Source organism: Pseudomonas sp. B19(2017), assembly GCF_002113165.1.
Lineage (GTDB): Bacteria > Pseudomonadota > Gammaproteobacteria > Pseudomonadales > Pseudomonadaceae > Aquipseudomonas.
Map to the genome: position 1 here is coordinate 389783 of NZ_NEJR01000002.1, position 56358 is coordinate 446140.

The following is a 56358-nucleotide window of genomic DNA, read 5'->3' on the forward strand; positions in this document are numbered from 1 at the left end:
TGCACGTGGTACAGGCCGAGCAGCCCCTGCAGATTACCGTCAGTATCGGCCTGGCCGGTTGCGCCGCCGACATGCCGGCCCCTACCCTCGACGAACTGCTGGCACGCGCTGACCAGGCCCTGTACCGGGCCAAGGCCCATGGCCGCAACCGCGTAGAGCAGGCCGAACCGCAACACCAGGTGATATGAACTAGCCGGCCAGCAAGTCCCAGGTCAACTTGGCGATCAGTACGCACAACAGTATCAGGAACAGCCCGCGCACAAAGCCCGCGCCCTTGCGCACCGCCAGCCAGGTACCGGTCAGCGCGCCGAGGATGTTGCACACCGCCATGGGCAAGGCGATGGCGTACAGCACGTTGCCCGATGGCACGAAGAACACCAGCGCCGCCAGGTTGGTGGCGATGTTCACCACCTTGGCCGACGCCGAGGCGTGCAGGAAGTCCAGGGCAAAGAAGCGAATGAACAGGAAGATCAGGAAGCTACCGGTACCCGGCCCGAACAGGCCATCGTAAAAGCCGATCGCACCACCGATCAGCACCGCCAGGCACTGCTCCTTGCGGCCGATCCTTGCGGGTTTGTGCAGCGTGCCGAAGTCCTTTTTGCAGAAAGTGTAGATCGCCATCAGCACGATCAGCACGAGCACCGCCGGGCGCATCACGCTGGGCGGCACCAGCGACACCGTGGCGGCACCGGCAAACGACATGGCAAAGGCACTGAGCGCCGCCGGCACGATCAACCCCCAGTCCAGCGTCACCCTGCGGATGAACGAACGCGCCGCGAAGGCCGTGCCGCAGACCGACGCCAGCTTGTTGCTGCCGAGCAATGCCGCCGGCTGTGCGGTGGGCAGCACGTTGAACAAGGCTGGTATCTGGATCAGCCCGCCGCCACCCACGGCGGCGTCGATCAGCCCAGCGGCGAAGGCAAACACGGAGAGCACAGCGATATCCATCATGACGCGGTTCCAGGCAGTGAAGACGCCTGCAAGGCTAATCAAAGCGCCGCGCTTGTGTTGAAATGCCATATTGCGAAAACTGCAACGAGGAGCAGGCAATGGCGTTGGACATGCTGCGAGAAATCCAGGCGTTCGTCAGCGTGGCGCACAAGCGCAGCTTCGTTGCCGCCGCCCGCGCGCTGGGGCGCTCGCCCAGCGCCGTCACCCGTGCGGTACAAACCCTGGAAGACAATGCCGGGAGCAAACTGCTCAACCGCAACGCCAACGCCGTGACCCTTACCGAAGCTGGCGAGCGCCTGCTGCCTCACGCCGAACGCTTGCTGGATGTGCAACGTGATGCCGCCGACGAACTGGCCGCGCTCAGCGGCAGTGCGCAAGGCTGGATCCGCTTCGCCGTGCCGCAGGTGCTGGGTGAACATGTACTGCCCTTGGTGCTTGCCGAGTTTTCCCGATGCCACCCCCAGGTAACCCTGGACGTGCAGTACAGCGACGGCGCCCTGGACCCGCTGCAAGGCAAATTCGATTTCGTCGTGCGCGGTGCCTTCCCGCAGTCCAGCGAGCTGATCGGCTACCCACTATGGGATTACCGGCGCCACCTGTATGCGAGCCCTGCATACCTGGCCCAGGCCGGCACGCCACAACAACCCGAAGACCTCGAAGGCCATGCACTGATCCTGCACACCGCCCCGCGCATCCTCAAGGCCTGGCATTTCTGCCGTGACGGCCAGATCACCAGCTTGCGCCCGAGGCCCAGGTTGCGCCTGGACTCAGGCGACGCGGTGTACCACAGCACCCTGGCCGGTGCCGGCATTGCCCGCCTGGCCGCCTGGGTTGGCGAAGCGCAGGTCAAGGCCGGGCGGCTGGTGCGGGTATGCCCGCAATACCGACTGACCTCCAGCAACGGCCAGGACCCGCAAATGCATGCGGTGTACCCCGCCGGCGAACTGCCGGCACGGGTGCGCGACCTGCTGGCGGCCCTGCGCCGCGCCGGCATGGCCTACTGCAACCCACCCTGAAACGGCTGTTCAAATTCTGCTCAATTTAACAGAGCCCGCCGCGGGCCTGGCTTCCAGCACTTTATCCACAGACCTACCCACGTTTTTTGTGGACAGATTTCCCAGTGCAAAGAATGACTTATCGTACAAATCGGTAGGGTGAATCGGCCAACAACGGAGAGAGTCGGGCCCGCCCGAAGGACAGGCAGGCCGCGGGGGAACAACCGTGATGAACATCAGCTTGGCGGAATGGTGCCAAGAATACCAACCAGAATGGTCAACAGCAGAAAACCACCCAGGAACAGCGCGAGCTTGCCCATCGGAACCTCTACAAGTTTGATGCGGGAATGGGCATATTGTCGGGCGTGGGCTGATACGGTTACAGATTCAGGTTTGTGGAAAAAAAGCGGATCAGATGCGAAGCGCCGATGCTTTGTGGGAGCGGGCGTGCCCGCGAACACCGGCGCAGCCGGTGCCAGGCACCGCGTTGGATTCTTCGCGGGCACGCCCGCTCCCACACGGTACACGGACCGCTTGCGCACTGAGTTCTCTGCGCCACAGCGCAACTGCCCTTTACACGAGACAGCAATTTTTGCAGTTATCCACGCTGTGCCAGGTTCGAGTGCTTGAAACCCGCCAAGGAGTGCCATCCCGCCATGACTGCTTTCGCGACCAACGCTGCCTTGTTGCTGATCGACCTTCAGGTTGGCATTCATCACCCGCGCCTGGGCCGGCGCAACAACCCTGAGGCCGAACTGCGTATAGGCGATCTGCTGGCTGCGTGGCGTCAGTCAGGACGCCCGGTTGTCCATGTGCGCCACCTGTCCCGCTCGGTGGACTCGGTGTTCTGGCCGGGCCAGTCCGGTTGCGAATTCCAGCCCGCGTTCACCCCGCTGGCCAGCGAAACCGTGTTCGACAAGCAGGTGCCCGATGCCTTCGCCAACTCCGGCCTGGAGCGCTGGCTGCATGCACGCGGCATCAACCAACTGGTGATCGCCGGGGTCATTACCAACAATTCCGTGGAATCCAGCGCACGCTCGGCGGGCAGCCTCGGTTTCGATGTGGTGGTGATCGAAGATGCCTGCTTCACCTTTGACCAGCACGACCTGCAAGGCCGGCTTTGGCCTGCGGAGGATGTACATGCGCTGTCGTTGAGCAACCTGGCCCTGGATTACGCGCGCATCCTGCGCACCGAGCAGGTACTGGCCGGCGTCGCGCTTCAGGTCAGCCGCTGAAGCTTCTGCGCAGGCGCCGAATGCTTCAGCAAGGGGCGGTAATTGCTACATAAGATTTCCAAAAGCACGACAGGCCCTGGATTGAGCCGTGTCGAAGGCGTGCATTGCCGCAAACCGCTGGTTCCCAGCTACCACGCGGTGTTTAGCCAGGTTTGAAAGACACGACTTGTAACGCAGCTTGTAGGATCTTTTACCGCGCAATGTAGGAAGAATTGATGTAACGGGCTTTGCCTGTATGAAACATCAGTTTCTCCAGCAAATTCGAGCTGCTACGGTCCAGTTTTCCTACAACGGCACGGAAGCCCACAGCATGAGAAAAGCATGGAACCGTTCAATGTCTCGGCCCTGAAGCTGCAGAAAAATTTGCTTAACCTGCGCCTTGAGCGCGATCGCCTGAGAAGGGAGGGCAAGGACAAGGAAGCCGACGAACTCGCGGCAGCGATCGAGCGGATAGAGGCGGCCATTCGGCAATTGCCGGATGACATGAAGCCAGTGACTCTGCAATAGAACCTGTGGGAGCGGGCATGCCCGCGAAGAATGCAACGCGGTCCCGCGAAGCTGCGAAAAAGCGGCGGTTTCCAACTTCCAGAAATGCAAAAGCCCCGAATAATCGGGGCTTTTGCTGAAGATATGGCGGAAGCGTAGAGATTCGAACTCTAGGATAGTTGCCCATCGACGGTTTTCAAGACCGTTGCCTTAAACCACTCGGCCACGCTTCCAGCTCGTTTTGCGGCCGCCATCATACCGTAATGAAACAAGCTGTCAAACTCTCTGTGTCGCGGGTTGTGGGAGCTCTGATAGACTCCTAGCATCTGAACGTTTCAAAACCACAGGTTTACCAAGGAGTGTCGCCATGCGCGAACAGGATTACGCCGTACACCACGGCCAGCAGGTCGAGCAGCAGGAGATCAGCAAGGTCCTGCGCAACACGTACAGCCTGCTGGCACTTACCCTTGCCTTCAGCGGTGTCATGGCCTTCGTGGCCCAGCAGATGCGCGTCGGCTACCCGAACGTGTTCGTGGTGCTGATCGGCTTCTACGGGCTGTTCTTCCTTACCAACAAACTGCGTGATTCGGCCTGGGGCCTGGTCTCCACCTTCGCCCTTACCGGCTTCATGGGCTTCATCCTCGGCCCTATCCTCAACCGTTACCTGGGCATGGCCGGTGGCGCCGAGGTGGTCAGCTCGGCGTTTGCCATGACTGCGCTGGTGTTCGGTGGTCTGTCGGCCTATGTGCTGATCACCCGCAAGGACATGAGCTTCCTCAGCGGCTTCATCACTGCAGGCTTCTTTGTCCTGCTGGGTGCTGTCGTGGCCAGCTTCTTCTTCCAGATCAGCGGCCTGCAACTGGCGATCAGCGCTGGCTTCGTGCTGTTCTCGTCGGTCTGCATCCTGTTCCAGACCAGCGCGATCATTCATGGTGGCGAGCGTAACTACATCATGGCGACCATCAGCCTGTATGTGTCGATCTACAACCTGTTTGTCAGCCTGCTGCAACTGTTTGGCATCATGGGTCGTGATGACTGATTGATTGCTGCAAGAGAAAGCCCGCTTCGGCGGGCTTTTTTGTGGGCGATCAACTCATCGATTCAGCCGGTGTCTTGTGGGAGCGGGCGAGCCCGCGAACACCGGCGGAGCCGGTGCCATGCACCGCGTAGCATTCTTCGCGGGCATGCCCGCTCCCACAGGTTCGGCTTCTGGGCAATATCACTCAGTAATTGACTATAAAGTCAGATAAACAGGCGAATGCCCTTCGATCATGTTGCCATCGTGCATTGGTCTACCCCAATCCGCCATCAGCCCGTAGAATGCGCTCCTTTTTTCTTCCGGGGCAGCTTTCAATGAGCTCACACGAACACAGCCCAGGCGCGGCGGCGCCTGCCAATGAACTGGTGCTGGGTCTGGAGGACAAGCCACGGCTGTTGATCGGCCTGCTGGCTGCCCTGCAGCACCTGCTGGCGATCATCGTGCCGATCGTCACCCCTGGCCTGCTGATTTGCCAGGCGCTGGGTGTTTCCGCACGTGATACCAACCTGATCGTTTCCATGTCGCTGGTCATCTCGGGTATCGCCACCTTCGTGCAGTGCAAACGCTTCGGGCCGTTCGGTGCCGGGCTGCTGATCGTTCAGGGCACCAGCTTCAACTTCGTCGGCCCGCTGATTGCCGGCGGGGCGCTGATGGTCAAACAGGGTACGCCGGTTGAAGGCGTGATGGCGGCCATCTTTGGTGTGGTAATCGCCGGCTCGTTCGTAGAGATGGGCGTGTCGCGCATCCTGCCCTTCGTCAAACGCCTGATTACCCCGCTGGTAACCGGCATCGTGGTGCTGATGATCGGCCTGACCCTGATCAAGGTCGGCCTGATCAGCATGGGTGGTGGCTTCGGCGCCATGGCTAATGGCACCTTCGCCAATGGCGAAAACCTGCTGCTGTCGGGCGTGGTGCTGGCGATCATCGTCATCCTCAACCGCATCCCGGTGGTGTGGATGCGCAGCTGCGCCATCGTTATCGCCCTGGCAGTCGGCTATGCGCTGGCCGGCTATCTGGGCCGCCTGGACTTCACCGGCATGCACGAAGCCGCGCTGTTCCAGGTGCCAACGCCGCTGCACTTCGGCCTGGGCTTCTCCTGGGCGCTGTTCATTCCGATGCTGGTCATCTACCTGGTGACTTCGCTGGAAGCCATCGGTGACGTTACCGCAACCAGCAAGGTGTCGCGCCAGCCGGTCGAAGGGCCGGTGTGGATGCAACGCATCAAGGGCGGTGTGCTGGTCAACGGGGCCAACTCGCTGCTGGCCGGCTTGTTCAACACCTTCCCGAGCTCGATCTTTGCGCAGAACAACGGCGTTATTCAGCTGACCGGGATCGCCAGCCGCCATATCGGCATGTGGATTGCCCTGATGCTGGTGCTGCTGGGCCTGTTCCCGAGCGTTGCCGGGGTGATCCAGGCAGTGCCGGAGCCAGTGCTGGGTGGCGCGGCCATGGTCATGTTCGGTGCGGTTGCGGCGTCGGGTATCAATATCCTGGCCAGCACACGGCTGGACCGTCGTGCACTGCTGATTATCGCGGTGTCCCTGGCCTTGGGCCTGGGTGTGGCGCAGGTGCCGGAATTCCTGGCGCACATGCCGGCGGCGATTCGCAATGTGCTGGAGTCGGGCGTGGCTACCGGAGGTATCTGTGCCCTGGTGTTGAACTGGTTCTTGCCGGAGAGCAAGGAACAGGCTTGAGCCTAGAGTCCTTCTGTCAGGGCCATGGGGCTGCTTTGCAGCCCGTCGCGACACAAGGCCGCTCCTACACGAGGCCGCGTAGACCTGAAGATTGGTGCAAGACAGAAAGCCCGCCCCGCCATGCACAAGCGGGCGCGGGCTTTTTTGCTTTATCATGGCACCATTCCTTTTGCATGAGTTACCCATGAAATTCGCTATCGCGGTGTTCTCCCCGGCCCATGCGCCCTCCTCGCGGCGCGCCTTGCGCTACGCCGAGGCGGTGCTGGCTGGCGGGCATGAGATTGCCCGGCTGTTCTTCTATCAGGACGGGGTACACAGTGCCTCGGCCAACGTGGTCGCCCCCCAGGATGAGCTGGATGTGGCCGGCCAATGGCTTACTTTTATCGAGACCAACCAGCTGGACGCAGTGGTGTGCATCGCCGCCGCCCTGCGCCGTGGCGTGCTCGACGAGGCCGAAGCCAATCGCTACCAGCGCCCGGCCGTGAACCTGCCCAAGCCCTGGGACTTGTCGGGGCTTGGCCAACTGCATGAGGCGGCGCAGGTTGCCGATCGCCTTGTCTGCTTTGGAGGCGACTGAAATGGCCAAATCCTTGTTGATCATCAGCCGCCAGGCACCCTGGAACGGCCCCTCGGCCCGCGAGGCACTGGACATCGCCCTGGCCGGCGGCGCGTTCGATTTGCCGCTGGGCATGCTGTTCCTCGATGACGGCGTGTTCCAGCTCGCTGCGGACCAGCAGCCCACCGCCGTGCAACAGAAGAACCTGGCCGCCAACCTGCAAGCGCTGCCAATGTTCGGCGTCGAGGACCTGTTCGCCTGCAGCCACAGCCTCGCACTGCGCGGCATGGCAGCCGGCACCCTGGCGCTGCCGGTGCAAGTGCTGGACGACGCGGCCCTGGCCGCACTGATCGCCCGTTTCGACCAGGTGGTAACGCTTTGATGACGACCCTGCATGTAATTGCCCACTCCCCGTTTGGCGACGAGCGCCTGGCCAGCTGCCTGCGCCTGCTCGGTACTGAGGACGCCCTGCTGCTGTGCGGCGATGCGGTGTATGCCCTGCGCAGCGGCAGCGAGCCACACCGCCAGTTGCAAGCCGCCGGCCTGGCCCAGCGCCTGTTTGCCCTGGAAGAAGACGTGCAGGCCCGCGCGGTCGGCAACGAACTGGCCAAGGCCGTGGACTATGCCGGGTTCGTCGAGCTGTCGCTGCATTACCACAAGGTCAACAGTTGGCTATGAATACGCTCAACGTTGGCGATCAGGCGATCGCCCTGGACAAGGACGGCTTCCTGGTCGACCTGCAAGACTGGTCGCATGCCGCTGCCGAGGCCTTGGCCGCACGCGAGGGTATCGCGCTGACGGCGGACCACTGGGAAATCCTCGAACTGCTGCGCCAGTTCTACCAGGAATACCAGCTGTCCCCGGCCACGCGCCCGCTGATCAAGTACACGGCCCTCAAACTGGGCCCGGACAAGGGCAACAGCCCGCACCTGAACCGCCTGTTCAACGGCACTCCCGCCAAACTGGCCGCCAAACTGGCGGGCCTGCCCAAGCCGACCAACTGCATATGACAGAACCTCGCCCGCTTACCCTGGTAACCCCCGCCGAACACCCGTTTGCCGAATTCGTGCGCATTCTTGGCAAAGGCAAGCGCGGCGCGCGCGGCCTGACCCGGGAAGAAGCCCGTGTGGCCATGACCCTGCTGCTGGAAGGCAAGGTCGAAGATGCCCAGCTCGGCGCCTTCCTGATGCTGCTGCGGCACAAGGAAGAAAGCGCCGAAGAGCTGGCCGGGTTCACCGAGGCCCTGCGCACGCATTTGCAGGCGCCGAGCATCGCCGTGGACCTGGACTGGCCCACTTACGCCGGCAAGAAGCGCCACCTGCCCTGGTACCTGCTGGCGGCCAAGTGCCTGGCCAACAATGGCGTGCGCATCCTGATGCACGGTGGCGGTGCACACACTGCCGGGCGCCTGTACACCGAGCAGCTTCTGTCCTTGCTGGAAATTCCGCTGTGCCGTGACTGGGCTGCCGTCAGCCACGGCCTGGACCAGCAGCGCCTGGCCTTCTTCCCGCTACAGGACTGGGCGCCGCAGTTGCAGCGCATGATCGACCTGCGCAACACCCTGGGCCTGCGTTCGCCCATCCATTCGCTGGCCCGGGTACTCAACCCGCTGGCTGCGCGTTGTGGCCTGCAGAGCATCTTCCACCCCGGTTACCAGGCAGTGCACCGCGAAGCCAGCCGGCTGCTGGGCGACCATGCCGTGGTGATCAAGGGCGATGGCGGCGAGATCGAGGTCAACCCCGATGTCATCAGCCACTTGTACGGCACCACTGCCGGCGAAGCCTGGGATGAGGAATGGCCAGCACTGAGCGAACGCCGCCACGTGAAGCCGCCAAGCTTGCAGCCCGAGCAATTGCTGGCGGTCTGGCGCGGCGAGGCCGAGGACAGCTACGGTGAAATGGCCGTGGTCGCGACCATGGCCTTGGCCTTGCGCGGCTTGGGCAGCGACCGTGAGCAGGCGTTCGCCACAGCGCGTGGTTACTGGAGTGCACGGAACTAATCGAATTAATAGATAATTATGGCGCGGTCTTTGCGCTATTTATTCGAACGATTTCCCCTAGACTGGGCTCCAACGACAAACAACTTTGTTCCGAGGAGCTCACCATGGGCCTTTTGATCGACGGCCGCTGGCATGACCAGTGGTATGAAAACGGCAAGGACGGCACCTTCAAGCGCGAAAATGCCCAACGCCGCAATCAGCTGCCCGCTCCCGAAGCCGGTCGTTACCACCTGTACGTCTCGCTGGCCTGCCCATGGGCACACCGCACCCTGATCTTCCGCGCGCTCAAGGGCCTGGAGCCATTGATCGACGTGTCGGTGGTCAGCTGGCTGATGCAGGACCATGGCTGGACGTTCGACCGGCAGCAAGGCTCCAGCGGCGACCACCTCGACGCACTGCAGTACCTGCACCAGCGCTACACCCAGGATGACCCGCACTACACTGGCCGCGTGACGGTACCAGTGCTGTGGGACAAAAAGGAAAAGCGCATCGTCAACAACGAGTCAGCGGAGATCATCCGCATCTTTAACAGTGCGTTCAACGAGCTGACCGGCAATACGCTGGACCTGTACCCCGAGCCGCTGCGCCCGGCCATCGAGGCACTAAACGAACGCATTTACCCAGCGGTGAATAACGGCGTGTACCGCGCGGGCTTTGCCACCACGCAGGAAGCCTACGAGGCGGCGTTTGACGATGTGTTCAACGAACTGGCTTATCTGGAAGACCTGCTCAGCCGCAACCGCTACCTGGCCGGCGAGTACCTGACCGAGGCCGATGTGCGCCTGTTCACCACCCTGGTGCGCTTCGACGCGGTATACCACGGGCACTTCAAGTGCAACCTGCGGCGCCTGAGCGATTATCACAACCTGTCGAACTGGCTGCGCGAGCTGTATCAGTGGCCGGGGGTGGCAGGCACAGTGGACATGGAGCATATCCAGAAGCACTACTACATGAGCCACAAGACCATCAACCCGAACGGGATCGTGCCCAAGGGGCCGCTGCAGGACTTCAACCTGCCGCATGATCGGGAGCGTTTGGCAGGCAAGGGGATCTGGCAGGCTTGAGATTGTCGGGGCTGCTTTGCAGCCCATCGCAGGCAAGCCAGCTCCCACAGGTATCTCCGAAGCCTTGTGCAGCACCTGTGGGAGCTGGCTTGCCTGCGATGGGCCGCAAAGCGGCCCTTTAGCGGTTTCAGCTGTTCTGCGAGCCTTCGAACCAGGCCAGCTTGTCACGCAACTGCACCACTTCCCCGACAATCACCAGGGTCGGTGCATGCACTTCATGCTGGGCCACCAGCTCCGGCAAGTCGGCCAAGGTGCCGGTGAACACCCGCTGATTACGCGTAGTCCCCTGCTGCACCAGCGCCGCCGGGGTACTGGCCGCACGGCCATGGCGAATCAGCTCGGCACAGATGGTCGGCAAACCCACCAAGCCCATGTAGAACACCAAGGTCTGCGCCGGCGCCACCAGGTCATGCCAAGGCAGGTTGCTGGTGCCGTCCTTCAAGTGCCCGGTCACGAAACGCACCGACTGGGCATGGTCGCGGTGAGTCAGCGGAATCCCGCCATAGGCGGAACACCCGCTGGCCGCGGTAATGCCCGGCACCACCTGAAACGGGATGCCCTGTTCGGCCAGCTCTTCGATCTCTTCGCCACCCCGGCCAAAGATGAATGGGTCGCCGCCTTTCAGGCGCAGTACACGCTTGCCCTGCCGGGCCAGATCGACCAGCAGGCGGTTGATCTGATCCTGAGGCACTGCATGGTCGGCACGACGCTTGCCCACGTAGATTCGCTCGGCATCGCGCCGGCACATATCGATGATCGCCGGAGCCACCAGGCGGTCGTACAGCACCACGTCGGCCTGCTGCATCAGGCGCAAGGCACGGAAGGTCAACAAGTCCGGATCGCCCGGGCCAGCACCCACCAGGTACACCTCACCGCCCTGCTGCACTGGTGCACCGTCAACCATCGCCTGCAACAGGCGCTCGGCCTCGGCGCCCTGCCCGGCCAGCTGGCGCTCGGCAATCGGCCCCTGGAACACGGTTTCCCAGAAGCCACGGCGCTGGTTGACGTCCGGGTACAAGGCCTTGACCTTTTCGCGGAAGCGCGCGGCCAGGCCGGCCAGTTCGCCGTAGGCGGACGGGATCCAGGCTTCCAGCTTGGCGCGAATCAAACGCGCCAGCACCGGGGCATCGCCGCCACTGGACACCGCCACCACCAACGGTGAACGGTCGACGATCGCCGGGAAGATCACCGTGCACAGGGCCGGCGCATCCACCACATTGACCGGCAGGCTCAGCGCCTGCGCATCCGCCGACACCTCGGCGTTGAGCCCTGGGTCGTCGGTGGCCGCGATCACCAGCCGGCAACCGACCAGGTCGGCTGCCTGATAGCCGCGCACCAGCACCTCGCCGCCACCTTCCCGGGCCAGTGCGGCCAACTGGCCGTCGACATCCGGGGCCACCACGCGCAGCGCGGCGCCGGCATCGGCCAGCAGGCGCGCCTTGCGCAAGGCGATCTCACCGCCGCCGACGACCAGCACGCGGCCGCCCTGCAGCTTGTGGAACAGCGGCAGGTAATCCATTTAGCGGATAACCTCGACGCCGCCCATGTACGGCTTCAGCACTTCCGGTACACGGATCGAACCGTCGGCCTGCTGGTAGTTTTCCAGCACGGCAACCAGGGTACGGCCTACAGCCAGGCCGGAGCCGTTAAGGGTGTGCACCAGCTCTGGCTTGCCGGTTTCCGGGTTGCGCCAGCGGGCCTGCATGCGGCGCGCCTGGAAGTCGCCGCAGTTGGAGCACGAGCTGATTTCGCGGTACTTGTCCTGGCTGGGTACCCATACTTCCAGGTCGTAGGTCTTCACCGCACCAAAGCCCATGTCGCCGGTGCACAGCGCCAGCACGCGGTACGGCAGCTCCAGCAGCTGCAGCACGCGTTCGGCGTTGGCAGTCAGGCCTTCCAGGGCTTCCATCGACTTGGACGGCTCGACCACCTGCACCATCTCGACCTTGTCGAACTGGTGCTGGCGGATCATGCCGCGGGTGTCACGGCCGGAAGCGCCGGCTTCACTGCGGAAGCACGGGGTGTGGGCAACCAGCTTCAGTGGCAGCTGTTTGGCGTCGAGGATTTCACCGGCCACCAGGTTGGTCAGCGACACTTCGGCGGTCGGAATCAGGTAGAAGTCGGCTTCGCCTTCACGGCTGATCTTGAACAGGTCTTCCTCGAACTTTGGCAGCTGGCCAGTGCCTTGCAGGGCCGGAGCCTGGACCAGGTACGGGGTGTAGTGTTCCTCGTAGCCGTGCTCGCCGGTGTGCAGGTTGATCATGAACTGCGCCAGGGCACGGTGCAGGCGGGCGATCGGGCCACGCAGCACGGCAAAGCGCGCGCCAGAAAGCTTGGCGGCGGCTTCGAAGTCCAGGCCACCGCTGACTTCGCCAAGGGCGACGTGGTCCTTGATTTCGAAGTCGAAGGCCTTCGGTGTGCCCCAACGGCGCACTTCGACGTTGTCGTCTTCGCTGGCACCGACCGGTACGCTGGCGTCCGGCAGGTTGGGAATGGTCAGCAGGATGCCGTCCAGTTCAGCCTGGATGCCGTCCAGTTCGGCCTTGCCGGCAGCCAGTTCGTTGGCCATGCGCTCGACGTCGGCCATCAGCGGCGCAATATCTTCGCCCTTGGCCTTGGCCTGGCCGATGGACTTGGAACGGGCGTTACGCTCGGCCTGCAGCTGCTCGGTGCGGGTCTGCACCGCCTTGCGGCGCTCTTCCAGTGATTCGATGCGCGCGACATCCAGGCTGAAGCCACGGGAGGCCAGGCGATCCGCCACTTCCTGAAGTTGGCCGCGTAACAGTTTGGAATCGAGCATATCGTTCTCTCGTTATGTGTAGGTGTTGGTTCAGAATCGGGTCAGGCACAGGCCGGCCCAGGTCGCGAGCAGCCCGCCCACCACGCTGATACCGGTATAGCCCAAAGCCAGAGGCACTTGCCCGCTTTCCAGCAGGCGTACGGTATCCAGCGAAAAGGAGGAAAAGGTCGTCAGGCCGCCGAGGAAGCCGACGATCAGCCCGGCACGCAGCTCGACCGGCACGACCGGCTTGTGCAGGAACAGGCCATAGAGCAGGCCGATCAGCAGGCAGCCAACCAGGTTGACCGCCAGCGTACCGAGATAGAAGTGCCGTGGCCAGTGGGCAGCCACCCAATTGGTGGTAGCAAAGCGCAACAAGGTACCGGCAATACCACCCGCGCTGACGGCGGCAATCAGTGCAATCACGGTTTTCTCCGCTGGCGGGGGCTGTTGCGGTCAAGGTCGGCCAGGTGGCGCAGCTTCTCACCAATCTTCAGCTCCAGGCCTCGCGGCACCGGCTGGTAGTACTGACGCGGCTCGAGTTCGTCGGGAAAGTAGTCTTCGCCGGCGGCATAGGCGTCTGGCTCGTCGTGGGCATAGCGGTACTCATCGCCATAGCCCAGCTGCTTCATCAGCTTGGTCGGGGCGTTGCGCAGGTGCAGCGGCACTTCCAGCGAGCCGTGCTCGGCAGCCTCGCGCAGGGCGGTCTTGAAGCCCATGTACACCGCGTTGCTCTTCGGTGCACAGGCGAGGTAGGTGATGGCCTGGGCCACCGCCAGCTCGCCCTCCGGGCTGCCAAGGCGCTCTTGCACATCCCAGGCCGCCAGGCACAAGCTGAGTGCGCGCGGGTCGGCGTTGCCGATGTCTTCGCTGGCCATGCGTACCACGCGGCGGGCGATGTACAGCGGGTCGCAGCCGCCGTCGAGCATGCGCGCGAACCAGTACAGGGCACCATCGGGGTTGGACCCGCGCACCGATTTGTGCAGCGCGGAAATCTGGTCATAGAACGCCTCGCCGCCCTTGTCGAAGCGGCGACGGCTGTCACCGAGCAGACTCTGCAGCATCTCGACGTCGATCTCGCTGCCGTCTTCGGCCAGGTCCGAGGCATTCTCGAGGAAGTTGAGCATGCGCCGGCCATCGCCATCGGCGGCGGCCATCAGCATCTTGAAAGCGTCGTCGCCAACCCGCAGGTTGCGCTTGCCCAGGCCGCGCTCTTCAGTCAGCGCGCGGTTGACCAGCTTGCGCAACGCCGCCTCGTCCAGACTCTTGAGCACATACACCCGCGCCCGCGACAGCAGTGCGTTGTTCAGCTCGAACGACGGGTTTTCGGTGGTGGCGCCAATGAACAGCAGGGTGCCGTCTTCCACATAAGGCAGGAAGGCATCCTGCTGCGACTTGTTGAAGCGATGCACTTCGTCGACGAACAGGATAGTACGGCGGCCGTACTGGCCAGCCTGCTGCTTGGCCACCTCGACCGCCTGGCGAATTTCCTTCACCCCGGCCAGCACCGCCGACACCGTTTCGAAGTGCGCGTCGCAGAACTGCGCCAGCAGCCGCGCAAGTGTGGTCTTGCCCACACCCGGCGGCCCCCAGAAGATCATCGAATGCAGCGCACCCTGCTCCAGCGCCTCGCGCAGCGGTTTGCCGCGCGCCAGCAGGTGCTCCTGGCCAACGTACTCGTCCAGGTTGGACGGACGCAGGCGAGCCGCCAGGGGCTGGGCGACGGGTTCGCTTCGAAACAGGTCCATGGCGAGCTCTGGTTACTCCTTGATGACGTCCGCGCCCTTGGGGATGTCGAACTTGAACTTGCTGTCCGGCACCGCCTGGTTGGCCTTCACGCCATTGAACAGGATGTTGGTGCGCTGGCCGACGCTGTCGATCAGCTGCATGTCATTGATCAGGCCTTTGCGGAACGACACGCGCAGCGAGTCGAACAGGGTGTCCTTGGTTTTCGGCTTGAGGGTGAAGTCCATCACTTCGCCCTGCTCCTTCGAGCTGATGTCGAAGCTCTGGCTGATCTTCGACACGTCACCGGACAGCAGCAGCGCCGGGGTCTGGTTCAGGCGCTGGTCGAGCTTCTTGATGGTCGCCTGCTCCAGGTCCGGATCCCACAGGGTGACGTTGGTGCCGTCGGATACCACTACCTGCTCCTGCGGCGCATCGGTGTGCCAGTAGAACAGGCCCGGACGCTTGACGGTCATCTTGCCGGAGGTTTCCTGCAGGCTGGTGCCGCCGGCGTCCAGGGTCAGCTGGGAGAAGTTGGCCTCGATGGTCTGCGACTTTTCCAGCAACTGGGTAAGGCGTTGTACATCTTGCTCACCGGCATAAGCCGAAACGGTGGCCGACACAGAAGCCGCGGCCAGGGCAGAAACCAACAGCATGCGAATCGCGCGCATGGGAGTCCTCATCGAGCATTGAAAAGGCCGGGCGCCACCGTTGGCGCTCGGCAGGGTGTTCATCAGTCGCGCGGGCCGCCCGGGGCAATCACTTCCCGCGAGCCGTTGCTGTTCATGGGAGTGACCACGCCGGCCATTTCCATGGCTTCGATCATGCGGGCGGCGCGGTTGTAGCCGATCTTCAGTTTGCGCTGCACGGCCGAGATGGACGCACGGCGGCTTTCCAGCACGAACTGCACGGCCTCATCATACAGGGCGTCGCTTTCCGAATCTTCGCCATCGCCACCACCACCGCCGCCTTCGAAGCCGCTGCCGGCCTCTTCGACGCCGTTGAGAATGTCGTCGTTGTAGTCCGGGGCGCCACGCAGCTTCCACGCTTCCACCACGCGGTGCACTTCGTCGTCGGAGACGAACGCGCCGTGCACGCGAATCGGCAGGCTGGTGCCCGGCGGCATGTACAGCATGTCGCCGTGGCCCAGCAGCTGTTCGGCACCACCCTGGTCGATGATGGTCCGCGAGTCGATCTTGCTCGACACCTGGAACGCCATGCGGGTCGGGATGTTGGCCTTGATCAGGCCGGTAATCACATCCACCGACGGGCGCTGGGTGGCGAGGATCAGGTGGATACCGGCCGCACGGGCCTTCTGGGCGATACGGGCGATGAGCTCTTCGACCTTCTTGCCGACGATCATCATCATGTCGGCGAATTCGTCGACCACCACAACAATGGTCGGCAGGGTTTTCAGCGCCGGCGGTTCGTCGTCCATGCTCTCGCGGCGGTACAGCGGGTCATGGATGATTTCGCCGGCTTCCTGGGCGTCCTTGATCTTGCGGTTGAAGCCGGCCAGGTTACGCACGCCCATGGCCGCCATCAGCTTGTAGCGCCGCTCCATCTCGGCCACGCTCCAGCGCAGGGCGTTGGCGGCGTCCTTCATGTCGGTGACCACCGGGCACAGCAGGTGCGGGATGCCTTCGTAGATCGACAGTTCGAGCATTTTCGGGTCGATCATGATCAAGCGCGCGTCTTCCGGGCTGGACTTGAACAGGATCGACAGGATCATCGCGTTCACGCCCACCGACTTACCGGAACCCGTGGTACCGGCCACCAGCAGGTGCGGCATCTTGGCCAGGTCGGTGATCACCGGCTTGCCGCCGATGTCGTGGCCCAGGGCCAGGGTGACCGGCGACTTCTGCTCGTCGTACTGCGGCGTGGCCAGCACTTCGGAAAAGCGCACCATCTGCCGGTTTTCGTTGGGGATCTCGATACCCACGGTGGTCTTGCCGGGGATGACCTCGACCACACGCACGCTGGTCACGGCCAGCGAACGCGCCAGGTCCTTGGCCAGGTTGGCGATACGGCTGACCTTGACACCGGCTGCCGGCTGGATTTCGTAACGGGTAATCACAGGGCCCGGGTGGATCGAGTCCACCGCCACTTCCACGCCGAACTCCTTGAGCTTGATTTCCAGCAGCTGGCCGACACCGGCCAGGGATTCGGGCGAGTACTCGATCTTCTTCTGTTCGGCCGGGTCGAGAATGGAGATCGACGGCAAGGTGCCTTCCACCGCGCTGTCGACGAACAGCGGCGCCTGCTTCTCTTTCATCACTCGCTTGCTCGGCTCCGGCGCCCTGGCAGGTGCCGGCGGCACGATCATCGGGGCCGCGGCGGGTTGTTCGCGGGAGATTACCGGCTCACGCGGGGCCAGCGACTCGCGCGGTACCACAGGCTCACGCGACAGGGTGGGCTCACGCGGCTCGACCGGCTGGGCAGGTGCTTCTTCACGCTTGAAGATACGCTCGCGCAGCGCCGGTTTGGCCGGCTCGCGCTTGTCGGCAGCCATCGGCGCAGCCTTGACCACCACCGGTTCATCCTCGCGCAGCTGCGCCTCCAGGCGTTTGCGCTCGTTGCGTGCCTCCCACCAACGGTTGGCGGCGCCCTGCACCAGTTCGAACAGGTCGAGGGTGATCTTGCCGGTCAGGTCCATAACCTTGAACCACGACAGGTCGGTGAACACGGTCAGGCCGAACAGGAACAAGGCAATGAACATCAACGTGCTGCCCTGCACATTCAGCAGGTTGCGCGCCAGGTCGCCGAGGCTCTCGCCCAGTGCACCACCGGCGGAGAACGGCATGCTCGCAGGCGGATGGAAATGGATATGCGCCAGCGCCGCACCAGACAGCACCAGGAACACCAGGCCGATCAGCCGCCAGGAGAACAGCCAGCCGCTCCAGTCCCAGGGCTGGTGGCGTTCGCGGAAAATCTGCCAGGTCTTTATCGCCAGCAGCAGCGGGAAGATGTAGGCGAAGTAACCCAGCACCATGAACAGGATGTCGGCGAAGTAAGCACCGGCACGCCCGGCGGCGTTCTGCACCTGGTCGACGTTGCTGGTGTGGCTGAAGCCCGGGTCCGACGTGTCGTAGGTAAGCAGCGCCATCCACAGGTACAGGCACAGGGCGCCGACAGCGATCAACGCACCTTCCTTGAGGCGATAATGCAGCTGCTGCCGCCACAGGGGGACGGGCAAGGGAGCTGGAGTTGCGGTGGATTTCTTCAAAACGCGTCTATTCCTGCGCGTGCTGCGCGTCCAATAGTGATCGGCCGACGGTGCGGCCAATGAACCACTACTTTTAACATTACTGCCCGCCCACTGCCATGACGGCGCGCCGTAAGGCGCTTGAGTGGGGGCGACTTTCGTATAGCTGCAATTTGAGCATGCATTGCCTTCTGTGACAAAGGCTTATGCTGTGTTTTTGCACAGGTGTGACAGCAAATGTAGCGGATGGTGCCTGCGGTTTCATGAATGTGTAGGAAATTGCCTAAATTACCGAAGCTCTTGCGCCCTGATAGGAGCAGCCTCGTGCTGGCTTTGGGGGTCAAAGAGATTGACCCTGCTTTTCGCCCGCGCCATGCTGCCCTCTCCCCTCCCCCACCGCACGATAGACCATGCTCACCTGGCTGACCCGCGACTCGCTGACCTTCCCGCCCCTGGAAAAGGCCCTGCACGACCCCAATGGCCTGCTGGCTGCCGGCGGCGACCTGAGCCCCGAGCGCCTGGTGCAGGCCTATCGCCACGGCTGCTTCCCGTGGTACCAGGACGGCCAGCCAATCCTCTGGTGGTCACCCGACCCGCGCACGGTGCTGCTCCCGGATCAGCTGCACGTGTCGCGCTCGCTGGCCAAGCTGATGCGCCAGGGGCGGTACCAGGTCAGCTTCGACACTGACTTCGCCGCCGTCATCGCCGCCTGCGCCGCGCCACGTGACTACGCCGACGGCACCTGGATCACCGACACCATGCGCGCCGCCTACTGCGAGCTGCACCAGCGCGGCATCGCCCATTCGGTGGAAGTGCGCCAGGACGGCGAGCTGGTCGGTGGCCTGTACGGCCTGGCCATGGGCCAGCTGTTCTTCGGCGAATCGATGTTCAGCCGCGCCGACAACGCTTCGAAGGTCGGCTTCGTGACCCTGGTCAACCACCTGCGCCAGGCCGGTTTCGTCCTTATAGACTGCCAGATGCCGACCAACCACCTGCATAGCCTGGGCGCCCACGCCATCAGCCGCGCCGAGTTCGCCGGCTACCTGGCACGCCACCTCGACCAGCCCAACAGCGCCACATGGGTTCCCTAGGCGAGTTCCCATAGCTGGCTTACACTTAAAACAAAGTCTCACCGAGGGGGTTGATCATGACAGAGTTGGCGCGGTTGAAGTTCTATGCCACTCAACCCCACTCCTGCAGCTACCTGCCCGACGAACAGGCAACCACGCTGTTCCTCGACCCTAGCCAGCCGATGGACGTGCATGTATACGCCGACTTGTCGGAAATGGGCTTTCGCCGCAGCGGCGACCACCTTTACCGCCCGCACTGCCAGAACTGCAATGCCTGCGTGCCGGCCCGCATCCCCGCGGCGCGCTTCATCCCCAATCGCCAGCAACGGCGCATCCTCAAGCGCAACGCCGACCTGACCGTGAGCGCAGCGCGCCCGGCATTCAAGGAAGAGTACTTCGAGCTGTACCGGCGCTATATCGAAACGCGCCATGCCGACGGTGACATGTACCCACCTAGCCGCGACCAGTTTTCTACCTTCCTGGTGCGCGACCTGCCGTTCTGCTGGTTCTACGAGTTCCGCCTGGAAGGCCGCCTGATGGCGGTAGCGGTGTGCGACCTGCTGCCCAATGGCCTTTCGGCGGTGTATACCTTCTACGAGCCGGACGAAGAACGCCGCAGCCTGGGCCGCTTCGCCATCCTCTGGCAGATCACCGAAGCCCTGCGCCAGAACCTGGAGGCGGTTTACCTGGGTTACTGGATCAAGAACTGCAAGAAAATGAACTACAAGACACAGTATCGGCCTATCGAATTGTTGATAAATCAGCGCTGGGTCACCCTCAACTGAAAGGCATTGGCTTGACACACAGTTTTCGGGCATAATCCACGCCACTTTTTTGCCCGGTGCGGTTATGCGTCGGGCCAACACTGGATCCGAGGGCTCTACTGCATGTCGAAAGAAGACAGCTTCGAAATGGAAGGTACTGTCGTCGACACCCTGCCCAACACCATGTTCCGCGTGGAGTTGGAAAACGGGCACGTCGTAACCGCGCACATCTCCGGAAAGATGCGCAAGAACTACATCCGTATTCTCACTGGCGACAAGGTCCGCGTCGAACTGACGCCTTACGACCTGAGCAAGGGCCGCATCACCTACCGTGCGCGCTAAGCTCAAGCCATGAAAAAGCCCGGCGATGTGCCGGGCTTTTTTGTGCTTTCAGGATTGTTGGGGCTGCTTTGCAGCCCTTCGCGGGCACGCCCGCTCCCACAGGTAATAGCTATCCCCCCTGTGGGAGCGGGCGTGCCCGCGAAGGGCCGCATAGCGGCCCCATCTATCACGCAACCTCAGCGGTGGTCTCGAAGTCGAACACCAGTTCGCCATCGCGCAGGTCGACGTGCACCACGCCACCATGCTCGGCCAGTTCGCCAAACAGGATCTCCTCGGCCAGCGGCCGCTTGATCTTGTCCTGGATCAGCCGCGCCATCGGCCGCGCACCCATCTGCACGTCGTAGCCCGAGGCCGCCAGCCAGCCGCGCGCATCGTCACTGACCTCCAACAGCACCCGCTTGTCTTCCAGCTGCGCCTGCAGTTCGATAAGGAACTTGTCGACGATGCTCTTGATCGTCTCGTGGCTCAGGCGGCCGAACTGGATGATGGTATCCAGGCGGTTGCGGAACTCCGGCGTGAAGCTCTTGCGGATGACTTCCATGGCATCGGACGCATGGTCCTGATGGGTGAAGCCGATCGAGGCCCGCGCGGCGGTTTCTGCGCCAGCGTTGGTGGTCATGATCAGGATCACGTTGCGGAAGTCGGCCTTGCGCCCGTTGTTGTCGGTCAGGGTACCGTGGTCCATCACCTGCAGCAGCAGGTTGAAGACTTCCGGGTGAGCCTTCTCGATTTCGTCGAGCAGCAACACGCAGTGCGGCTGCTTGGTGATCGCCTCGGTCAGCAAACCACCCTGGTCGAAGCCAACATAACCAGGAGGCGCACCGATCAGGCGCGACACGGTGTGGCGCTCCATGTATTCGGACATGTCGAAGCGCACCAGCTCCACGCCCAGCGCCTTGGCCAGTTGCCGTGCCGCTTCGGTCTTGCCGACGCCGGTGGGGCCGGCGAACAGGAACGAACCGACAGGCTTGTCTGGCGACTTGAGGCCGGCACGGGACAGCTTGATGGCGGTGGCCAGCGAATCGATCGCCTGGTCCTGACCGAATACGGTCAGTTTCAGGTCACGCTCCAGGTTGCGCAGCAGCTCCTTGTCGGAACTGGTGACGTGCTTCGGCGGAATCCGCGCGATCTTGGCGACGATGTCTTCGACCTGCGGCACGTCGATGCGCTTGACGCGGTTGGCCTCCGGCTGCAGGCGCTGGTAGGCACCGGCTTCGTCGATCACGTCGATGGCCTTGTCCGGCATGTGCCGGTCATTGATGTAGCGCGAGGCCAGCTCGGCAGCGGCGCGCAGGGCTTCGTCGCTGTACTCGATGTTGTGGTGGCTTTCGAAGCGCCCTTTCAGACCACGCAGGATACCCACGGTGTCTTCGACCGACGGCTCGCTGACATCGACCTTCTGGAAGCGCCGTGCCAGGGCACGGTCCTTCTCGAAGATGCCGCGGAACTCCTGGAAGGTGGTCGAGCCGATGCAGCGGATTTCGCCGGACGACAGCAGTGGTTTGAGCAGGTTGGAGGCATCCATCACCCCGCCCGACGCCGCACCGGCACCGATGATGGTGTGGATTTCGTCGATGAACAGGATTGCCTGCGGGCGCTTGCGCAGCTCACCGAGCAGCGCCTTGAAGCGCTTCTCGAAGTCGCCACGGTACTTGGTACCGGCCAGCAGTGCGCCGAGGTCGAGGGAATACACCACGCTCTGCGCCAGCAGGTCGGGCACCTGGCCATCGACGATGCGCTTGGCCAGGCCTTCGGCGATGGCGGTCTTGCCCACCCCGGCCTCACCCACCAGCAGCGGGTTGTTCTTGCGCCGACGGGCAAGAATTTGCGCCACGCGCTCCACTTCCTGCTCACGGCCTACCAGCGGGTCGATACGGCCAGCACGGGCCAGCTCGTTCAGGTTGCTGGCATAGGCATCCAGCGGGTTGCTCGAAGAGGCGGTATCGCCGCCCTCTTCGTCCTGCATTTCCTGGTCGCTTTCGGCATGCGAACCATGGCCCGGCACCTTGGAGATGCCATGGGCGATGTAGTTGACCACGTCGATGCGGGCCACGCTCTGCTGCTTGAGCAGGAACACGGCCTGGCTTTCCTGTTCGCTGAAGATCGCCACCAGCACGTTGGCGCCAGTGACTTCGCGCTTGCCGGAGCTTTGCACGTGGAACACGGCACGCTGCAGCACACGCTGGAAGCCCAGGGTCGGCTGGGTTTCGCGGTCTTCGTCGTTGACCGGGATCAGGGGTGTGGTGGAATCGATGAACTCTTGCAGGTCGTGCTTGAGTTTGTCGAGATTGGCGCCACAGGCGCGCAGAACGGTCGCGGCAGCCTCATTGTCAAGGAGTGCCAGCAGCAGATGTTCGACGGTCATGAACTCATGACGCTTCGAACGAGCCTCCTTGAAGGCAAGATTGAGGGTGACTTCGAGCTCGCGGTTTAACATAGCTTCACCTCATACCCAAGTGGTCGGCGATTAACCGTCCTTCTCGATTTCACAGAGTAGCGGATGCTGGCTTTCCCTGGCGTATTGGTTGACCTGCATAGCCTTTGTTTCGGCGATGTCACGGGTAAACAATCCGCACACTGCCCGCCCTTCGGTATGGACGGTCAGCATGATCTTGGTCGCCAGCTCGCGGTTCAGATTGAAGAACGTCTCGAGCACTTCGACGACGAAATCCATCGGCGTGTAGTCATCGTTGAACAAAACCACCTTGTACATCGGTGGTGCCTGCAGGATCGGCTTGGCTTCCTGAACTGCAAGACCTGAGCCGTCGTCCTCATTCGATTGCGGGCGATCCTGATTGAATGTTAGTCGAATCTCACTAGGTGCATGCATGGAAAGAATTTCATCATGAGCGACAGGTTAAGGTTGTGGGTTGACTGCGAAGGGCACGGCCAGCGCAGGCGCCGGGCGACCTTGACTATCGGCAAAACGGTGTTACAACCAATAAGAACCCACCGTGGTCGATAAAGATCCGCGCAGTCAACCAGATTTTTCGCATGGTTCGTATGCGGATGAAGTGGATGATACTCCAGTGATGGAGTCCTTTGCAGAGGGACATAAGGATGGCAAGCGGTAAAGTCAAGTGGTTCAACAATGCCAAGGGCTACGGATTCATCAATGAAGAGGGCAAGACTGACGACTTGTTCGCTCATTATTCAGCCATCCAGATGGACGGGTACAAGACGCTCAAGGCCGGCCAGGCTGTGAGTTTCGACATCGTCCAGGGGCCCAAAGGCCTGCACGCGGTGAATATCAGCAGCGCCGCTGCCGCCACTGCCGCCAGCGCACAGCAAACCGGCAGCACTGCCGACGCCTGACTTGCCGCGCCGCCTGCCGGTATACGAAAAAACCGGCCGTTTCTTTACTGGAAGCGGCCGGTTTTCCATTGCCTTACATATGCTTGATCATTTCATCGCCAAAGCCTGAACTGCTCACCAGCGTCGCACCGTCCATCAGCCGCTCGAAGTCGTAGGTCACGGTCTTGGCGGCAATCGCGCCGTTGGTGCCCTTGATGATCAGGTCGGCCGCCTCGGTCCAGCCCATGTGCCGCAGCATCATCTCTGCCGACAGGATCACCGAGCCCGGGTTGACCTTGTCCTGCCCGGCATACTTGGGCGCGGTGCCGTGGGTGGCCTCGAACATGGCCACGGTATCGGACAGGTTGGCCCCCGGCGCGATGCCGATACCACCCACCTCTGCCGCCAGGGCATCGGACAGGTAGTCACCGTTGAGGTTGAGGGTGGCGATCACGTCATACTCGGCCGGGCGCAGCAGGATCTGCTGCAACATCGCATCGGCGATGGCGTCCTTGACGATGACCTCACGGCCGCTCTTGGGGTTCTTGAACTTCATCCACGGGCCGCCATCGAGCAGCTCGGCCCCGAACTCGTCGCGGGCCACTTCATAGCCCCAGTCCTTGAAAGCGCCCTCGGTGAATTTCATGATGTTGCCCTTGTGCACCAGGGTCAGCGACTCGCGGTCGTTGTCCACCACGTACTGCAGGGCCTTGCGCACCAGGCGTTTGGTGCCCTCGCGGGACACCGGCTTGACGCCAATGCCGCAGTCCTGGTCAAAGCGGATCTTGGTAACGCCCATTTCCTCCTTGAGGAACTTGATCACCTTGTTCGCCTCGGGCGAACCGGCCTTCCACTCGATGCCGGCATAGATGTCCTCGGAGTTCTCGCGGAAGATCACCATGTCCACATCGCCAGGCTTTTTCACCGGGCTCGGTACACCCTGGAACCACAGCACCGGGCGCAGGCACACGTACAGGTCGAGCTGCTGGCGCAAGGCCACGTTGAGTGACCGGATGCCACCGCCCACCGGGGTGGTCAGCGGCCCCTTGATCGACACCACGTAATCACGCACGGCATCGAGGGTTTCCTGGGGCAGCCAGGTGTCCTGGTCGTACACCTGGGTGGCTTTTTCGCCGGCGTACACCTCCATCCATGCGATCTTGCGCTTGCCGCCGTAGGCCTTCTGCACGGCGGCGTCAACCACCTTGATCATTACCGGCGAGACATCGACGCCAATCCCGTCGCCCTCGATATAAGGAATGATCGGGTTGTCAGGCACGTTGAGCGAATGGTCGGCATTGACGGTGATCTTGGCGCCGTCGGTCGGAACCTTGATTTTCTGGTATCCCATGCTTGCACTACTCCGCGGTCGGGTGTGGTTTGGACATCAAGTGATGCAATGAGCCTAAACCACATCTGCGGACCTGCAAGGCATGCGACAACCCGCCACATTGCCGCTTAGTCTTTGGTCTTATAAATGGCCCGATATCACTTGGTCTTGCTGATTAGCCCGAATGGTTTGGTATACTGCGCCGCGACCGAAGGGTCATCGGGGCGATCCCTAGGAAAATGCGGACCGCCCTTGGCCATGAATGGACACAAAGCCTGGCCATAAAAGCCTGGGTTGTTACCGCAGCTCAGCAATTGACGCTCGACTGATGCATCCACCATCACCGCTCGCAGCCTCTCGACTTTCCGCTCATGGCGCTGCCAGGGCGATGCGCCTACCCTGCGCACCACGAGACTCGAGCACGCTCAGCACACAGAGAGTTAACCCGCATGCCCACCCGTTCCAAGATCATCTATACCTTCACCGACGAAGCCCCCGCCCTCGCCACTTACTCGCTGCTGCCGATCATCGAAGCCTTCACCGCTTCGGCTGACATCGCCGTCGAAACCCGCGACATCTCCCTGGCTGGCCGTATCCTCGCCGCTTTCCCGGAGCAACTGGGCGCAGAGAAGCAAGTAGGCGATCACCTGGCGGAACTGGGCCAGCTGGCTACCACCCCGGAAGCCAACATCATCAAGCTGCCAAACATCAGCGCCTCGGTACCGCAACTGAAAGCCGCGATCAAGGAACTGCAGGGCAAGGGCTTCAACATCCCTGACTACGCCGACGAGCCGGCCACCGAGCAAGAGAAAGAATCCCGCGCCCGCTACGACCGCATCAAGGGCTCCGCCGTGAACCCGGTACTGCGCGAAGGCAACTCCGATCGCCGCGCGCCGCTGTCGGTCAAGAACTACGCCCGCAAGCACCCGCACAAGATGGGCGCATGGGCTGCCGACTCCAAGTCGCACGTTGCCCACATGACCCAGGGCGACTTCTACGGCAGCGAGAAAGCCGCACTGATCGAAGCTGACGACAGCCTGCGCATCGAGCTGGTCGGCAAAGACGGCAGCACCACCGTGCTGAAAGAAAAGACTGCGGTAAAAGCCGCCGAAGTCATCGACTGCGCCACCATGAGCCGCAAGGCCCTGAAAGCCTTCATCGCCGAACAGATCGCCGATGCCAAGGCCTCCGGCGTGCTGCTCTCGGTACACCTGAAAGCCACCATGATGAAGGTCTCCGACCCGATCATGTTCGGTGTCATCGTCGAAGAGTTCTACAACGACGTGCTGGCCAAGCACGCCGCAGCCCTGGCTGAAGTAGGCTTCAACGCCAACAACGGCATCGGCGACCTGTACGCCCGCATCAAGGACCTGCCAGCCGAGAAGCAGGCCGAGATCGAAGCCGACATCCAGGCCCTGTACGCCCAGCGTCCGGCCCTGGCCATGGTCAACTCCGACAAAGGCATCACCAACCTGCACGTGCCGAGCGACGTAATCGTCGACGCCTCGATGCCTGCCATGATCCGTGACTCGGGCAAGATGTGGAACGCCGCCGGCGAACTGCAAGATGCCAAGGCAATTATCCCGGACCGCTGCTACGCCGGTATCTACCAGGCCACAATCGAAGACTGCAAGGCCAACGGTGCCTTCGACCCGACCACCATGGGCAGCGTGCCGAACGTCGGCCTGATGGCGCAGAAGGCCGAAGAATACGGCTCCCACGACAAGACCTTCCAGATCAAGGCCGACGGCGTCGTGCGCGTGGTCGACAGCAAAGGCAAGGTGGTTCTCGAGCAGAACGTCGAAGCCGGTGACATCTTCCGCATGTGCCAGGTCAAGGACGCGCCAATCCAGGACTGGGTCAAGCTGGCCGTCAACCGTGCCCGCCTGAGCAACACGCCGGCAGTGTTCTGGCTGGACCCGGCCCGCGCCCACGACGGCGTGATGATCGAGAAGGTGCAGAAATACCTGAAAGATCACGACACCAGTGGCCTGGACATCCGCATCCTGGCGCCGGTCGACGCTATCAAGTTCTCCCTGGCCCGCATCCGCGAAGGCAAGGACACCATCTCGGTGACCGGCAACGTGCTGCGTGACTACCTGACCGACCTGTTCCCGATCATGGAACTGGGCACCAGCGCCAAGATGCTGTCGATCGTACCGCTGATGAGCGGCGGCGGTCTGTTCGAAACCGGCGCCGGCGGTTCGGCACCGAAGCACGTGCAGCAGCTGGTGGAAGAGAACTTCCTGCGTTGGGATTCGCTGGGTGAATTCCTGGCCCTGGCCGCTTCCCTGGAGCACCTGGGCAACACCTACGACAACCCGCGCGCCAAAGTACTGGCCAACACCCTGGACCAGGCCACTGGCAAGTTCCTCGACACCAACAAGTCGCCGTCGCGCAAGGTCGGTGGTATCGACAACCGTGGCAGCCACTTCTACCTGACCCTGTACTGGGCCCAGGCCCTGGCTGCGCAGAACGACGACGCTGCCCTGCAGGCACGCTTCGCGCCACTGGCCAAGACCCTGACCGAGAACGAGGAGACCATCGTCGCCGAGCTCAACGCCGTCCAGGGCAAGCCGGCCGACATCGGTGGCTACTACGCCCCGGATGCCGAGCTGACCGCCAAGGTGATGCGCCCAAGCCAGACCCTGAACAGCGCCATTGCCGCCCTGTAAGGCTCGCTTGAAGTAACAGCACAAACCCCGGCCACGCACCGGGGTTTGTGCTTTCTGGATAAACGATTTCTGGCCGCCAGCGCGGACCCTGTGGGAGCGGGTTTACCCGCGAATGCGATGGCGAATCCACTGACGCATTCGCGGGTAAACCCGCTCCCACAAGGGCTGTGCAGGCCTCTAAGGAGCTGTTCATGACCTGGCAACCCCACATCACCGTCGCCACCATCGTCGAACACGAAGGCAAGTTCCTCTTCGTCGAAGAGTTCAAAGCCAACCAGCACGTCTTCAACCAACCCGCCGGCCACCTCGAACCCAACGAGACCCTGCCCCAGGCCGCCCTGCGCGAAACCCTCGAAGAAACCGCCTGGGAAGTCGAGCTTACCGGCGTGGTCGGCATCTACCTGTACACTGCCCCAAGCAACGGCGTGACCTATCAGCGCATCTGCTTCGCCGCCCGCCCCGTGCGCCATCACGCCGACCTGGCACTGGACCGCGACATAGTCCGCGCCGTGTGGCTGACCCGCGACGAACTGCTGGCCGACCCAGCCCGCTGGCGCAGCGAACTGGTGCCACGCTGCCTCGACGACTACCTCAGAGGCCCCTTGCACAGCCTCGACCTGCTGCGCGACTGACGCGCCGTCGCAGGTTTGATAGAATCGACGTTTTTCCCCCCTTGATACACACCGGTAACCATGACCAGCCCAGCACTCAAAGACCCCGCCAAGACCCGCGTCATCGTCGGCATGTCCGGCGGCGTGGACTCTTCCGTCTCCGCCCTTCTGCTCATGGAGCAGGGCTACCAGGTGGAAGGGCTGTTCATGAAGAACTGGGAAGAAGACGACGGCACCGAATACTGCACCGCCCGTGAAGACCTGGCCGACGCCCAGGCCGTGTGCGACCGCATCGGCATCAAGCTGCACACCGCCAACTTCGCCGCCGAATACTGGGACAACGTGTTCGAGCACTTCCTCGAGGAATACAAGGCCGGCCGCACCCCCAACCCGGACATCCTCTGCAACCGCGAAATCAAGTTCAAGGCGTTCCTCGACTACGCCCTGTCGCTGGGTGCCGACCTGATCGCCACCGGCCACTACGTGCGCCGCCGCGACATCGGCGAACTCACCGAACTGCTCAAGGGCCTGGACCCGAACAAGGACCAGAGCTACTTCCTGCATGCCGTCGGCGGCAAGGAAATCGCCCGCACCCTGTTCCCGGTCGGCGAGCTGGAAAAGCCCGAAGTACGCGCCATTGCCGAAAAGCACGGCCTGGCCACCGCCAAGAAGAAGGACTCCACCGGCATCTGCTTCATCGGCGAGCGCCGCTTCAGCGACTTCCTCAAGCAATACCTGCCGGCCCAGCCGGGCAACATCGAAACCACCGACGGTGAAGTGATCGGCCGCCACCACGGCCTGATGTACCACACCATCGGCCAGCGCCAGGGCCTGGGCATTGGCGGCCTGAAGGACGCCGGCGACGAACCGTGGTACGTGCTGCACAAGGACCTGACCCGCAATGTGCTGGTGGTCGGCCAAGGCAACGAACACCCATGGTTGTTCTCACGCGCCCTGCTGGCTTCGGAAATTTTCTGGGTCAACCCGGTCGACCTCAGCAGCCCGCGCCAGCTCACCGCCAAGGTACGCTACCGCCAGAGCGACCAGCAGTGCACCCTGGAACTGACCGAAAGCGGTTACCGTGCGGTATTCGACGAGCCTCAGCGCGCCGTTACCCCGGGCCAGTCGGTGGTGTTCTACGACGGCGAAGTATGCCTGGGCGGCGGCGTGATCGAAGCCGCCGAGCCGTGGAGCCCGCGCGCATGAGCAACCTGCAGGAGCAGCTGATTGCATTGGGTGGTGTGTTCCAGGCCGCTGTACTGGTCGACCGCATCGCCCGCACCGGCCAGGCCAGTGAGGCCAACATCGGCTGCATGCTGGGCAGCCTGCTGGTGCGTGACCCCAAGGACACCCTGGAGGTGTTCGGCGGTGACGACCTGAACCTGCGCGACGGCTACCGCGCGTTGGTCGGCGCTCTGGAGCGCGACCCCAGCAGCCTGCAGCGCGAGCCGCTGCGCTACGCCCTGTCGATGCTGGGCCTGGAGCGCCAGCTGAACAAGCGCGGCGACCTGCTCGAAACCATCGGCAACCGGTTGCCGCAAATCCAGTCCCAGGCCGAGCATTTTGGCCTGGTTCACGAAAACGTCATCGCTTCCAGTGGTGCCTTGTACCAGGACACCCTGAGCACCTTGCGCCAGCGCATCCAGGTGCATGGCGACATGCGCTTCCTGCAACAGGCCAGCAACGCCTCGAAGATCCGCGCCCTGCTGCTGGCCGGCATCCGCGCCGCACGCCTGTGGCGCCAGCTGGGCGGGCACCGCTGGCAGCTGGTGTTCAGCCGGCGCAAGTTGCTCAACGAACTGTACGACATGATGCGTAGCACTAACTGAAAGGCTGTACCAGCCTCTGTGGGAGCGGGCGCGCCCGCGAAACAGGCAACTCGGTGGATGGCACCGGCTTCGCCGGTGTTCGCGGGCACGCCCGCTCCCACGGGATCGCATCAAGCACTTTTGTACGGCCGACCTTTGGTCAGCCACCCGACTCGGGCGCATTTTTCATGTATGATATGCGCCCTTCCAAAAGCCTGACTGTCCGAGAACACCCCATGCAGCTCTCTTCGCTCACTGCGGTTTCCCCTGTAGACGGCCGTTATGCCGGCAAAACCCAGGCCTTGCGCCCCATTTTCAGCGAATTCGGCCTGATCCGTTTCCGCGCCCTGGTCGAAGTGCGCTGGCTGCAGCGCCTGGCCGCCCACCCGCAGATCGGCGAAGTGCCGGCGTTCTCCGCCGAAGCCAACGCCCTGCTGGACAGCCTGGCCACCGACTTCAAGCTCGAGCACGCCGAACGCGTCAAGGAAATCGAGCGCACCACCAACCACGACGTCAAGGCGATCGAATACCTCCTCAAGGAGCAGGCGGCCAAGCTGCCTGAGCTGGCCAAGGTCAGCGAGTTCATCCACTTCGCCTGCACCAGCGAGGACATCAACAACCTGTCCCACGCCCTGATGCTGCGCGCCGGCCGTGACGAAGTGCTGCTGCCGCTGATGCGCCAGATCGCCGATGCCATCCGCGCCCTGGCCCACGCCCACGCCGATGTACCAATGCTGTCGCGCACCCATGGCCAGCCGGCTTCGCCGACCACCCTGGGTAAAGAACTGGCCAACGTCGTGTACCGCCTGGAGCGCCAGATCGCCCAGGTGGCCGCCGTGCCGCTGCTGGGCAAGATCAACGGCGCCGTGGGCAACTACAACGCCCACCTGTCGGCCTACTCGCAGATCGACTGGGAGCAGAACGCCCGCGCCTTCATCGAAGACGAGCTCGGCCTGCAGTTCAACCCGTACACCACCCAGATCGAGCCGCACGACTACATCGCCGAGCTGTTCGACGCCATCGCCCGCTTCAACACCATCCTGATCGACTTCGACCGCGATGTGTGGGGCTACATCTCGCTGGGCTACTTCAAGCAGAAGACCGTTGCCGGCGAAATCGGCTCGTCGACCATGCCGCACAAGGTCAACCCGATCGACTTCGAAAACTCCGAAGGCAACCTGGGTATCGCCAACGCGCTGTTCCAGCACCTGGCCAGCAAGCTGCCGATCTCGCGCTGGCAGCGTGACCTGACCGACTCCACCGTGCTGCGCAACCTGGGCGTGGGCTTTGCCCACAGCGTCATCGCCTACGAAGCCAGCCTGAAAGGCATCGGCAAGCTGGAAGTCAACGAAGCCCGCATCGCCGCCGACCTGGACGCCTGCTGGGAAGTGCTGGCCGAGCCGATCCAGACCGTGATGCGCCGCTTCAACATCGAGAACCCCTACGAGAAGCTCAAAGAGCTGACCCGTGGCAAGGGCATCACCCCGGAAGCGCTGCTGACCTTCATCGACGGCCTGGACATGCCAGCCGACGCCAAGGCCGAGCTCAAGCAGCTGACCCCTGCCACCTACATCGGCAACGCGGCAGCACAGGCCAAACGCATCTAAGCTGACCGTCGCGTTCAACGCCCGGCCTGGCCGGGCGTTTTTATTCCCGGAAAGAAATTACATTTTTTCAATAGGTTGAACATGAATCCTGATACTCCACTGCAGCTGCTCGGCGGCATCTCGGCCCGCGAATTCATGCGCGACTACTGGCAGAAGAAGCCGCTGCTGGTGCGCCAGGCCTTCCCGGACTTCATCAGCCCGATCGACCCCGACGAGCTGGCCGGCCTGGCCCTGGAAGAGGAAGTAGAGTCGCGTATCGTGCTCGAGCACGGTGCGCACCCGTGGGAGCTGCGCCGCGGCCCGTTCACCGAAGACACCTTCGCCGAGCTGCCGGAAAAGGACTGGACCCTGCTGGTGCAGGCTGTCGATCAGTTCGTCCCGGAAGTAGCCGAGCTGCTGGAAAACTTCCGTTTCCTGCCCAGCTGGCGCATCGATGACGTGATGATCAGCTTTGCCGCCCCCGGTGGTAGCGTCGGCCCGCACTTCGACAACTACGACGTGTTCCTGCTGCAGGGCCACGGCCAGCGCAACTGGAAGATCGGCCAGATGTGCAGCAGCGACAGTTCGCTGCTGGAGCACGCCGACCTGCGCATCCTCGCCGACTTCGAGCAGAGCGAGGAGTGGACACTGGAGCCAGGCGACATGCTCTACCTGCCACCGCGCCTGGCCCATTACGGTGTGGCCGTGGACGACTGCCTGACCTACTCGGTCGGCTTCCGCGCACCAAGCGCCGCCGAAGTGCTGACCCACTTCACCGATTTCCTCGGCCAGTTCCTGCCCGACGAAGAACGCTACAGCGACGCCGACGCCCAGCCGGTCAGCGACCCACACCAGATCCAGCACGACGCTCTCGACCGCCTGAAGGCGCTGCTCGACAAGCACATGGGCGACAAGGACCTGCTGCTGACCTGGTTCGGCCAGTTCATGACCGAGCCGCGCTACCCCGAGCAGATCGTCGGTGAAGAGCTGTCCGAGGAAGAGCTGATCGATGCCCTGGAACAGGGCGCCATCCTGATCCGCAACCCGAGCGCGCGCCTGGCCTGGTCGGAATTCGAAGAAGACCTGCTGCTGTTCGCCAGCGGCCGCAGTTGCCCGCTGCCGGGCAAACTGCGCGAGCTGCTGAAGCTGGTTTGTGCAGCCGACGCCCTGCACATCGACAACCTGGGCGAATGGCTGCAGGATGAAGATGGCCTTATGCTGGTACAGCAGCTGGTCAAACAAGGAAGCCTGGGATTCGCCGATGAATAAGATTCGTGTGCGTCTTGCCGACTGGCACAAGGACAACGCCGACATCCGCCGCATCCGCGAAGCGGTGTTCATTGCCGAACAGCACGTGCCGCCAGAGCTGGAGTGGGACTCGGATGACCCGACCGCCGCGCACTTCCTGGCCCTGGAAGGCGACTATCCGATCGGCACCGCCCGCCTGCTGCCTGACGGCACCATTGGCCGGGTCTCGGTACTGAAGGACTGGCGCGGGCTGAAGGTGGGTGACGCGTTGATGAACGCGGTGATTGTCGAAGCCCAGAACCGCGACCTGAAGCAACAGATGCTCAGTGCCCAGGTGCATGCCACGCCGTTCTACGAGCGGTTGGGCTTTCGCGTAGTCAGCGAAGAGTTCCTCGAAGCCGGCATCCCGCACGTGGACATGGTGCGCGACTCGCGCGCCTGATACCTGTATCGGCCTCTTCGCGGGCTTGCCCGCTCCCACAAGGACCCCACAGATATTGAATACTGTGCAGTACCTGTGGGAGCGGGCAAGCCCGCGAAGAGGCAGGCACAGCAAAACACATCTGCTCTGAAAAAACCTGTACATCCATCCAGATAAAACTTGCCTCCGCGCCCTCGCTTGCGCATCCTATCGCCCATCACCCCCGATGAAGCGTCCCCGGCCATGCGCCTGTTCCTCTGCGAAAAACCCTCCCAGGCAAAAGACATCGCCAAAGTGCTCGGCGCCAACCGCAAGGGCGATGGCTGTTGGCAAGGCACTGACGTCTGCGTCACCTGGTGCATCGGCCACCTGCTGGAAACTGCTCCGCCCGACAGCTACGACGAACGCTACAAGCGCTGGAACCTGGCCGACCTGCCGATCATTCCGGACAAATGGAAGATGCTGGTCAAGCCCAAGACTGCCAGCCAGTTCAAGGCGGTCAAGCGCCTGCTCGGCGAAGCGCGCGAACTGGTGATCGCCACCGACGCCGACCGCGAGGGCGAAATGATCGCTCGCGAACTGGTCGAGCATTGCCGCTACCGCGGCCCGGTGCAGCGCCTGTGGCTGTCGGCACTGGACGACGCCTCCATTCGCAAGGCCCTGGCGCGACTGCTGCCGGGCCATGAAACCTTCAACCTGTACCACTCGGCGCTGGGCCGATCGCGCGCCGACTGGCTGATCGGCATGAACATGAGCCGGCTGTTCACCCTGCTGGGCCGCCAGTCGGGCTATCAGGGCGTGTTGCCGGTGGGCCGGGTGCAAACGCCAACCTTGCGCCTGGTGGTCGACCGCGACCGCAGCATCGCCGACTTCGTGCCGGTTCCTTTCTGGGCCATCGACGTGCAGCTGGAGCACGCAGGCCAGGGCTTCAATGCCCAGTGGCGCGCTCCCGAGGACGCCTGCGACGACCAAGGCCGCTGCCTGAATCAGCCCCTGGCGCAACAGGCCGCCAGCGACATCAACCAGGCCGGCACTGCCAGGGCCGTGAAGGTGACCACCGAGCGCGTGCGTGAAGCGGCACCCCTGCCCTTCGACCTTGGCACCCTGCAGGAGCTGTGCTCGAAAAAGTTCGGCCTCGGCGCCCAGGAAACCCTCGACATCGCCCAGGCCCTGTACGAAACCCACAAGCTGATCACCTACCCGCGCAGTGACTGTGGGTACCTGCCGCAAAGCCAGCACGGCGAGGCACCGGCCATCCTTGCTGCCCTGCAACGGGCCGATGCCAGCCTGGCGCCGCTGCAACCCTACCTGGAGCCGCAGCGCCGTTCACGGGCGTGGAACGACGCCAAGGTCAGCGCCCACCACGGCATTATCCCCACCGCTGCCGCCAGCGACCCGTCGCGCCTGCCGGCCAAGCACAAGGCGGTGTACACCCTGGTCCGCGCCCGCTACCTGGCGCAATTCCTGCCCAACCACGAGTTCGACCGCACCCAGGCCGACTTCGACTGCGCCGGGCATGCCCTGCGCGCGGTGGGCAAGCAGATCGTCGAACCGGGGTGGCGCCGTGCGCTGCCCGAAGCGCTGACCCCGGCCAGGGGCCGCGAGGCACCACCGGCTCAGGTATTGCCAGCGCTGCGCGAAGGCCAGGACTGCACAGTGCAGGGTCTGCAACTGAAGGACCTGTGGACCCAGCCGCCCAAGCCGTTTACCGAAGGCGACCTGATCAAGGCAATGAAGAACGTCGCCAAGCTGGTAGACGACCCACGGCTGAAGCAGAAGCTCAAGGAAACCACCGGTATCGGCACCGAAGCCACCCGCGCCAGCATCATCCAGGGCCTGCTTGACCGTGGTTACCTGGTGAAGAACGGCAAGGCCCTATCCGCCACCCCTGCGGCCTTCAGCCTGATCGACGCCGTGCCACGCGCCATTGCCGACCCGGGCACCACGGCAATCTGGGAGCAGGCGCTGGACATGGTGCAGAGTGGCGAGATGACGCTGGAGGAGTTCGTCGCCCGGCAGTCGGCATGGATGGGCAAACTGGTCGAACGCTGCAGCGGCATGCGCATGACCATCAGCGGGCCGGCGGCCGGGGCTGCGCCGCCGTGGAAGAAGAAGCGGCGGAGTGGCGGGAAGAGCAAGACAGCAGGAGCCAAGACTGCCAGCAAGCCGCGACAGCCCCGGAAAAAAGCGGCAACCTGAAGCTTTTGCACCGTCATTTCTGGCCCTATCGCCGGCAAGCCACAAGTCCTGCCCGATACATTGGCACCATGAAATTTAACTGCTAAGTTTTCATGAAAATAAACACAATAATTTTCATGAGACCCCTGCATGTTCAAACAATCCGCCCAGCACGTCGCCAGCTACTACGCCCAGACCTACCCCGCCAGCATTCCCCTGCACCCCACCCTGCAAGGCAGCCACGACACCGATGTACTGATCATTGGCGCCGGTTTCAGCGGCCTGCACACCGCCCTGCGCCTGACCCAGGCCGGCAAGCGTGTAACGCTGCTGGAAGCCAGCCGCGTGGCCTGGGCCGCGTCCGGCCGCAACGGTGGCCAGGCACTGCTCGGCTGGTCGTGCGACATGCCGCCGCTGGAGAAGGCCTTGGGCGTCGAACGCACTCGACGCCTGTGGGCGAGCATGTGCTGGGCCGCCGAGGAAATGCGCGAATTGCCCGGACGCCATGGCTTCGACATCGACTACCGATCGGGCAGCCTGTGGGCTGCCGTGCTGCCGCGCAGGGTTAAGCTGCTGGAGGAGGCCCTGCACGAGGCCGAACACAAATGGGGCTACGACGCCCTGCGCCTGATCGGCCGCGACGAGTTGCCGCAATGGATCGACAGCCCGCGCTACCAGGCCGCGCTATACGACGCCAAAGGCGCCCACCTCAATCCGCTCAAACTGGCCCAGGGTCTGGCCAGTACCATCGAGGCAGCTGGCGGGCGCATCTTCGAACAAAGCCAGGTGCTCGACTATCAACAGACCGGTAGCGGCTACATCGCCCGCACCGTGCGTGGCGAAGTGCGCAGCGACGTGCTGGTACTGGCCTGCAACGCCTACATCGACCGCCTCGACCGCAGCCTGTCACGCCGCCTGCTGCCCGTCGGGTCCTACCAGGTGGCCACGGCGCCACTGGACGCGGACTTCGCCCGTTCGCTGCTGCCACGCAACAGTTGCGTGATCGACAACCAGTTCGTGCCCGACTACTTCCGCCTCACCCCTGACCACCGCCTGCTGTTCGGCGGCGGCTGCACCTACCTGGGCGGTATTCCCAAGGACGTCGCCAGCGCTACCCGCCCCTACCTGGAGCGGGTGTTCCCGCAACTGGCCGGCGTAGCCATCGACTACGCCTGGGGCGGCCATATCGATTGCAGCATCCAGCGCACCCCGGATGTCGGCCGCGAGGGCCAGCGCTACTGGCTACAGGGCTTCTCCGGCCACGGTGTACTGCCGACCCTGGCGGCGGCGCGGGCGGTCAGCGATGCCATTCTTGGCGACGACGACCTGCTGGCGTTGTACCAGGGCATCGACAACGGCCGCTTCCCCGGCGGCGACCTGCTGGCAGCACCACTGGAGGCTGCGGCCAAGGCCTGGTACCGGATGCGCGACCGCATCTGATTAGTTGACACAACTCCTGTGGGAGCGGGCATACCCGCGAAACAGGCGGCGCGATGGATGGCACCGGCTTCGCCGGTGTTCGCGGGCTCGCCCGCTCCCACAGGGGACCGTGCAAATCCGCACCCCATAATCTCCAGTGCCAAGCCAAATCCCTCCTATGCTCAATAGCTCCCTTCGCTTCCTGCACACAGGAGACCGCCCATGAGCTATGTAACCACGAAGGATGGCGTACAGATCTTCTACAAGGACTGGGGCCCGCGCGACGCGCCGGTCATCCACTTCCACCACGGCTGGCCGCTCAGTGCCGACGACTGGGACGCGCAAATGCTGTTCTTCCTCGCCCACGGTTACCGCGTGGTCGCCCACGACCGCCGCGGCCATGGCCGCTCCAGCCAGGTATGGGACGGCCACGACATGGACCACTATGCCGACGACGTGGCGGCGGTTGTCGCTCACCTGGGCATCCAGGGCGCCGTGCATGTCGGCCATTCGACCGGCGGTGGCGAAGTGGTGCGCTACATGGCCCGGCACCCTGAAGACAAGGTGGCCAAGGCCGTGCTTATCGCCGCCGTACCGCCATTGATGGTGCAAACCCCCGCAAATCCCGGTGGCCTGCCCAAATCCGTTTTCGACGGTTTCCAGGCCCAAGTCGCCAGCAACCGTGCGCAGTTCTATCGCGATGTACCGGCCGGGCCGTTCTACGGCTACAACCGCCCTGGTGCAGAAGCGAGTGAGGGCATCATTGGCAACTGGTGGCGCCAGGGCATGATCGGCAGCGCCAAGGCCCATTACGATGGCATTGTGGCGTTTTCCCAGACCGACTTCTCTGAAGACCTGAAAGGCATCAAACAGCCGGTACTGGTGATGCATGGCGACGACGACCAGATCGTGCCGTATGAAAACTCCGGGGTGCTATCGGCCAAGCTACTGCCCAATGGCACGCTGAAAACCTACAAGGGCTACCCGCATGGCATGCCGACCACTCATGCCGATGTGATCAATGCGGATTTGCTGGCGTTCCTACGTAGCTGATTGGTCGCCTGCACCGGCCTCTTCGCGGGCACGCCCGCTCCCACAGGTACTGCACAGGCCTTGAGAGGTGCATAGAACCTGTGGGAGCGGGCGAGCCCGCGAAAGGGCCGGCACTGGCAACACACCTCCCCCAGGATTACCATGTCACCCTTCTAGCGCGGCCCTTTGCCGCCCCTTGCCCCCTGCCTGCCAAAACCCCATGCCCTTCGAACTCACCGTAGAACCCCTAACCCTGCTGATCCTGGCTCTGGTCGCCTTCGTCGCCGGTTTCATCGATGCCATCGCCGGCGGTGGCGGCCTGCTCACCACCCCGGCGTTGCTCACTGCCGGCATGCCACCGCACTTGGTACTGGGCACCAACAAGCTCAGTTCCACCTTCGGCTCGGCCACCGCCGGCTTTACCTACTACAGGCGCAAACTGTTCCACCCGGCACAATGGCGCCCTGCGTTGTTCGCCACCTTGACCGGGGCGTTGCTCGGCGCGGTCATCGCCCACTACATGCCGGCCGAATGGCTGAACAAGATGCTGCCGGTGATCGTTTTCGCCTGTGGCGTGTACCTGCTGTTCGGCGGCACGCCCAAGGCGCCGCTGGACGCCGATGCGCCGATCAGGAAGAAATGGCAAGTACCGCAAGGCTTCACCCTGGGCTTCTATGACGGCGTGGCCGGCCCGGGTACCGGTGCGTTCTGGACAGTCAGCACCCTGTTGCTGTACCCCATCGACCTGGTCCGTGCCAGCGGCGTGGCGCGCAGCATGAACTTCGTCAGCAACATCGCAGCGCTGACGGTGTTCATCATTTCCGGGCAGGTGGACTACATCGTCGGCCTGTGCATGGGCCTGTCGGTGATGGTCGGCGCCTTCTTCGGCGCACGCACGGCGATCAGTGGCGGCAGCAAGTTCATCCGCCCGGTGTTCATCACCGTGGTGCTGGCATTGACCGTGCGCCTAGCGTGGCAGCACTGGTTCGGGCAGGCCTGAGCGCCTGGCTACATAAAGGTCGATCAGATACCGGGCAATCGACCGCCCGGCCGGCAGCGGCGGCAGGTCGTGGACGCTGAACCACTTGGCGTCCTCGATCTCGTCCGGTTGCATGACGATCTCGCCACCAGCATATTCGGCGTGAAAGCCCAGCATCATCGAATGCGGGAACGGCCAGCACTGGCTGCCGATGTACTGGATGTTCTGCACCTCCACCGCCACCTCTTCACGCACTTCGCGCACCAGGCAGTCCTCGGCCGACTCGCCCGGTTCGGCGAAGCCCGCCAAAGTGCTGTACACCCCGGTAACGAAACGTGGCGAACGCGCCAGCAGGATTTCGTCGCCACGGGTTACCAGCACGATCATGCTTGGCGAGATGCGCGGGTAGCTGCGCAGGTCGCAGGGCTGGCAGTACATCGCCCGCTCCCAGCGGATTTGCGTCATCGCCTGGCCGCAGCTGCCGCAAAAGCGGTGCTCGCGGGCCCAGGTGCCGATCTGCGCGGCATAGCCCAGCACTTTGTAGGTGTCGAAATCCCCTTCGAGCATGAACGCACGCAGGCCGCGCCAGGCGCAGCCGGGCACGTCGGTGGCGCTGCGCAGCTCCAGCAGGAACACCGGCTGGCCGTCGAAGTGGCCGATGCCGTGCTCGCACAACACATCGAGGTCCTGGCGCTTGAGCCAGTCACGGGGGAACAGCGCGCCGTTGTCGTCCACCAGGAACCCTTCCGGGCTGCGGGCCACGGCCAGCCCCCCGGTGATCTGCGGGTCGAGTACTGCGGTAGTCCAGCGTGCTGACATGTCGGGGGTTCCTTTACTGCGCGTCCCCCGCCCTGATCAGTCGGCGAACGTCGGTTTCTGTTTGCTCATGTGCGCCGCCACGGCCACGCGCAGGTCTTCGGACTGCAGCATCGCAGCGTTCCAGGTGGCGATGTACTCCAGGCCATCGTCGATGCGATGGTCACGCATGTAGCTGAGCATTTCCTTGGTGCCGGCCACGGCAATCGGCGATTTTGCGGCAATCTCGCCGGCAATGGCAAAGACCCCGTCCATCAGCGCGGCCTGATCATCATAGACCCGGTTGACCAGGCCGATGCGCAGCGCCTCTTCGGCCTCGACATTGCGCCCGGTGAAAGCCAGCTCACGCATCATGCCGTCACCGATGATACGAGGCAAACGTTGCAGTGTGCCGACATCGGCGGCCATGCCCATGTCGATTTCCTTGATGGAGAACTGCGCGTCGCTGCTGCAGTAGCGCATGTCGCAGGCCGAGATCAGGTCGATGGCGCCGCCAATGCAGTAACCCTGTACCGCGGCCAGTACCGGTTTGCGGCATTTGTCCACGGCATTGAACGACGCCTGCAGGCGCAGGATGGTGCTGCGCAGGAAGCGCGCATTGCGGCCCACGTCCTTGCCCATCTGCCCGGCCAGCGAGGCCAGCATCATCAGGTCGATACCGGCGGAAAAATGCTTGCCGGCACCGCTGATCACCACCGCCCGTACCGCGTCGGTTTCGTCGACCCACCGGAAGATGTCGATGATCTCTTCCCAGAAGGCCGCGTTCATCGCGTTGACCTTTTCCGGGCGGTTGATCTGAACGTGGGCGATATGATCGGTCAGTTCGACCTTGAATGCGCTGTAATCGGTCACGGGCGGCACTCCTGTGGGTGAAGGATTCATGACACGGATGGTAACCCACCCCGATGACCGCGCTTGTGCCAAAAACGGGACTGTCCGCCTTGCCTAACACGCGCTGATCCGGCACCGTGCGCCATCGCCGAATCATAAGGATACAAATTCATGCCACGCTCCCTGACCGGCGCCCTCGCCCACAGCTTTCTGGGCCAGTCGCCGCTTTGGTACAAGGCAGTCATATGCCTGTTCCTGGTGCTCAACCCGCTGCTGCTACTGATTGTCGGCCCGGTCGCGGCCGGCTGGGCACTGGTGCTCGAATTCATCTTCACCCTGGGTATGGCCCTGAAATGCTACCCGCTGATGCCCGGCGGCCTGCTGCTGGTCGAGGCGCTGCTGTTGCAGATGACCACCCCGCAAGCCCTGTACGAAGAGCTGCAGCACAACTTTCCGGTGATCCTGCTGCTGATGTTCATGGTGGCGGGCATCTACTTCATGAAGGAACTGCTGCTGTTCCTGTTCTCGCGCATCCTGCTGGGGGTGCGCTCGAAGGCGACCCTGGCGTTGCTGTTCTGTGTGCTGTCGGCGTTCCTCTCGGCGTTTCTCGATGCGCTGACCGTAACCGCCGTGATCATCAGCGCCGCAGTTGGGTTCTATGCGGTGTACCACCGCGTCGCCTCCGGGGCCAACCCGCGCGAAGACAGTGCGCTGGACAGCGACCAGCAGGTCGCACAATTGCACCGTGAACACCTCGACCAGTTCCGCGCGTTCCTGCGCAGCCTGCTGATGCATGGTGCGGTGGGTACTGCCCTGGGTGGCGTGTGCACGCTGGTGGGCGAGCCGCAGAACCTGCTGATCGGCCATGAGATGGGCTGGCACTTTGCCGATTTCTTCCTGAAGGTGGCCCCGGTGTCGCTGCCGGTGCTGGGCGCCGGCCTGCTGACCTGCGTGCTGCTGGAGAAGCTGCGCCTGTTCGGCTATGGCACGCTGATGCCCGAGCCAGTGCGCCAGGTGCTTGCCGCCTATGCCGCCGAGGACGATGCCGCACGCACCACTACCCAACGCATCGCGTTGTGGGTGCAAGGGTGCGCCGCACTGATCCTGATCGTCTGCCTGGGGCTGCACGTTGCCGAGGTCGGTCTGATCGGCCTGATGGTGATCGTGCTGATCACGGCATTTACCGGCATCACTGACGAACACCGCCTGGGCCGTGCCTTCCAGGACGCCATGCCGTTCACCGCGTTGCTGGTGGTGTTCTTCGCCGTGGTGGCGGTGATTCATCAGCAGCAGCTGTTCAGCCCGCTGATTGCCTGGGTGCTGACGCTACCGGCCGAGCAGCAGCCAGGCATGCTGTACCTGGCCAACGGCCTGCTGTCGGCAATCAGCGACAACGTATTCGTTGCCACCATCTACATCACCGAGGTGAAGCAGGCGTTCCTCAATGGCGGCATGAGCCGTGAGCATTTCGAGACGCTGGCGGTGGCGATCAACACCGGCACCAACCTGCCCAGCGTGGCGACGCCGAATGGGCAGGCGGCCTTCCTGTTCCTGCTGACTTCGGCGATTGCGCCGCTGATCCGGCTGTCGTACGGGCGGATGGTGTGGATGGCCTTGCCCTATACCGTAGTGATGGGTGGGCTGGGGTGGTGGGCGGTGACCTACTGGCTGTGAGGTAGCAAGTACCGGCCTCTTCGCAGCACACGGCTGCTCCTACAGGCACTGCACCGCTTTCTGGAGCCGTGGTGATGCTGTGGGAGCGGGCATGCCCGCGAAAGGGCCGGCACAGGTTTGCGCTGTCGATTCTGCTGCCTGCCATTCGACTATCCCATGCCCGCAGCCACCCCGGCTGCCAACAGGAGAGTCCCCATGCGCAAACTCATCGTAGCCGCCTTCATCAGCCTCGACGGTGTCATGCAGGCCCCCGGCGGCCCGCAGGAAGACACCAGCGGCGGCTTCACCTATGGCGGCTGGATCGTGCCCTATGCCGAGGAAGTCTTCGGCCAGGCCATGCAGGCCCTGTTCAGCCAGCCCTTCGAGTTGCTGCTGGGTCGGCGCACCTACGACATCTTCGCCGGCTACTGGCCAAAGGTAAAAGACAGCTCGGAAGACTTCTCCATCGCCAACCTGTTCAACAGCGTGCCCAAGCACGTGGCCACCCACAACCCCTCAACCCTCGACTGGCACAACAGCCATGCCCTGGGCACGGACATCGCCGCAGCGGTTCGCACGCTGAAACAGCAGGACGGCGCCAACCTGCTGACCCAGGGCAGCAGCGAACTGGTGCAGCAACTGCTGGCGGCAGGCCTGGTCGATGAACTGCAACTGCTGATCCACCCGCTGCTGCTCGGCCACGGCAAACGCCTGTTCGGCGACGATGCGGCAGCGGCGGCCTTCACCCTGCAGCACTTGCAGGTTTCGCCAAAGGGCGTGGTCGTCGCCCGGTACGTGCGCGTCGGCGAAGTGCAGACCGGTTCGTTCTGAAAGGTGCAATCCCGTACAACTTTTGCCTCTCGCCCGCATCGAAACACAGGTAAGCCCCGTCCCTATCAAGGAGGTTGACCATGGCGCTACGCACCACGTTGCTGCTTTCCTGCATGACCCTGGCCCTGCTCGGCTGCGCCGGCAACGATCACCCGGCGCCACCGCGTACCCAGCAGGTCGACCTGCAGCGTTACCAGGGCACCTGGTACGAACTCGCGCGGCTACCGATGTTCTTCCAGCGCAACTGCGTGCAGTCCGAAGCGCGCTATGGCCTGCGCACCGACGGGCGCATCGATGTGACCAACCGCTGCAAGGAGAAGGACGGCCAGTGGAATGAAGCCAAGGGCATCGCCGAAGCCCAGCAACCGGGCAGCACCGACAAGCTCTGGGTACGCTTCGACAACTGGTTCAGCCGCCTCGCGCCCGGCCTGACCAAGGGCGAGTACTGGGTGCTGTACCACGACAAGGACTACCGCGTGGCCTTGGTCGGCCACCCCAACCGCGAGTACCTGTGGCTGCTTTCGCGCACGCCAGCGGTCACCGACCAGCAGCGCGAACAGCTGCTGACCATTGCTCGCGAACAAGGCTACGACACCAGCAACCTGATCTGGCGGCAGGCCGAGTAGCGGGCCATCGACGGCATGCAGCAATCAGGCTAAGGTGTGCGCCCTTTTTAGTCTCGAAGGAACGAGCCCGTGACTACCCAGCCGCTGCTAGCACCGCGCATCCGGTTTCTCGCCCTGTGCGTGTTCCATCACCAGGGCAAGATTCTGGTCAACGTATTCGACGACCCTACCAGCGGCCAGACCCTGTGCCGCCCGCTGGGAGGCGGTATCGAGTTCGGTGAGCTGGGCCGCGATGCCATCGCCCGGGAGATCGACGAAGAACTGGGCCAGGCGATCAGCGATGTGCGCCTGCTCGGTACCTTGGAGAGCCTGTTCACCTATGCCGGGAAGGCGGGGCATGAGATTGTGCAGGTGTACGACGCGCGCTTCACCGATGCCAGCCTGTACCAGCAAGATTGGCTGGACGGCCACGAATCGAACGGCAGCCCGTTCCGCGCCCGCTGGTGCGACAGCGCCGATTTCGGGCGCATCGGCCCGCTGGTACCACAAGGGCTGCAGGCATTGCTGCGCGACCTGTCGCTGCTGGGCTGAAACAAGGAGCCAAACCATGGATTTGCTGTTCCTGGGCACCTCCGCCGGCGTGCCGACCAAGGCGCGCAACGTCAGCGCCACCGCTGTGATCGAAGCCAGTGGCAGCCACTGGTACCTGGTCGACTGTGGCGAAGGCACCCAGCACCGGCTGCTGCACACGCCGCTGTCGATCCGCGACTTGCGCGCCATTTTCATCACCCACGTGCACGGCGACCATTGCTTCGGTCTGCCGGGCCTGCTGGCCAGCGCCGGCATGAGCGGGCGCACCCAGCCGCTGGACCTTGTCCTGCCCGCCGCCTTGCATGACTGGGTGCGCCAGGGACTGGCGGCCAGCGATACCTTCCTGCCGTTCGAACTGCGCCTGCTGGCCGTTGAAGACCTCGTGGAGTGGCGCAGTGACGTCGTGCAAGTGACCCGCGTGCAGCTGTCGCATCGAGTGCCGAGCGTCGGCTTCGTGTTCACCGAACTCAACCCCGAACCACGCCTGGACATCCCGCGCCTGGAAGCCGACGGCATCCCCCGCGGTCCGCTGTGGGGCGACCTGGCCAAGGGCCTGACGGTTCAGCATGACGGCCGGCTGCTGCACGGCAGTGACTACTTGCGCCCTTCGCGCCCGCCACGGCGGGTGATCGTGTGCGGCGACAACGACAACCCCGAGCTATTGGCCGACGCAGCCAAGGGCGCCGACGTGCTGGTGCATGAAGCCACGTTCACCCAGGCGGTGGTCGAGCGCACGGGGGTCACCTTCGGCCACAGCACCGCGGCTGCGGTGGCGCGCTTTGCCGAAACGGCGGGCGTGCGCAACCTGGTACTGACGCACTTCAGCGCCCGCTACCAGCACGACCCACGCCGCAGCCCGAGCATCGACAACCTGCGCGACGAAGCCCTCGCCCACTACAACGGGCGGCTGACGCTGGCGCAAGACCTGCAGCGTTATCACATCGGGCGCGATGGCTGTCTCGAACCGGCCGGATAATTTAGCATGGCCGGTTTTTTCCAAAAGGACTTGGCCATGCAACGCATCGTGATTCTGGGCAACGCCGGCAGTGGCAAATCAACCCTGGCCCGGCATATTGGCGCACGTTTGGGCGTATCGGTGGTGCACCTCGATATGCTGTTCTGGGAGGCCGGTTGGGTCGAACCGGATGCCGAGACCTTCCGCACTCGCGTGCGCAATGCGGTAGCTGGGGAGGCTTGGGTATGCGAGGGCAATTATGCCCGCCGCACGTTCGACCTGCGCCTGCCGCGGGCCGACCTGGTCATCTGGCTGGATACGCCGAGACTGACCTGCCTCAAGCGGGTGATCCTGCGCAGTGTGCTGAACAAGCCCCGGCCGGACCTGCCGGCGGGATGTACCGAGCGGCTGGACCGGGAGTTTCTGACTTTCCTGAAGTTCGTATGGACGTTCGATCGGGGATATCGGCCTGGGATCGAGGCGAGCCGAGAGGCCACAGCGCCGCAGGTGCCGGTGGTGCATTTGCGGGGTGAGCGGCAGATTGCGGCGTTTCTGGCAGATCTTACCCAACCCGCCCCGGCAGCGCGGCCCCTGTAGGAGCGGCCTTGTGTCGCGAGAGGGCCGCAAAGCGGCCCCGGCGATGCCTGCGTTTACTTCAAGAACCTGGGGCTGCTGCGCAGCCCGATCGCGACACAAGGCCGCTCCTACAAAAAGCGCGTACTGACCGCGCTAGGCCGCCAACCGCCCACTGGCAATCGCCTCCGATGCCGCCAGCATCGCGCGCAGCAACACCGCGCAGCCCGCCGCCAGGTCTTCGGGCGTGGCGTTCTCGATCTCGTTATGGCTGATGCCGTTCTCGCACGGCACGAAAATCATCCCCGCCGGCCCCAGCTCGGCCAGGAAGATCGCGTCGTGCCCCGCCCCGCTGACGATGTCCATGTGCGGCAAGCCCAGCGCCTGCGCCGATTCGCGCACGGCAGCGACACACCCTTTGTCGAAGTACAGCGCCGGGAAATCAGCCGTGGGTACCAGTTCGTGGCTCAGGCCATGCCTGGCACAGGTCGCCTCGATCACCGCGCGCACATCCGCAATCATTGCATTCAGTTGCTCACCCTCCAGATGACGGAAGTCCAGGGTCATGCGCACTTCGCCCGGGATCACGTTGCGCGAGCCCGGGTAGGCCTGCAGGCAACCCACCGTGCCACAGGCATGGGGCTGGTGGCCGAGGGCGGTGCGGTTGACTGCCTCCACCACCGCAGCCGCGCCGACCAGGGCGTCCTTGCGCAGGTGCATGGGCGTAGGGCCGGCATGGGCCTCGACACCGCGCAGGGTCAGGTCGAACCACTTCTGGCCCAGCGCGCCCAGCACCACGCCGATGGTCTTGCCCTGGTCTTCGAGAATCGGGCCCTGCTCGATATGCGCTTCGAAATACGCCCCCACCGGGTGGCCCGATACAGCGCGCGAGCCCGCGTAGCCGATGGCGTTCAGTGCCTCGCCAACGCTGACACCCTGGGCGTCGCGCTTGGCCAGGGTTTCTTCCAGGGTAAACTTGCTGGCAAACACCCCGGACCCCATCATGCACGGCGCAAAGCGCGAACCTTCCTCGTTGGTCCACACCACCACTTCCAGCGGCGCCTCGGTTTCCACGCCCAGGTCGTTGAGGGTGCGAAGCACCTCCAGCCCGGCCATCACGCCGAAGCAGCCGTCGAACTTGCCACCGGTGGGCTGGGTGTCGATATGGCTGCCGGTCATGACCGGGGGCAGCTTGGGGTTACGCCCCGGGCGACGGGCGAAGATGTTGCCGACGGCGTCGATACTGACCGTGCAACCGGCGGCCTCGCACCACTGCACGAACAGGTCGCGGGCCTGGCGGTCAAGGTCGGTCAGGGCCAGGCGGCACACGCCGCCCTTGGCGGTGGCACCGAGGCGGGCCAGGTCCATCAGGGACTGCCACAGGCGGGTGCTGTCGATGTGGGGGGCGGTGGTCTTCAGGATCTCTTTGACGGGGGTCACGGGTTTCTCCTTCAGGCATTTCTGTTGTCTGTTCTGGCCCCTTCGCGGGCTTGCCCGCTCCCACAGGTCTAGGTGGGAGCGGGCGAGCCCGCGAAGGGGCCAGCGCGGTCTCACGGCGAGGGCTTCGCCACCCGCGCCGGGCTGCGCGCGACCACGCCGGCGAAGAGGTAATACAGCGCCCCACCCAGCAGCGAACCGGTGAACCAGCCGTAGTCGTAGAACCAGCTGAAACTGCTGTTGCCAATGGCCATCACGGTCAGCGCCACCGGCAGCGCAAAGGCGGCAAAGCCGGCCCAGTTCCACGCCGGGTACACGTCGTCACGGTACAGCCCGGCCAGGTCCAGCTGCTGCCGGCGGATCAGGAAGTAGTCCACCACCATGATCCCGGCAATCGGCCCCAGCAGGCTGGAATAGCCCAGCAGCCAGTTGGAGTACACGCTCTCCAGGCTCAGGTCGGAAGCGATCCAGCCCAGCTTCTTCAGCAACTCATGGCCCATCAGCGCCAGGCCGATGAAGCCGGTCAGCCATACCGCACGGCTGCGCCCGATCAGGCGTGGGGCAATGTTCTGGAAGTCGTTGGTCGGCGACACGATGTTCGCCGCGGTGTTGGTCGACAGCGTGGCAATCACGATCAGCGCCATGGCCAAGGCCACCCAGAACGGGCTGTGGATCTTGCCGATCAGGCTGACCGGGTCGGACACGGTCTCGCCTACCAGCGACGCCGAGGCGGCAGTCAGCACCACGCCCAGCGCGGCGAACAGGAACATGGTCAGCGGCAAGCCGAAGATCTGCCCGAGGATCTGGTCCTTCTGGCTGCGAGCGTAGCGGCTGAAGTCGGGGATGTTCAGAGAGAGCGTGGCCCAGAAACCGACCATGGCGGTAAGCCCGGCGCAGAAGTAGCCGAGCATGTTCGCCCCTTCCGGGCGCTTGGGCGGCTGGGCCAGCAGTTCGCTCATCGACATGTGCGGCAAGGCCCACAACAGCAGGCCGACGCCAACCGCCACCAGCAGCGGTGCCGAAAGCGTTTCGAGCCACTTGATCGACTCGGCGCCGCGCAGTACCACCCACAGGTTCAGGCACCAGAAGATCATGAAGCCGATCACCTCGCCGGTGCCGCCCAGGGCCTTCCAGCCATCGAATACCGAGCCGAGGAACAGGTGGATGGCCAGGCCGCCGAACATGGTCTGGATGCCGAACCAGCCACAGGCAACCACCGCGCGGATCAGGCATGGCACGTTGGAGCCGAGGATGCCGAACGACGAACGCAGCAGCACCGGGAACGGGATGCCGTACTTGGTGCCTGGGAAGGCGTTGAGGGTGAGCGGGATCAGCACGATCAGGTTGGCCAGCAGAATCGCCAGCAAGGCCTCGCCCACGCTGAGGCCGAAGTAGGCGGTGAGCACGCCGCCAAGGGTATAGGTGGGCACGCAGATGGACATGCCCACCCACAGGGCGGTGATGTGCCATTTGTTCCAGGTGCGCTGATGCACCTTGGTCGGGGCGATGTCGTGGTTGTAGCGCGGGCTGTCGAGGACATCGCTGCCCTCGGACAGCTCGAACAGGCCACCCTGCTCGACCACTTCCGATCTGCTCTGCTGCATGAGGCTTGCTCCAGGTTTTCTTGTAGTTGTTGTTTGCCCGTCGAGTTGATGCGATGGCCGGAGTACACACGCTTTATGTGCTTGAAAATCTCGACCAGATTTTCATCTTGTCAAGTCAGTCAACGTCTCCAAAAGCCCCGCAATGGGCCGCACAAGCTAAATAATTTCTTCAATTTCAATTGGTTAAAACCATCAAAATTTATGTGGAAATTTTCTTGCTGAATTCAGAATCAGCATCTAGCCTGCAATCTTGTCAGGACTGACAGGATTAACCGCCCTGCCCTCCTGCACCAAGACAATTCCAAGAACCGGCCCAGACCGGTCAGCCTGCGAGGAAAACGGCATGTCCCTGTTGATCCGTGGCGCCACCGTGGTCACTCACGAAGAGAGTTACCCCGCCGATGTCCTGTGTGCCGATGGCCTGATCCGTGCCATCGGGCAAAACCTCGAACCACCCAGCGCCTGCGAGATCCTCGATGGCAGCGGCCAGTACCTGATGCCCGGCGGCATCGACCCGCATACCCACATGCAGCTGCCGTTCATGGGCACCGTGGCCAGCGAGGACTTTTTCAGCGGTACTGCCGCGGGCCTGGCCGGTGGCACCACCTCGATCATCGACTTCGTCATCCCCAACCCGCAGCAGTCGTTGCTGGAGGCGTTCCACACCTGGCGCGGCTGGGCACAGAAAAGCGCCAGCGACTACGGCTTCCACGTCGCCATCACCTGGTGGAGCGAACAGGTAGCCGAAGAGATGGGCGAACTGGTGGCCAGGCATGGGGTGAACAGCTTCAAGCACTTCATGGCCTACAAGAATGCGATCATGGCCGCCGACGACACGCTGGTGGCCAGCTTCGAGCGCTGCCTGCAACTGGGTGCGGTGCCCACCGTGCATGCCGAGAACGGCGAGCTGGTGTACCACCTGCAGAAAAAACTGCTGGCCCAGGGCCTGACCGGGCCGGAAGCCCACCCGCTGTCACGCCCCTCCCAGGTCGAGGGCGAGGCGGCCAGCCGCGCCATCCGCATTGCCGAGACGCTGGGCACGCCGCTGTACCTGGTGCATGTTTCCAGCCGCGAAGCGCTGGACGAAATCGCCTATGCCCGCGGCAAGGGCCAGCCGGTGTACGGTGAAGTCCTGCCCGGCCATCTGCTGCTGGATGACAGCGTCTACCGTGACCCGGACTGGGCCACCGCCGCAGGCTACGTGATGAGCCCACCGTTCCGCCCGCGTGAACACCAGGAGGCGCTGTGGCGCGGGCTGCAGTCGGGCAACCTGCACACCACCGCCACCGACCATTGCTGCTTTTGCGCCGAGCAGAAAGCCATGGGTCGCGACGACTTCAGCCGTATCCCCAACGGCACTGCCGGCATCGAGGACCGCATGGCAGTGCTGTGGGATGCCGGGGTGAACAGTGGGCGCCTGTCGATGCACGAGTTCGTCGCGCTGACCTCTACCAACACCGCGAAAATCTTCAACCTGTTCCCGCGCAAGGGTGCCATACGCGTTGGCGCCGACGCCGACCTGGTGCTGTGGGACCCGCAAGGTACCCGCACCATCTCGGCCACGACCCACCACCAGCAGGTGGACTTCAACATCTTCGAAGGCCGTACCGTGCGCGGTATCCCCAGCCACACCATCAGCCAGGGCAAGGTGCTCTGGGCCGACGGCGACCTGCGCGCAGAAAAGGGCGCGGGGCGCTATGTGGAACGGCCGGCGTATCCGTCGGTGTTTGAGGTGCTGGGGCGCCGGGCCGAAGTGCAGCGGCCGACACCCGTACAGCGTTAAGGCCATTGGGGCTGCTGCGCAGCCCATCGCCGGCAAGCCAGCTCCCACAGGGATAGTGTTGTCCTTGAGAGCAGCGCTATCCCTGTGGGAGCTGGCTTGCCGGCGATTGGGGCGCAGCGCGCCCCCATTCCAAGCCAAATACAAGAAAGAGAGGCTACAACCGTGATCGACGCCCTGAACCACTTGCCGCGCCCCCGGGCCGGCGCCGACCAGCTGGCCGAGCGCTTCAGCGACCTGGCCCCACCCCTCACCGCCCGCCAGGCCGCCGTGGAAAGCGCGCGCTGCCTGTACTGCTACGACGCCCCCTGCGTCAACGCCTGCCCCAGCGACATCGACATCCCGTCGTTCATCCACCGTATCAGCGACGAAAACCTGCAAGGCGCCGCCGAACGCATTCTCTCGGCCAACATTCTTGGCGGCAGTTGCGCCCGCGTCTGTCCCACCGAAATCCTTTGCCAGCAAGCCTGCGTGCGCAACAACGCGCAGGAGTGCGCACCGGTACTGATCGGCCAGCTACAGCGCTATGCCCTGGACAACGCCCGCTTCACCGAGCACCCGTTCCAGCGCTCGCCGGCCACCGGCAAACGGGTCGCCGTGGTCGGTGCCGGCCCAGCCGGGTTGGCGTGCGCCCACCGCCTGGCCATGCACGGGCATGATGTGGTGGTATTCGAGGCCTGCGACAAGGCCGGTGGCCTCAACGAGTACGGCATCGCCCGCTACAAGCTGGTGGACGACTATGCCCAGCGTGAAGTGGAATTCCTGCTCGGCATCGGTGGCATCGAAATTCGCCATGGCCAGCGCCTGGGCAGCAACCTGGGCCTGGGCGAACTGCGCGACCAGTACGACGCCGTATTCCTCGGCCTCGGCCTGAATGCCGTGCGCCAGCTCGGCCTGCCGGATGAACAGGCCCCCGGTCTGCTCGCCGCCACCGCATACATCCGCGAACTGCGCCAGGCCGACGACCTGAGCCAGTTGCCCCTGGCCGACCGCTGCCTGGTGATCGGCGCCGGCAACACCGCGATCGACATGGCCGTGCAGATGGCCCGCCTGGGTGCCCGCGACGTCAACCTGGTGTACCGCCGCGGCCATGCCGACATGGGCGCCACCGGCCACGAGCAGGACATCGCCAAGGCCAACCAGGTGCGCCTGCATACCTGGGCCCGCCCTGATGCCGTGCTGCTGGACGACACCGGCAAGGTACGCGGCATGCGTTTTGCCCGCACCGAGCTGGCAGACGGCCGCCTGCGCGACACCGGCGAAACCTTCGAGCTGCCCGCCGATGCCATTTTCAAGGCCATCGGCCAACGCTTCGACGATGCCAGCCTCGGCGACCCGGTGGCCGCACAACTGGCGCGCATTGGTGAGCGCATCCGGGTCGACGAAACGATGCAAACCAGCCTGCCGGGGGTATACGCCGGCGGCGACTGCACCGCCCTGGGCCAGGACCTTACCGTCCAGGCCGTACAACACGGCAAGCTGGCCGCCGAAGCCATCCATGCCCGACTCATGCTCAACGTGGAGGCTGCATAAATGGCCGACCTGTCCATCGAATTTGCCGGCATCAAGGCACCCAACCCCTTCTGGCTGGCCTCCGCACCGCCCACCGACAAGGCCTACAACGTGGTCCGTGCCTTCGAGGCCGGCTGGGGTGGCGTAGTGTGGAAAACCCTGGGCGAAGACCCGGCGGCAGTCAACGTGTCGTCCCGCTACTCGGCGCATTACGGCCCCAACCGCCAGGTGCAAGGCATCAACAACATCGAGCTCATCACCGACCGCTCCCTGGACATCAACCTGCGCGAAATCACCCAGGTAAAGAAGGACTGGCCCGACCGCGCGCTGATCGTGTCGCTGATGGTGCCGTGCGTGGAAGACTCGTGGAAGTTCATCCTGCCGCTGGTGGAAGCCACCGGGGCCGATGGCATCGAACTGAACTTCGGCTGCCCGCACGGCATGCCGGAGCGCGGCATGGGCGCGGCGGTCGGCCAGGTGCCGGAGTACGTGGAAATGGTCACCCGCTGGTGCAAGACGTACTGCTCGCTGCCGGTGATCGTGAAACTCACGCCGAACATCACCGACATCCGCCAGTCAGCCCGCGCCGCGCACCGTGGCGGGGCCGATGCGGTGTCGTTGATCAATACCATCAACTCGATCACCAGCGTCGACCTCGATCGCATGGTCGCCCACCCCATCGTGGGCGACCAGAGCACCCATGGTGGCTACTGCGGTTCGGCGGTGAAACCGATTGCCCTGAACATGGTGGCGGAAATCGCCCGCGACCCGCAAACGCTCGGCTTGCCGATCTGTGGCATTGGCGGCATCGGCAACTGGCGTGACGCAGCCGAGTTCATGGCCCTGGGCAGTGGCGCCGTGCAGGTGTGTACGGCAGCGATGCTGCACGGCTTCCGCATTGTCGAGGACATGAAGGACGGCCTGGCGCGCTGGATGGACCAGCACGGGCACCGTAACATCGAGGCGTTCCGCGGCCAGGCGGTGGGGCATACCACCGACTGGAAGTACCTGGACATGAACTACAAGTCGGTGGCGCACATCGACCAGCAAGCATGCATTGGCTGCGGGCGCTGCCACATTGCCTGTGAGGATACTTCGCACCAGGCGATTGCCAGTACACTGAAGGCAGATGGCACGCATGCCTACAGCGTGATCGAAGCGGAATGCGTGGGCTGCAACCTGTGCCAGATCACCTGCCCGGTGGAGAACTGCATCGAGATGGTGGCTCAGGATACTGGCAAGCCTTACCTGAACTGGACGCAGGATCCGCGTAATCCCTACCGTGAGGCCAGCTGACACTGATTGGGGCTGCTGCGCAGCCCTTCGCGGGCTTGCCCGCTCCCACAGGTTCCGCGCCGCTCTCAAGGGCTGCAGAGACCCTGTGGGAGCGGGCAAGCCCGCGAAGGGCCGCGCAGCGGCCCCAATTGCCCGTTCAAGGCTCCAGCCCGATCCCCCGCAGGATCACACTGGTCACCGTCTGCACCGCACTTTCAAAAGCCATGTCCGACAACGCCTCGCCGCCATTGAGCAACGCCACCTGGTAACCAAAGTCGGCATAGTGCTGGGTCGAAGCCCAGATCATGTACAAAAGTGCCGACGGCTCCACCGGCAGAATGCGCCCCTCCTCCACCCAGCGGCGGATCTTGGCTTCCTTCAGCTTGGCCCAGGGCACCAGGCTTTCATCCAGGTTCACCCCCAGCACCGGCGCCCCGTGCAGCATCTCTTCGGCCCAGATCTTCGACCCCAGCGGCCGTGAGCGCGAATGGCCCATCTTCGCCCGGATGTAGCTGGTCAGCACTACACGCGGGTCGTCGAAATTCTCGAAGCACAGCGCGTCCTGCTTCCACACATCCAGCAGGTCCTGCAACACCGCACGGAACAGGTCGTCCTTGGTGCTGAAGTAATAATGCAGGTTGGAACGCGGCAACTCGGCCTGCTCGGCGATATCGCCCATTGAGGTAGCGCCGTAGCCTTTCTCGGCAAACACCTTTTCCGCCGCCTGCAGAATTTTTTCGATATTGCGCCGACGGATTTCGATCTTGTGGTTGGCCATCAGGCTTGGGCCGTCCACACCGCCAGTTCATAACCATCCGGGTCGATGAAGTGGAAGCGCCACCCGCCGGGAAAAGCAAAAATGGCCCGGCTGATGCGCGCCCCGGCGGCTTCGATCCGCTGCTGTGTAGCCTGCAGATCGTCGGCGTACAGGATGACCAGCGGCCCGCCCGGGCGCACCGGCTCACCCGTGGTAAAGCCACCGGTCAGCCGGCCATCACTGAACTCGGTGTATGAAGGCCCGTAGTCAGTGAAGGCCCAGCCGAACACACTGCCATAGAAGGCCTTGCTCCGTGCGATGTCGCTGACATTGAACTCGATGTTGTCGATCTGCCGGTCAGTACCGCGAATGCCCATGTATGCTCCGTGCCGAAGGGGTTTGCCCTAGTCTACCCCGGTCGTTTCACACTTTTACATCAGGCGGCCTGAAACAACCGGGTAATTACAGGTTGCTGTCGGTGACGCGCCTGCCAGATATCGTAATCAGCCTGAATGGCCAACCACAGGCGGGCGGTACTGATTCCAGCCATCTCCAGGCGTATCGCCAAGTCCGGAGACATTGCCGCGCGCCCATGCAATACCCGCGAAAGCGCTTCTCGAGAGAACCCAAGATGCGATGCGAAGGCCTTCACCGTCAGACCTAACGCGGGCAGAACATCTTCACGCAGGGTTTCGCCTGGATGTGGCGGGTTGTGCAAAGGCATGCTCAGCTCTCCTTTTCAGTGGTAATCAAGGTAATCGACCAGTTCGACATCCGAACCCACGAAGCGAAAGATCAGCCGCCAGTTACCTGACACACTGACTGACCAGAAGTCCGATAACTCCCCCTTAAGCGGATGCAACTGCTAGCCAGGTACGCTCAAATCTTGCGCAGACATGGCGCACTCAAGAAACTGGAGTTGTCGCTTCAAGCGCTTTGCGTGAGAGACCTGGATGCCTCGGGTGTTACCCGTTTCATGAAAAATTCGCAGTCCCTTGTGTTGAAAACTGATGATCATGGGTAGCTCGCCGCGTCCATTTGGGAGACGAGCCAAGTGTGACCCTATGCATCACACGAAGCAAAGTATCATATGTGACGCAATGCGTCACACTTTGATTGCCAGAGGGCGCGACTCTATCCACCACTAGCCCGATCACGCACCGGGCACTGTGCGCGGTGCAGGTTCAGCGCGGTGTTGATGATGCCGATATGGCTGAACGCCTGGGGGAAATTGCCGAGCATGCGCTGGCCCGCCGGGTCGTACTGTTCGGCCAGCAGACCAAGGTCGTTGCACAGGCCGGTCAGGCGTTCGTACAGTGCCTGCGCTTCTTCCTGACGACCCAGCAACACATACACGTCGGCCAGCCAGAACGAACACACCAGGAAGGTGCCCTCCCCGGGCGTGAGGCCGTCGCTGCACCTGTCACTGTCGTAGCGCAGCAGCAGGCCGTTTTTCAGCAGGCGCTGCTCGACCTGTTCGAGCGTGCGCAGGAAGCGTGGGTCATCCACCGGCAGGAAGCCGGTCAGGGCGATGTGCAACAGGCTGGCGTCCAGCTCGGTCGAGCCATAGGCCTGGACGAAAAAGCGGCCGCTGGGGTCCAGGCCCTGCGCGCAGACTTCACGATGAATTTCGTCAGCCACCAGGCGGTAATGCTGCCCGCGCTCGCGGCCCTCCTCAGTGGTGTCGGCCAGCCCCGCGGCACGGTCGAAGGCGACCCAGGCCATTACCTTGGAATGCACGAACTGTTGCCGGCCGCCGCGTACTTCCCAGATGCCTTCGTCCGGTTGGCGCCAGATCCGCTCGAGGTAAGGCAGGATCAGCCGGGAGATGGCAGCGCTGCGCGGGTGCCGGGGCAAGCCGCCCTTGATCGCCTGGGCCATGGCGTCGGCCAGTTCGCCATAGATATCCAGCTGCACCTGCTGCGACGCTGCATTGCCCACCCGCACCGGTTGCGAGCGCTCGTAACCGGCCAGCCATGGCAGGGTGTATTCCTGCAGGTCGCGCTCACCGGCCAGGCCATACATGATCTGCATCTGCTCGGGGTTGCCGGCCACCGAGCGCAACAGCCACTCGCGCCAGGCCTGGGCTTCGTCGAAGTAGCCGAGGTTCATGAAGGCCAGCAGGGTCATGGTTGCGTCGCGCAGCCAACAGAAGCGGTAGTCCCAGTTGCGCTCGTGGCCGAGGCGCTCGGGCAGCGAGGTGGTGACGGCGGCAACGATACCGCCAGTGGGTGCGTAGGTCATGGCCTTGAGGGTCAGCAGCGAGCGGCGCACCAAGGCGGAGTATGGGCCCACCTGTGGGCAGCGGGCGGCGAAGGCCTGCCATTGGTCGATGGTTTGCGCCAGCACTTCGTCGCTATCACAACCGGGCTGCACCGGCAGGTGCGAGGGCTGGTGGCACAGGCTGAACACCTGGCGTTCGCCCGCGCCGACGCGAAAGCGGGCGACGGTGTGCTGGTCGCGGGCATGCGGCGGAACGGTGCTGCGCAGGATTAGCCGGTCGGGGCCAGCGACGGCGCTGAGGGTCAGCGGGTCGAGCCGTTCTACCCAGGGTATGCTGCGGCCATAGTCGAAGCGCATGACCAGGTCCATCTCGAAATGGGTTTCGCCAGCGAGGCCCTCGACGATGCGCACCAGCGCGTTGACCTCGCCCAGCGGCATGAAGTCGAGAACGCGGGCACGGCCGGCAGCG

General features: G+C 63.6%; 55 protein-coding genes, 1 tRNA gene and 1 pseudogene (2 of these 57 only partly in view). 36 read left to right on the forward strand and 21 right to left on the reverse strand.

Annotated elements, in window-relative coordinates:
- A protein-coding gene (locus tag CAF70_RS04965) for a GGDEF domain-containing protein (protein WP_085622685.1) crosses the window boundary here: on the forward strand, nt 1–188 show its end. The gene continues 1237 nt to the left of window position 1, outside the view; the window shows 188 of its 1425 coding nt (coding positions 1238–1425); its start codon lies beyond the left edge, outside the window; the stop codon is at nt 186–188.
- Between the two features lies 1 nt (nt 189).
- Here CAF70_RS04965 and CAF70_RS04970 read toward each other — a convergent pair whose 3' ends face one another.
- Nucleotides 190–951, reverse strand: a complete 762-nt coding sequence (locus CAF70_RS04970; RefSeq protein ID WP_085621964.1) for a TSUP family transporter — start codon at nt 949–951, stop codon at nt 190–192.
- Nucleotides 952–1049: 98 nt separating this feature from the next.
- Here CAF70_RS04970 and CAF70_RS04975 point away from each other — a divergent pair, with 98 nt between their 5' ends.
- Nucleotides 1050–1967: a LysR family transcriptional regulator gene (locus CAF70_RS04975; RefSeq protein ID WP_085621962.1), complete on the forward strand. Its 918-nt coding sequence runs from the start codon at nt 1050–1052 to the stop codon at nt 1965–1967.
- Between the two features lie 215 nt (nt 1968–2182).
- On the opposite strand, the gene CAF70_RS27650 is transcribed toward CAF70_RS04975, so the two are convergent.
- On the reverse strand, nt 2183–2662 hold the full coding sequence (locus CAF70_RS27650) for a hypothetical protein (RefSeq protein ID WP_178076350.1): 480 nt from the start codon (nt 2660–2662) through the stop codon (nt 2183–2185).
- Here CAF70_RS27650 and CAF70_RS04985 point away from each other — a divergent pair.
- Entirely contained in the window at nt 2603–3181 is a 579-nt protein-coding gene (locus CAF70_RS04985) for a cysteine hydrolase family protein (protein WP_085621957.1), read from the forward strand. The genes CAF70_RS27650 and CAF70_RS04985 overlap by 60 nt on opposite strands.
- A gap of 321 nt (nt 3182–3502) precedes the next feature.
- A complete protein-coding gene (locus tag CAF70_RS04990; protein ID WP_085621955.1) occupies nt 3503–3688 on the forward strand; it encodes a hypothetical protein in 186 nt (61 codons plus the stop codon).
- Nucleotides 3689–3812: 124 nt separating this feature from the next.
- Here the strand turns inward: CAF70_RS04990 and CAF70_RS04995 are convergent.
- A tRNA-Ser gene (locus tag CAF70_RS04995) sits at nt 3813–3900 on the reverse strand.
- Between the two features lie 134 nt (nt 3901–4034).
- Here CAF70_RS04995 and CAF70_RS05000 point away from each other — a divergent pair.
- The 8 genes from CAF70_RS05000 (at nt 4035) to CAF70_RS05040 (ending at nt 10019) form a co-directional block, all read left to right on the forward strand.
- Nucleotides 4035–4706 (forward strand): Bax inhibitor-1/YccA family protein, encoded by a 672-nt coding sequence (locus tag CAF70_RS05000; RefSeq protein ID WP_003251184.1) that lies wholly within the window; start codon nt 4035–4037, stop codon nt 4704–4706.
- A 314-nt stretch (nt 4707–5020) separates the two neighbouring features.
- Nucleotides 5021–6400: a nucleobase:cation symporter-2 family protein gene (locus CAF70_RS05010; RefSeq protein ID WP_085621951.1), complete on the forward strand. Its 1380-nt coding sequence runs from the start codon at nt 5021–5023 to the stop codon at nt 6398–6400.
- A 184-nt stretch (nt 6401–6584) separates the two neighbouring features.
- The gene (tusD, locus tag CAF70_RS05015; RefSeq protein WP_085621949.1) at nt 6585–6977 is read left to right on the forward strand and encodes a sulfurtransferase complex subunit TusD; all 393 of its coding nucleotides are present in this window, start codon (nt 6585–6587) and stop codon (nt 6975–6977) included.
- 1 nt (nt 6978) lies between these two features.
- Nucleotides 6979–7338, forward strand: coding sequence for a sulfurtransferase complex subunit TusC (gene tusC / locus CAF70_RS05020; protein WP_085621946.1), 360 nt, complete (start codon nt 6979–6981; stop codon nt 7336–7338).
- A complete protein-coding gene (tusB, locus tag CAF70_RS05025; protein ID WP_085621944.1) occupies nt 7338–7634 on the forward strand; it encodes a sulfurtransferase complex subunit TusB in 297 nt (98 codons plus the stop codon). Before tusC ends, tusB begins: the two co-directional genes overlap by 1 nt.
- Complete coding sequence (locus CAF70_RS05030; RefSeq protein WP_085621941.1) at nt 7631–7966, forward strand: TusE/DsrC/DsvC family sulfur relay protein; 336 nt, start codon at nt 7631–7633, stop codon at nt 7964–7966. The genes tusB and CAF70_RS05030 overlap by 4 nt, the downstream gene beginning before the upstream one ends.
- Entirely contained in the window at nt 7963–8955 is a 993-nt protein-coding gene (locus CAF70_RS05035; protein WP_085621940.1) for a glycosyl transferase family protein, read from the forward strand. Before CAF70_RS05030 ends, CAF70_RS05035 begins: the two co-directional genes overlap by 4 nt.
- A gap of 104 nt (nt 8956–9059) precedes the next feature.
- Complete coding sequence (locus CAF70_RS05040; RefSeq protein WP_085621939.1) at nt 9060–10019, forward strand: glutathione S-transferase family protein; 960 nt, start codon at nt 9060–9062, stop codon at nt 10017–10019.
- Between the two features lie 127 nt (nt 10020–10146).
- Here the strand turns inward: CAF70_RS05040 and cysG are convergent, their stop codons facing one another.
- The 6 genes from cysG to CAF70_RS05070 all read right to left on the reverse strand — a co-directional run bounded on the left by cysG (nt 10147) and on the right by CAF70_RS05070 (nt 17809).
- Nucleotides 10147–11538, reverse strand: a complete 1392-nt coding sequence (gene cysG, locus CAF70_RS05045; RefSeq protein WP_085621938.1) for a siroheme synthase CysG — start codon at nt 11536–11538, stop codon at nt 10147–10149.
- The gene (gene serS / locus CAF70_RS05050) at nt 11539–12819 is read right to left on the reverse strand and encodes a serine--tRNA ligase (RefSeq protein WP_085621937.1); all 1281 of its coding nucleotides are present in this window, start codon (nt 12817–12819) and stop codon (nt 11539–11541) included. It abuts the gene before it with no gap.
- Nucleotides 12820–12849: 30 nt separating this feature from the next.
- Nucleotides 12850–13224 carry a fluoride efflux transporter CrcB gene (gene crcB / locus CAF70_RS05055; RefSeq protein WP_085621936.1) on the reverse strand — a complete coding sequence of 125 codons (375 nt, stop codon included), beginning with the start codon at nt 13222–13224 and terminating at the stop codon, nt 12850–12852.
- Entirely contained in the window at nt 13221–14546 is a 1326-nt protein-coding gene (locus CAF70_RS05060; RefSeq protein ID WP_028613325.1) for a replication-associated recombination protein A, read from the reverse strand. Before CAF70_RS05060 ends, crcB begins: the two co-directional genes overlap by 4 nt.
- A gap of 12 nt (nt 14547–14558) precedes the next feature.
- Nucleotides 14559–15194, reverse strand: coding sequence for an outer membrane lipoprotein chaperone LolA (gene lolA, locus CAF70_RS05065; RefSeq protein ID WP_085621935.1), 636 nt, complete (start codon nt 15192–15194; stop codon nt 14559–14561).
- Nucleotides 15195–15256: 62 nt separating this feature from the next.
- Nucleotides 15257–17809 (reverse strand): DNA translocase FtsK, encoded by a 2553-nt coding sequence (locus CAF70_RS05070; protein ID WP_371915935.1) that lies wholly within the window; start codon nt 17807–17809, stop codon nt 15257–15259.
- A gap of 329 nt (nt 17810–18138) precedes the next feature.
- On the opposite strand from CAF70_RS05070, the gene aat reads away from it, so the two are divergent.
- The 3 genes from aat (at nt 18139) to infA (ending at nt 19904) form a co-directional block, all read left to right on the forward strand.
- A complete protein-coding gene (gene aat, locus CAF70_RS05075) occupies nt 18139–18819 on the forward strand; it encodes a leucyl/phenylalanyl-tRNA--protein transferase (RefSeq protein ID WP_085621933.1) in 681 nt (226 codons plus the stop codon).
- 56 nt (nt 18820–18875) lie between these two features.
- Entirely contained in the window at nt 18876–19583 is a 708-nt protein-coding gene (locus CAF70_RS05080; RefSeq protein WP_085621932.1) for an arginyltransferase, read from the forward strand.
- A gap of 102 nt (nt 19584–19685) precedes the next feature.
- Nucleotides 19686–19904, forward strand: a complete 219-nt coding sequence (gene infA / locus CAF70_RS05085) for a translation initiation factor IF-1 (RefSeq protein ID WP_002553999.1) — start codon at nt 19686–19688, stop codon at nt 19902–19904.
- A 166-nt stretch (nt 19905–20070) separates the two neighbouring features.
- Here the strand turns inward: infA and clpA are convergent, their stop codons facing one another.
- Entirely contained in the window at nt 20071–22341 is a 2271-nt protein-coding gene (gene clpA / locus CAF70_RS05090; protein WP_085621931.1) for an ATP-dependent Clp protease ATP-binding subunit ClpA, read from the reverse strand.
- Between the two features lie 30 nt (nt 22342–22371).
- On the reverse strand, nt 22372–22734 hold the full coding sequence (clpS, locus tag CAF70_RS05095; RefSeq protein WP_013973290.1) for an ATP-dependent Clp protease adapter ClpS: 363 nt from the start codon (nt 22732–22734) through the stop codon (nt 22372–22374).
- Nucleotides 22735–22964: 230 nt separating this feature from the next.
- Between clpS and cspD the strand changes: the two genes are divergently transcribed.
- The gene (gene cspD / locus CAF70_RS05100) at nt 22965–23219 is read left to right on the forward strand and encodes a cold shock domain-containing protein CspD (protein ID WP_085621930.1); all 255 of its coding nucleotides are present in this window, start codon (nt 22965–22967) and stop codon (nt 23217–23219) included.
- A gap of 73 nt (nt 23220–23292) precedes the next feature.
- Here cspD and icd read toward each other — a convergent pair whose 3' ends face one another.
- Nucleotides 23293–24549, reverse strand: coding sequence for an NADP-dependent isocitrate dehydrogenase (gene icd, locus CAF70_RS05105; RefSeq protein WP_015270970.1), 1257 nt, complete (start codon nt 24547–24549; stop codon nt 23293–23295).
- Between the two features lie 428 nt (nt 24550–24977).
- Here icd and CAF70_RS05110 point away from each other — a divergent pair, with 428 nt between their 5' ends.
- The 11 genes from CAF70_RS05110 (at nt 24978) to CAF70_RS05165 (ending at nt 38506) form a co-directional block, all read left to right on the forward strand.
- The gene (locus CAF70_RS05110) at nt 24978–27203 is read left to right on the forward strand and encodes an NADP-dependent isocitrate dehydrogenase (protein WP_085621929.1); all 2226 of its coding nucleotides are present in this window, start codon (nt 24978–24980) and stop codon (nt 27201–27203) included.
- 191 nt (nt 27204–27394) lie between these two features.
- On the forward strand, nt 27395–27835 hold the full coding sequence (locus CAF70_RS05115; RefSeq protein ID WP_085621928.1) for an NUDIX hydrolase: 441 nt from the start codon (nt 27395–27397) through the stop codon (nt 27833–27835).
- 60 nt (nt 27836–27895) lie between these two features.
- A complete protein-coding gene (mnmA, locus tag CAF70_RS05120) occupies nt 27896–29020 on the forward strand; it encodes a tRNA 2-thiouridine(34) synthase MnmA (protein WP_085621927.1) in 1125 nt (374 codons plus the stop codon).
- Nucleotides 29017–29643 carry a high frequency lysogenization protein HflD gene (gene hflD / locus CAF70_RS05125; RefSeq protein ID WP_085621926.1) on the forward strand — a complete coding sequence of 209 codons (627 nt, stop codon included), beginning with the start codon at nt 29017–29019 and terminating at the stop codon, nt 29641–29643. The genes mnmA and hflD overlap by 4 nt, the downstream gene beginning before the upstream one ends.
- Nucleotides 29644–29858: 215 nt before the next feature.
- The gene (gene purB, locus CAF70_RS05135; protein ID WP_063912590.1) at nt 29859–31229 is read left to right on the forward strand and encodes an adenylosuccinate lyase; all 1371 of its coding nucleotides are present in this window, start codon (nt 29859–29861) and stop codon (nt 31227–31229) included.
- An 81-nt stretch (nt 31230–31310) separates the two neighbouring features.
- Nucleotides 31311–32477, forward strand: coding sequence for a cupin domain-containing protein (locus CAF70_RS05140; RefSeq protein WP_085621924.1), 1167 nt, complete (start codon nt 31311–31313; stop codon nt 32475–32477).
- Nucleotides 32470–32898, forward strand: coding sequence for a GNAT family N-acetyltransferase (locus CAF70_RS05145; protein WP_003258855.1), 429 nt, complete (start codon nt 32470–32472; stop codon nt 32896–32898). The genes CAF70_RS05140 and CAF70_RS05145 overlap by 8 nt, the downstream gene beginning before the upstream one ends.
- 222 nt (nt 32899–33120) lie before the next feature.
- Nucleotides 33121–35076, forward strand: a complete 1956-nt coding sequence (locus tag CAF70_RS05150; RefSeq protein ID WP_085621923.1) for a DNA topoisomerase III — start codon at nt 33121–33123, stop codon at nt 35074–35076.
- Nucleotides 35077–35205: 129 nt separating this feature from the next.
- Nucleotides 35206–36495, forward strand: a complete 1290-nt coding sequence (locus tag CAF70_RS05155) for an FAD-binding oxidoreductase (protein WP_085621922.1) — start codon at nt 35206–35208, stop codon at nt 36493–36495.
- A 201-nt stretch (nt 36496–36696) separates the two neighbouring features.
- On the forward strand, nt 36697–37527 hold the full coding sequence (locus tag CAF70_RS05160) for an alpha/beta fold hydrolase (protein WP_085621921.1): 831 nt from the start codon (nt 36697–36699) through the stop codon (nt 37525–37527).
- Nucleotides 37528–37726: 199 nt separating this feature from the next.
- Complete coding sequence (locus CAF70_RS05165) at nt 37727–38506, forward strand: TSUP family transporter (protein ID WP_063912595.1); 780 nt, start codon at nt 37727–37729, stop codon at nt 38504–38506.
- On the opposite strand, the gene nudC is transcribed toward CAF70_RS05165, so the two are convergent.
- Both nudC and CAF70_RS05175 read right to left on the reverse strand, forming a co-directional pair.
- Nucleotides 38474–39304 (reverse strand): NAD(+) diphosphatase, encoded by an 831-nt coding sequence (nudC, locus tag CAF70_RS05170; protein WP_085621920.1) that lies wholly within the window; start codon nt 39302–39304, stop codon nt 38474–38476. The two genes, CAF70_RS05165 and nudC, sit on opposite strands and share 33 nt — an antisense overlap.
- A 36-nt stretch (nt 39305–39340) precedes the next feature.
- Nucleotides 39341–40153: a crotonase/enoyl-CoA hydratase family protein gene (locus CAF70_RS05175; RefSeq protein WP_085621919.1), complete on the reverse strand. Its 813-nt coding sequence runs from the start codon at nt 40151–40153 to the stop codon at nt 39341–39343.
- Between the two features lie 150 nt (nt 40154–40303).
- Here CAF70_RS05175 and nhaB point away from each other — a divergent pair, with 150 nt between their 5' ends.
- The 6 genes from nhaB to CAF70_RS05205 all read left to right on the forward strand — a co-directional run bounded on the left by nhaB (nt 40304) and on the right by CAF70_RS05205 (nt 45325).
- Nucleotides 40304–41806: a sodium/proton antiporter NhaB gene (nhaB, locus tag CAF70_RS05180; RefSeq protein WP_085621918.1), complete on the forward strand. Its 1503-nt coding sequence runs from the start codon at nt 40304–40306 to the stop codon at nt 41804–41806.
- 195 nt (nt 41807–42001) lie between these two features.
- Nucleotides 42002–42616, forward strand: coding sequence for a dihydrofolate reductase family protein (locus CAF70_RS05185; protein ID WP_085621917.1), 615 nt, complete (start codon nt 42002–42004; stop codon nt 42614–42616).
- A gap of 80 nt (nt 42617–42696) precedes the next feature.
- On the forward strand, nt 42697–43242 hold the full coding sequence (locus tag CAF70_RS05190; protein WP_085621916.1) for a lipocalin family protein: 546 nt from the start codon (nt 42697–42699) through the stop codon (nt 43240–43242).
- A gap of 84 nt (nt 43243–43326) precedes the next feature.
- Complete coding sequence (locus CAF70_RS05195; RefSeq protein WP_143491539.1) at nt 43327–43773, forward strand: NUDIX hydrolase; 447 nt, start codon at nt 43327–43329, stop codon at nt 43771–43773.
- A 16-nt stretch (nt 43774–43789) separates the two neighbouring features.
- On the forward strand, nt 43790–44749 hold the full coding sequence (locus CAF70_RS05200; RefSeq protein WP_085621914.1) for a ribonuclease Z: 960 nt from the start codon (nt 43790–43792) through the stop codon (nt 44747–44749).
- A gap of 36 nt (nt 44750–44785) precedes the next feature.
- Nucleotides 44786–45325 (forward strand): AAA family ATPase, encoded by a 540-nt coding sequence (locus tag CAF70_RS05205; RefSeq protein WP_085622683.1) that lies wholly within the window; start codon nt 44786–44788, stop codon nt 45323–45325.
- Nucleotides 45326–45457: 132 nt separating this feature from the next.
- On the opposite strand, the gene CAF70_RS05210 is transcribed toward CAF70_RS05205, so the two are convergent.
- Both CAF70_RS05210 and CAF70_RS05215 read right to left on the reverse strand, forming a co-directional pair.
- Complete coding sequence (locus CAF70_RS05210) at nt 45458–46741, reverse strand: Zn-dependent hydrolase (protein WP_085621913.1); 1284 nt, start codon at nt 46739–46741, stop codon at nt 45458–45460.
- 110 nt (nt 46742–46851) lie between these two features.
- Nucleotides 46852–48342 (reverse strand): NCS1 family nucleobase:cation symporter-1, encoded by a 1491-nt coding sequence (locus CAF70_RS05215; RefSeq protein WP_085621912.1) that lies wholly within the window; start codon nt 48340–48342, stop codon nt 46852–46854.
- Nucleotides 48343–48685: 343 nt separating this feature from the next.
- Between CAF70_RS05215 and hydA the strand changes: the two genes are divergently transcribed.
- From hydA to preA, 3 genes are all read left to right on the forward strand, one after another.
- On the forward strand, nt 48686–50125 hold the full coding sequence (gene hydA, locus CAF70_RS05220; protein WP_085621911.1) for a dihydropyrimidinase: 1440 nt from the start codon (nt 48686–48688) through the stop codon (nt 50123–50125).
- A 162-nt stretch (nt 50126–50287) separates the two neighbouring features.
- Complete coding sequence (locus CAF70_RS05225; protein ID WP_085621910.1) at nt 50288–51655, forward strand: NAD(P)-dependent oxidoreductase; 1368 nt, start codon at nt 50288–50290, stop codon at nt 51653–51655.
- Nucleotides 51656–52930: an NAD-dependent dihydropyrimidine dehydrogenase subunit PreA gene (gene preA, locus CAF70_RS05230; protein WP_085621909.1), complete on the forward strand. Its 1275-nt coding sequence runs from the start codon at nt 51656–51658 to the stop codon at nt 52928–52930.
- A gap of 136 nt (nt 52931–53066) precedes the next feature.
- On the opposite strand, the gene CAF70_RS05240 is transcribed toward preA, so the two are convergent.
- From CAF70_RS05240 to CAF70_RS05260, 5 genes and pseudogenes are all read right to left on the reverse strand, one after another.
- Nucleotides 53067–53687: a TetR/AcrR family transcriptional regulator gene (locus CAF70_RS05240; RefSeq protein ID WP_085622681.1), complete on the reverse strand. Its 621-nt coding sequence runs from the start codon at nt 53685–53687 to the stop codon at nt 53067–53069.
- Nucleotides 53687–54043: a VOC family protein gene (locus CAF70_RS05245; RefSeq protein ID WP_085621908.1), complete on the reverse strand. Its 357-nt coding sequence runs from the start codon at nt 54041–54043 to the stop codon at nt 53687–53689. The genes CAF70_RS05240 and CAF70_RS05245 overlap by 1 nt, the downstream gene beginning before the upstream one ends.
- A 59-nt stretch (nt 54044–54102) precedes the next feature.
- Nucleotides 54103–54390 carry a HigA family addiction module antitoxin gene (locus CAF70_RS05250; protein ID WP_025339798.1) on the reverse strand — a complete coding sequence of 96 codons (288 nt, stop codon included), beginning with the start codon at nt 54388–54390 and terminating at the stop codon, nt 54103–54105.
- 15 nt (nt 54391–54405) lie between these two features.
- Nucleotides 54406–54684, reverse strand: a pseudogene (locus CAF70_RS05255) (type II toxin-antitoxin system RelE/ParE family toxin).
- Nucleotides 54685–54800: 116 nt separating this feature from the next.
- Nucleotides 54801–56358: the 3' portion of a glycoside hydrolase family 15 protein gene (locus tag CAF70_RS05260; protein WP_085621907.1), read on the reverse strand. 239 nt of this gene lie beyond the right edge of the window; 1558 of the gene's 1797 nt are visible here — the last part of the coding sequence; the start codon falls outside the window, past its right edge; it ends in the stop codon at nt 54801–54803.

Excerpts from the sequence above, each read along its gene's own strand:
- CAF70_RS05060 (WP_028613325.1), bottom strand. The coding sequence starts at position 14,546 with ATGGACCTGTTTCGAAGCGAACCCGTCGCCCAGCCCCTGGCGGCTCGC.
- CAF70_RS05010 (WP_085621951.1), top strand. The coding sequence starts at position 5,021 with ATGAGCTCACACGAACACAGCCCAGGCGCGGCGGCGCCTGCCAATGAA.
- CAF70_RS05200 (WP_085621914.1), top strand. The coding sequence starts at position 43,790 with ATGGATTTGCTGTTCCTGGGCACCTCCGCCGGCGTGCCGACCAAGGCG.
- CAF70_RS05000 (WP_003251184.1), top strand. The coding sequence starts at position 4,035 with ATGCGCGAACAGGATTACGCCGTACACCACGGCCAGCAGGTCGAGCAG.
- CAF70_RS05040 (WP_085621939.1), top strand. The coding sequence starts at position 9,060 with ATGGGCCTTTTGATCGACGGCCGCTGGCATGACCAGTGGTATGAAAAC.
- CAF70_RS05245 (WP_085621908.1), bottom strand. The coding sequence starts at position 54,043 with ATGGGCATTCGCGGTACTGACCGGCAGATCGACAACATCGAGTTCAAT.
- CAF70_RS05035 (WP_085621940.1), top strand. The coding sequence starts at position 7,963 with ATGACAGAACCTCGCCCGCTTACCCTGGTAACCCCCGCCGAACACCCG.
- hydA (WP_085621911.1), top strand. The coding sequence starts at position 48,686 with ATGTCCCTGTTGATCCGTGGCGCCACCGTGGTCACTCACGAAGAGAGT.
- tusC (WP_085621946.1), top strand. The coding sequence starts at position 6,979 with ATGGCCAAATCCTTGTTGATCATCAGCCGCCAGGCACCCTGGAACGGC.
- CAF70_RS05150 (WP_085621923.1), top strand. The coding sequence starts at position 33,121 with ATGCGCCTGTTCCTCTGCGAAAAACCCTCCCAGGCAAAAGACATCGCC.
- CAF70_RS05250 (WP_025339798.1), bottom strand. The coding sequence starts at position 54,390 with ATGCCTTTGCACAACCCGCCACATCCAGGCGAAACCCTGCGTGAAGAT.
- cysG (WP_085621938.1), bottom strand. The coding sequence starts at position 11,538 with ATGGATTACCTGCCGCTGTTCCACAAGCTGCAGGGCGGCCGCGTGCTG.
- clpS (WP_013973290.1), bottom strand. The coding sequence starts at position 22,734 with ATGCATGCACCTAGTGAGATTCGACTAACATTCAATCAGGATCGCCCG.
- CAF70_RS05160 (WP_085621921.1), top strand. The coding sequence starts at position 36,697 with ATGAGCTATGTAACCACGAAGGATGGCGTACAGATCTTCTACAAGGAC.
- CAF70_RS05110 (WP_085621929.1), top strand. The coding sequence starts at position 24,978 with ATGCCCACCCGTTCCAAGATCATCTATACCTTCACCGACGAAGCCCCC.
- tusD (WP_085621949.1), top strand. The coding sequence starts at position 6,585 with ATGAAATTCGCTATCGCGGTGTTCTCCCCGGCCCATGCGCCCTCCTCG.
- nhaB (WP_085621918.1), top strand. The coding sequence starts at position 40,304 with ATGCCACGCTCCCTGACCGGCGCCCTCGCCCACAGCTTTCTGGGCCAG.
- CAF70_RS27650 (WP_178076350.1), bottom strand. The coding sequence starts at position 2,662 with ATGAATGCCAACCTGAAGGTCGATCAGCAACAAGGCAGCGTTGGTCGC.
- CAF70_RS05155 (WP_085621922.1), top strand. The coding sequence starts at position 35,206 with ATGTTCAAACAATCCGCCCAGCACGTCGCCAGCTACTACGCCCAGACC.
- purB (WP_063912590.1), top strand. The coding sequence starts at position 29,859 with ATGCAGCTCTCTTCGCTCACTGCGGTTTCCCCTGTAGACGGCCGTTAT.
- lolA (WP_085621935.1), bottom strand. The coding sequence starts at position 15,194 with ATGCGCGCGATTCGCATGCTGTTGGTTTCTGCCCTGGCCGCGGCTTCT.
- tusB (WP_085621944.1), top strand. The coding sequence starts at position 7,338 with ATGACGACCCTGCATGTAATTGCCCACTCCCCGTTTGGCGACGAGCGC.
- CAF70_RS05215 (WP_085621912.1), bottom strand. The coding sequence starts at position 48,342 with ATGCAGCAGAGCAGATCGGAAGTGGTCGAGCAGGGTGGCCTGTTCGAG.
- CAF70_RS05115 (WP_085621928.1), top strand. The coding sequence starts at position 27,395 with ATGACCTGGCAACCCCACATCACCGTCGCCACCATCGTCGAACACGAA.
- CAF70_RS05190 (WP_085621916.1), top strand. The coding sequence starts at position 42,697 with ATGGCGCTACGCACCACGTTGCTGCTTTCCTGCATGACCCTGGCCCTG.
- hflD (WP_085621926.1), top strand. The coding sequence starts at position 29,017 with ATGAGCAACCTGCAGGAGCAGCTGATTGCATTGGGTGGTGTGTTCCAG.
- CAF70_RS05080 (WP_085621932.1), top strand. The coding sequence starts at position 18,876 with ATGACAGAGTTGGCGCGGTTGAAGTTCTATGCCACTCAACCCCACTCC.
- CAF70_RS05205 (WP_085622683.1), top strand. The coding sequence starts at position 44,786 with ATGCAACGCATCGTGATTCTGGGCAACGCCGGCAGTGGCAAATCAACC.
- CAF70_RS05185 (WP_085621917.1), top strand. The coding sequence starts at position 42,002 with ATGCGCAAACTCATCGTAGCCGCCTTCATCAGCCTCGACGGTGTCATG.
- cspD (WP_085621930.1), top strand. The coding sequence starts at position 22,965 with ATGGCAAGCGGTAAAGTCAAGTGGTTCAACAATGCCAAGGGCTACGGA.
- CAF70_RS05145 (WP_003258855.1), top strand. The coding sequence starts at position 32,470 with ATGAATAAGATTCGTGTGCGTCTTGCCGACTGGCACAAGGACAACGCC.
- CAF70_RS04990 (WP_085621955.1), top strand. The coding sequence starts at position 3,503 with ATGGAACCGTTCAATGTCTCGGCCCTGAAGCTGCAGAAAAATTTGCTT.
- CAF70_RS04975 (WP_085621962.1), top strand. The coding sequence starts at position 1,050 with ATGGCGTTGGACATGCTGCGAGAAATCCAGGCGTTCGTCAGCGTGGCG.
- clpA (WP_085621931.1), bottom strand. The coding sequence starts at position 22,341 with ATGTTAAACCGCGAGCTCGAAGTCACCCTCAATCTTGCCTTCAAGGAG.
- infA (WP_002553999.1), top strand. The coding sequence starts at position 19,686 with ATGTCGAAAGAAGACAGCTTCGAAATGGAAGGTACTGTCGTCGACACC.
- mnmA (WP_085621927.1), top strand. The coding sequence starts at position 27,896 with ATGACCAGCCCAGCACTCAAAGACCCCGCCAAGACCCGCGTCATCGTC.
- preA (WP_085621909.1), top strand. The coding sequence starts at position 51,656 with ATGGCCGACCTGTCCATCGAATTTGCCGGCATCAAGGCACCCAACCCC.
- aat (WP_085621933.1), top strand. The coding sequence starts at position 18,139 with ATGCTCACCTGGCTGACCCGCGACTCGCTGACCTTCCCGCCCCTGGAA.
- CAF70_RS05240 (WP_085622681.1), bottom strand. The coding sequence starts at position 53,687 with ATGGCCAACCACAAGATCGAAATCCGTCGGCGCAATATCGAAAAAATT.
- icd (WP_015270970.1), bottom strand. The coding sequence starts at position 24,549 with ATGGGATACCAGAAAATCAAGGTTCCGACCGACGGCGCCAAGATCACC.
- serS (WP_085621937.1), bottom strand. The coding sequence starts at position 12,819 with ATGCTCGATTCCAAACTGTTACGCGGCCAACTTCAGGAAGTGGCGGAT.
- CAF70_RS05140 (WP_085621924.1), top strand. The coding sequence starts at position 31,311 with ATGAATCCTGATACTCCACTGCAGCTGCTCGGCGGCATCTCGGCCCGC.
- CAF70_RS04985 (WP_085621957.1), top strand. The coding sequence starts at position 2,603 with ATGACTGCTTTCGCGACCAACGCTGCCTTGTTGCTGATCGACCTTCAG.
- CAF70_RS05165 (WP_063912595.1), top strand. The coding sequence starts at position 37,727 with ATGCCCTTCGAACTCACCGTAGAACCCCTAACCCTGCTGATCCTGGCT.
- CAF70_RS04970 (WP_085621964.1), bottom strand. The coding sequence starts at position 951 with ATGATGGATATCGCTGTGCTCTCCGTGTTTGCCTTCGCCGCTGGGCTG.
- nudC (WP_085621920.1), bottom strand. The coding sequence starts at position 39,304 with ATGTCAGCACGCTGGACTACCGCAGTACTCGACCCGCAGATCACCGGG.
- CAF70_RS05030 (WP_085621941.1), top strand. The coding sequence starts at position 7,631 with ATGAATACGCTCAACGTTGGCGATCAGGCGATCGCCCTGGACAAGGAC.